Genomic DNA, 56685 nt, shown 5'->3' with positions numbered 1-56685 from the left:
CCACTCGACCATGCATCACGCTCACTCGGCGGCCGCTGACCGCTCGCCGAACGATTCCTCCCGGCCCGATCAGGCTGGTCACTCGTCGCATCAGGGCCACGGCGGGCAGGAGGGCCACTCTGGTCATGGCGACCACGTGGCTCAGTTCCGTCGCCTGTTCTGGGTGATGCTGCTTCTCGCGGTCCCCGTTGTTGGTTTCAGCTCGATGTTCGCCATGGTTCTCGGGTACCAACTCCCGGACGTCGGATGGATCCGGTGGATTTCCCCGCTCCTCGGAACGGTTATGTACGTCTGGGGCGGACGACCATTCCTCACCGGGGCGGTGGCTGAAATCAAGCAACGCAAGCCCGGCATGATGTTGCTCATCGGACTCGCGATCACCGTTGCGTTCGTCGCTTCCTGGGGTGCGAGTCTCGGCATCCTGGACCACGCGCTGGATTTCTGGTGGGAGCTTGCTCTTCTTATCGTGATCATGCTCCTTGGGCATTGGATCGAGATGCGATCCTTGGCTCAAACGTCGACCGCGTTGGAGTCTTTGGCCGCGCTGTTGCCTGATCAGGCGGAACGGCTTGACGGCGAAGAGATCGAGGTCGTTTCGCCGGCGGATCTCGCTGTGGGTGACCTGGTGATTGTTCGGCCTGGTAGCCGTGTGCCAGCCGACGGAAGAGTCGAGCAGGGGACTGCAGACGTCGATGAGTCGATGGTCACCGGTGAGTCACGACCGGTGAGCCGTGGCCCGGGAGACGCGGTGGTTGCAGGAACGGTGGCAACGGACACTGCGATCCGAGTTCGGATCACTGCGGTTGGTGACGACACCGCACTGGCTGGGATCCAGCGCATGGTCGCCGATGCACAGGCATCGTCGTCTCGTGCGCAGCGTCTGGCTGACACGGCGGCGGGCTGGCTCTTCTGGTTCGCGCTCGGCGCCGGAGCCGTCACAGCTCTCGTGTGGAGTCTCCTCGGATTCCCTGATGCAGCGGTCGTCCGGACAATCACCGTTCTTGTTATCGCCTGCCCCCACGCGTTAGGGCTAGCCATTCCTCTTGTGGTGTCGATCGCCACAGAGCGGGCAGCGAAGGGCGGCGTGCTGGTCAAAGATCGACTGGCGCTGGAGAGCATGCGCACCGTCACTTCTGTCCTGTTTGACAAGACCGGCACTCTCACAAAGGGTGAGCCCGTCGTTTCTTCCACGAAGACGGCCGACGGACAATCGGAAGACGAGGTGCTCGCCTTGGCTGCAGCGGCCGAGAGCGACAGCGAGCACCCTCTGGCTAGAGCGATCGTCGCTGCTGCGCGGTCCCGCAAGCTGGATATCCCCACTGCGACCGATTTCCAGTCGTCCCCCGCCATGGGCGTGGTCGGCCATGTCGGCGGACGCACGATCAGCGTTGGCGGCCCATACATGCTTGAGCACCACGAGGTCAGCGAACTCCCCGTCGCCGAGCAGTGGCGCAACGACGGCGCCATCATCCTGCACGTCCTCGCAGACGGCCAGGTGATTGGCGCCTTGAAGTTGGCGGACGAGATTCGTGAGGAATCCCGTCAGGCCGTGGACGCACTGCATGCCCTGGGCATCCAGGTCGTGATGATCACCGGCGACGCCGAAGCGGTTGCGCGGTCGGTGGCTGATGAGTTGGGTATCGACCGTGTCTTCGCCGGCGTGCGACCTGAGGACAAGGCTGCGAAGGTCGCCGAGCTTCAAGCTGAAGGACGCAAGGTCGCCATGGTTGGTGACGGAGTCAACGACGCGCCAGCGTTGGCGCAGGCAGATGTCGGTATTGCGATCGGCGCCGGCACCGACGTTGCGATTGCGTCCGCAGGGGTGATCCTGGCCAGCGATGACCCGCGATCCGTGCTGTCGATCATGGAGCTCTCACGCGCGAGCTACCGCAAGATGAAACAGAACCTATGGTGGGCTGCCGGGTACAACCTGATCTCCGTCCCGCTCGCCGCCGGCGTGCTGGCCCCCGTCGGTTTCGTCCTTCCGATGTCGGTCGGCGCTATCCTGATGTCACTGTCCACGATCGTTGTTGCGCTCAACGCGCAGTTGCTTCGGCGGCTGGACCTTCGTCCACAAACAAGTGTCGAGTCCATCCTTGGGCGGACCCCTGCCAAGAACGTGCCGGAGGCTGTCGGCATAAGATGAACGCATCGGCGTGTGAACCAACCTTCGCTGCGCGGGGTCATTCAGAACTCCGATGATCCCTAGGAGAACGCGATGAATGACCGACTTCAACGGAAGCGTCGAGGCACGGTCGCACTGGCACTTCTGGGAGCGGCCGTCGTGCTCGTCGGCTGTGCCACTGTGCCCGAAGATGACGGCACTGAGGCACCCGCGTCTGCACCCGGGGCGTTCCAGCACATCCACTCGCTCATGGTCGACCCGGAACGTGGTGACCTTCTCGTGGGTACGCACGAGGGGCTATATGAGCTCACCTTCGACGGCTCGGGAACCGCGACGGCGAAAGGACCGATCGGCGGCCTCGATTTTGACCCGATGGGTTTCACCATGCGAGACGACATCGCGTACGCGTCGGGACATCCTGGACCCACTACCCCGGCCAGCTTCGGTACCCCCAATCTTGGCCTGATCAAAAGCACCGACCGAGGCGAAACCTGGAGCAACATCTCGCTCACCGGGCAAACGGACTTCCACGACCTGGCCTTAGGAGCGCAGGCCACTGACGGCGGTGAGGGGACCATCTTCGGCCTGGATACGAGCAAGCAGGCTCTGCAGCGCAGCTTCGACGGGGGCGCAACCTGGAGTGACGGCGCTGAACTCGTCGCCCGCGACCTCACCGCCGACCCGGCTACGCCAGGAACCGTCTATGCAACCACGGAGAATGGCTTCGCGGTGAGCATCGACGATGGTGCCAGTTTCACCGCCGACACGGAAGCCCCACCGCTATTCCTCGCCAGCATTGACTCAGGCACTGGTGCGTTCGCAGGAGTCGACACCTCGGGCACGGCATGGGTTCGAGATGCGTCGGGAACCTGGGTGAGTGGTGGCACGGTGAGCGGCACTCCTCAGGCCCTCACAATCTCCGGTGACCGGCTCTTTGTGGCTGACGACCGTGGCATCGCATTCACTGATGACATCGGAGTCTCCTGGACTATCCTGAAGGTGACCTAACACGGGTCCTGCGCTTCTTATGCGCGATCACGGAACTGCAGTGTGGGTGCGGCGCTGAGCCTTCAGCGTGAAGCATCCCCAAACCCCCGAAGGAGGGCCGACCAGTGATGGACGGCATGATGATGGGCATGGGCTGGATGACGGGCTTCTGGCTGCTGTTCGGCCTCGCGCTGCTGACCTTGGTCGTTCTGGCAATCATCTGGTTCATCCGTAACCTGACGAGCGGCGGAAGCCGGGGAATCGATTCCGCCGAGGAGAGACTCCGGATCCGCTACGCCGCTGGGGAACTCAGCCAGGACGAGTTCCGGCAGCGCAGCGCCGACCTCCGCGGCGAATAATACGCTTCCACTGGGGGCGCCCGGGCTTATGTTGGTGCACCGCGGGGCGGTATCACGACCCGACAGCAACTATTGCGCGGCGGGAAGCGTTCACCAGCTTGCCGAACTCAGTGAAAGGTCATGCTGCTGCCTCTGATTCTTGTCACCGCGGGAAATTGCTAGAGCGGTAGCAAAAATCCATTGATCGTTGCTCCCAGCCGGGACATGATGACCCCCCATATGCCGCTGATCATCACAAGGCCGAGAAGGATAAGCATCAACCCTCCAACAACGTTCACACTGCGGATGTGGCGACGGAGGAGGGCGACGGATCGGGTCGCCCAGCCGAAACCGAGTGCGAGGGCGAGAAATGGGATGCCCAGACCGAGGCAGTAGACAAGGCCAAGCAGGGCACCGCGTCCCGAAGACCCGGTTTGAAGACTCAATGCGCTGATGGCGATCAAGGTCGGGCCGAAGCAGGGTGTCCAACCGATTGCGAAGATCATCCCCAGGAGAGGAGCTCCTGCCAGTCCGGTCCGGGGCTGGAATAGGATCTTCAGGGTTCGCTGGAAGAAGGAGACCTGTCCGATAAAAACCAGTCCCATGACGAGGACAACGATTCCGGAGAGCCGGGTGAGCGGGTCTTGCCATTGGATGAGAGTCGCACCGATCGTGCCCGCGAATGCCGAGATCAGGACGAAGACGACAGAAAATCCGAGCACAAACAGCAGCGCGCCGAACGCAGGTCGGAACCGGGAGATAGCGGCAGCGGACGATTCCGTGCGACTGATGGGCCCTCCGGATATCCCAGTGACGTACCCCAAATATCCGGGCACCAACGGGAGAATGCAGGGTGACGCGAACGATATGAGCCCAGCAAGCAGGGCGAGCGGGATAGCGAGAAGCAGCTGTCCGTCCATGATGATCGATCCAGGGTTCATATCAGTTGGTCGGCTCCTTGCGTGTTTCTCGGATGAGTGTTGATAGGACGGATTCGGCGGGTAGGTGGCCGAGGGTTCGAGAGGCCATCCCCCTCCCCGTGTGGCAGAAGTGGGAGGGGTGGGACCGTAGGGGAACGACCCCACCCCCTGAGAGCAGCTACTCGAAGCATGCTCCCGGTGGACACGCGAACGGGTCCAAGTCCCGCTGTTAGAGAGAGCCGAGGAGGTTCTGCATGACGTTGATCTCTTCAGTCTGCGTCTCGACGATCGTTTCAGCCATCTGAATCGCGTCAGCGTTCACGCCGTCGTTGATCTCGGCCTGAGCCATTTCGACGGCGCCTTCGTGGTGTTTGATCATCTGTTCGAGGAACAGTTTGCTGGCCTCGTCACCGGACGCATCTTCGAGGGTTTGCATGTCCTCGTCGGACATCATGCCGTCCATGTCGTGTTCCATGCCGCCCATGCTGTCGTCGGCGCCCCAGGCGTCAAGCCACTCGTTCAGTTGCTCAATCTCTGGCTGTTGGGCGTCCTTGATCTGGGTGGCGAGGCTCACCACTTGTGCGTCGATGCCGTCCTTAGCCAGGAGCATGTCGCTCATCTCAACGGCCTGTTCGTGGTGGGGGATCATCATCTGGGCGAACGTGACGTCGGCGTCGTTGAACGTCGCTTCGGCACTGGCGCTCGGCGCGGGCGCTGGGGTGTCACCGGTTCCTCCGGTGGAGCAGGCGCTGAGCGTGATGGCTACGGCTAATGCGGCGGCGGCCATTGCATATTTACGAGGGTTGATCATTGTTTCATTCCATTTCAAATCAAGAACACTGTGAGCCACGCCACCAGGAAAGGCGGCGGTGGCAAAGAGAAAACGGTGTTCGGCTTAGGTTCGACTGATGGAAAGAACGGTCAGCGACGGCCGATAGATGTGCTGTCTGGCAGCAGCGATGGCATCGATTGATCGCCGCGACGATTGAACCAGCCGGCGACGAATGTCCGGGTGCCTGGCCAGGATTGTGATGACGGTGAGGATCAGAAGCAGAACGCACATCATGGCCATGAGGGCGCAGTCCAGTGCGCACTGTTCGTCGCACGTCACATTCTGCGTGATCGCACCGGACTGGACGTTTGCGCCTCCAGCGGTTGCGGCCGCCTGATGTGCGCTCTCGTCATCCGCATGCGACTGCGTCGTCGACGACGAGAAAGCTTCCATTCCCCGTGCACCGGTCACGGAATGCAGGGCGAGCGAGCCGATGAGCACCGCCCCGAGAACCAGGGCGACAATGAGGATCCGGTTGAACGGCGACAAACGGACAAGCGGAAGGGGGCTCATCGCAAAAAGGCGCACCTCGTTCTCGCTTCCTCGTTGTTGTGGACCGACCTACTGGTTACCCCCCCCTAGGGTATCCGGGTGGCCGAGATGACGGCTGAGAGACTCGTGAACCTCGGTGGACATCCGGAGTTCAAAGTTCAGCGCTGTTGTTGGGCTGGCTCTCGCACCGGGTCGTCCAGCGCGTGGTTACTGAGCGGTGCGGACCGGGAAGCCCGGAATGATCGCAGTCGGAGACTGTTTGACACCACGAAAACGGATGACAACGCCATAGCCGCGCCCGCCAGGAGCGGATTGAGTAAGCCGAACATCGCGATCGGGATCGCCGCAACGTTGTAGGCGAAGGCCCAGAACAGGTTGCCCTTGATGATTCCAAGTGTCCGCCTGGACAGCCGGATGGCGTCGCCGACGGTGGTCAGGTCACCGCTCATGACGGTGATGTCCGCGGCAGCGATCGCCGCATCCGTGCCGGCACCCATAGCAATGCCGAGGTCCGCCGCGGCAAGCGCAGCAGCATCATTGACCCCGTCCCCGACCATCGCCACGACATGTCCATCAGCTTGCAGTTCGCGGATCACCGCCAGCTTGCCCTGCGGTGTGATGCCGGAACGCACATCGTCCAGGCCGATCTGGGCTGCGACCGCGCGTGCCGCCCCGTCGTTGTCGCCGGTGAGCAGGACGGGAGTCAGACCGAGCCGTCTGAAAAGTTCCACCGCCTCCCGGCTGGTGGGCTTCACCGTGTCACCGACGGAGAGCACTCCCTGAGCCTCACCATCCCAGGCCACAACGACTGCCGTCTTGCCCTGACTTTCGCTCTGCGTAATCGCTTGTGCGAGAGACTCAGGAATCTCAATCCCCCAGTCGCTTTGCAGCCAGGAGCCACGGCCGGCGACAACGAGATGGTTGCCGACCATCGCTTGCACCCCCTGTCCGGTGTGCGAGAGGAAGGACTCGGGCGAACCGACGTCGATCCCGCGGGATCGGGCGTCCTCGAGAATTGCGCGAGCAATCGGATGCTCCGAACCTGACTCCGCGGACGCCGCCAGGCGAAGCAGTTCGCGCTCTACTTGGCCGTCGACCAGCGCGATCGATGAGAGCGCCATACGCCCGGTCGTAACAGTTCCAGTCTTGTCCAGGACGACCGTGTCGATTTTGCGTGTCTGTTCAAGCACCTGCGGCCCTCGAATCAGAATTCCGAGCTGCGAACCTCGACCGGTTCCAACGAGAAGGGCGGTCGGTGTCGCCAGCCCGAGCGCGCAGGGGCAGGCGATGATCAACGTGGCCACGGCCGCTGTGAACGCAAACTCGAGAGACCCGCCGAGAACGAGCCACGTGACGAAGGTCAGTATCGAAAGCCCGATGACGATGGGAACGAAGACGCCGGAGACCCGGTCAGCCAGCCGCTGAACCTCGGCTTTACCGGTCTGGGCTTCTTCGACCAGTCGTCCCAGGCGGGCGAGCTCGGTGTCAGCGCCGACCTTCGTGACCTCGACTACGAGGCGACCGCCGACGTTGACGGTCGCTCCTACGACCCGGTCGTCAAGCCCGACTTCGACGGGCACGGATTCTCCCGTGAGCATGCTCATATCCACGGCCGATACACCGTCGACAACGAGTCCGTCGGTTGCGATCTTCTCGCCGGGGCGAACAACGAACCGGTCACCGACGGCGAGGGAGGCTACTGCAACCAGGGTCTCCTGCCCATCTCGAAGTAGGACTGCCTCCTTCGCGCCGAGTTCGAGGAGGGCACGAAGCGCAGCGCCGGACTCCCGTTTCGCGCGTGCTTCGAAGTAACGTCCCGCGAGGATGAAAACGGTGAGCGCGGCGGCGACTTCCAGATAGATCTCGTGTTGACCAGCGCCGGGGGAAGCGAACAGCGTGAAGCTCATCTTCATCCCCGGCGTCCCGGCCATTCCGAAGAACAGGGCATACAGTGACCAGCCGTACGCGGCGATCACACCGACGCTGATCAGGGTGTCCATCGTGGCTGCGCCGTGCCGTGCATTGATCCACGCGGCACGGTGAAACGGCCACGCACCCCAGACCGCAACCGGTGAGGCGAGCGTTAACGCCAGCCACTGCCAGTTCGTGAATTGCAACGCCGGCACCATCGAAAGAACGGCCACCGGTAATGCCAGGGCCCCGGAGATCAGCAAACGCCGGAAAAGGCTCGAGGCTTCCGTCTGAGCGGGCTCAACACTCGGTTGCTCGCCCGTCTGTCGGGGCGCAGGAACGGACGCGGTGTAGCCGGTGGCCTCGACGACGGCTATCAGGTCCGCTGCGTCAATCTCAGCGCTCGCGTGAATGCGTGCCTTCTCCGTCGCATAGTTGACTGACGCCTCGACTCCCGGGACCCGATTCAGCTTCCGTTCGATCCGGTTCGCACAGGACGCGCAGGTCATCCCACCGATATCGAGTTCGAGGTCCACCGCACTCACTTCGTTGTGCTCGCCAGTTCGTAACCTGCCTCGTCGAGAGCGGTGCGGACCGCGTCGACGTCCAGCGCGGTGCTGCTTTCAACCATGACCTGGGAGGTGCCGCCTGCATTGAGTTTCACTTTAACCGATTCGACGCCCGGCAACGCCGAAAGTTCTTCAGTCACACTGGAAACGCAGTGTGAACAGGTCATCCCGTCCACAAGGTAGTGCTCAACGTGGGCAGCCGCGGAGTGACCCGTTGGGTGCCCCTCAACAGTGTCGCCGTGGGTTCCGTGGCTTCCGCACGTGCAGCTGCTATTCGCGTCCGTGAGGCCCAGGTCATTCGTGGCGTTCGGTGTGCACATGGTCAGTTCTCCTCGGTGATGATGGGGCTGAATTGGCTCGGGGGTAGGTTCGCATCGTGGGGGCGGTCCGTTAGGAACGGACGAGTCGGCCGATGGCAGCCGATGCCTCGCGCAGTTTTTGTTCGGCTACCGCCCCGCCCTGCTCGGCTGCCTCTGCAACGCAGTGCGCGAGGTGATCTTCGAGGAGGCACAGGGCAACGGTCTCCAGGGCCTTCGTTGCAGCCGAGACCTGGGTCAGAATATCGATGCAGTAGGTGTCATCCGCCACCATCTTCTGGATGCCCCGAACCTGGCCTTCCGCGCGGCGGAGCCGTTTGATGAGATCTTCCTTATTGTCGACGTAGCCATTCATTCCGTCTCCTTGAACCTCAGAACGCGGGTACCCCCTCGGGGTATGAGCATACCCCGAGGGGGTATACGTGCGCAATACCTGCGCAGCTTGGGTGAGGGACGGTCGTCGCCATCCGGTGCAGTTGCGCGAGCATCGGTGTACACCGAAAAAGCCGACAACAGATCCCCGGCGGTGGTCTTCCAACATTTGGCGAAGCTGCGTCTGGGACGAATCGTCGCGACCCGGCAGGGCGGGCGGAGAGGGCTCTACCGGCTCGTGAGAACTCGCCTGTGAGCGAAGGATTACCAAGAAGGACGCGACACGTCTGCGACGAGCAGCGCCTTATGCGGGGATGCTCCAGAACCAGGCGTTCCCACCCGGATGGTCGATCGTGAGAACGTCGTCGAGGTCGCGGTAATCGCCGTCGCGGTTGTGGCTTGCGAAGGTAATCTTCGTGACGCCGTCGACAACTTTCACACTCGACACGAGCATCACGTGGTCAGGGATGTCGTTGAGGTTCCAGTCGAAGATGGCGATGTCTCCCAGCTTCACCTGGTCGCGCTGGTCGAGTGTGAGCTTCGTCAGGCCGAGGCTGTCGTCGCTCGCCAACCAGTTGTCCATCGCCGGAACATATCCCCAGGCGGGGCTCCAGTCGGAAAGGGTGGCCGCAGCGTTCTTGTTGAACCAGGTCTCGTTCTGCGTCCAGCCGCGCTGGATCAGGGTTTGGCTGACGAAATTGGCGCAGTCCCCGCCGACCGGGTTGAGGTTGCCCCACGTGTTCGAGTTGTAGTCGTTCCAGTGCTTCAGCGCGTACTGCATCTGCGCGTCCACACCAGTGATCACCGAATACGCGTAATTCAGCGGCTCTGACTGCTCGACGACCTTGTCGCCGCTGGAGACGACGACGGCAGCGTCCGCCGGCTGGTAGTGCAGGGCCGCGGGCGCGACTGCGGTGACGGTGCCGTCCTCGGTGACCGTCACGTCGGTGGCCGGGATGCCGCCGATGGTGACGTCGGTGACATCCGCCAACCCGGTGCCTGTGAGGGTGAGTGTGGTGCCGCCGGTCACCGATCCGGATGTCGGTGACATCGCTGTCACTTCGGCGACAGGGACCGGCGTGGCTGTGCTGCTCGCCTGTGGTTGGGAGTCGCTTGGCGCGACGGTGACGGAGCACCCAGTCCACAGGAGGGTTGAAGTTGCCACGATGACCGCTGCCGCCATGCGGCGGCTCCAGATCCGGGGGCTGGCTGATTTGCGGGCGCTACTCGGCACGACACGTCCTTCGAAAAAACTGTGATGAACCTCCATGGTAAGGCGAGACATCACGCCGAGCGGCCAGAAGCGGATGCGCATGAGGGCGGGCTAGGGCCCCGGACTCGTGCCTACTTCTACGACGCGTAGAATGGAACACGTGGTAGCCATTGATAGTCACTTGGTCCAATACGGCGGAATGCTTGCAGGAAGCATCCATCCCGCGAACTCTCATTTGTGACGCGATCGACGAGTAGAGCGTTCACGGAAGATAAATGTCAATGCCCACACTGACTGACCTCGACACCCCACCCCTGCCGACAACGCCGATACGACGCCGCGTCGTCCCAACGGGAGTGTGGGGGCCTCTCGCCGCGGCCGCGGTCGGCGGAGTGCTGAATGCGCTCGCGTTCCCCAGCGCCGGTTGGTGGCCGCTCATTTTCGTGGGCACGCCGCTGCTGCTGGCAAGCCTCACCGCCCGCCGAACCTGGGTTGCGGTCGGGGCCGGCGCGCTCGGCGGGGCCACGTTCCTCGGCACCCATATTTTTTGGCTGACCGTGTACCTCGGGCCGGCCCCATGGGCGGCGCTGACCGGCCTGGAAACGGTGCTCCTCACCGCCGGAGCGGTCGTCATCGCTCTTGCCTGGCGCACCACCGATGCGGTATTCGTGCGGCCCTGGCTTCGGTCAGGGGTGACGCCTGTCGTGATAGCCGCGTTGTGGACGGCCCGCGAGTATGTCACAAGCAACTGGCCGTACGGTGGCTTCTCCTGGGGCCGGCTCGCATTCTCCCAATCGGAAAGCCCTTACGGTGATCTGGCTGCGTGGGTGGGCGTTGCCGGACTATCCTTCCTCATCGCCTGGGTCAGCGCACTTGTGGTCCAAACCGCCCGGACCGCCCGCGCCGGACGCCCACGCGCAGTGTTCGCGGTCGCCGCGGTTGCGCTCGTGGGGCTTGCAGCCGTTCCGCCGTTCCCTGTCCAGGAAACCGGGAAACTTCGGGTCGCGGCCGTCCAAGGCAACTCGGACGCAGGTCTGCTCGCGGCGAACCAGCCGGGACGGATCCTTAACGACCACGTCGCCGCAACCATTCCGGTCCTCGACGAACCGGTAGACCTGGTGGTGTGGCCGGAGAACGCCTCCGACCTCAACCCGCTGGAGTATCCTGCCGCAGCTGCCGCACTCGACCTGGTGTCCGCACGGATGGATGCACCCGTTGTCGTCGGTACCGTGACGCAGACCGACGAAGAGATGTTCAACAGCCTGCTGCTGTGGGAGGTGGGCATCGGGGCGAAGGCGCAGTACGACAAGAAGCATCCCGTTCCGTTCGCTGAGTACCTACCCGACCGTGATTTCTGGTACCCGTTAGCGCCGGAGCTGTTTTCTCTCATCCCGAGGGACTTCTCCATCGGGGAACGACCGAATGTTTTCGACATCGACGGGGTGCAGGCCGGGCTTGCCATCTGCTTTGACATCGTGGACGACACCCTGATCCGGGAGATGGTCGGTCGCGGTGCAGAGGTCATCCTCGCGCCCACGAACAACGCCGACTTTGGACGCACCGACCAAAGCGCCCAGCAACTAGCTATAGCGCGCTTGCGCGCCATCGAGGCCGGACGCAGCGTGGTGAACATCTCCACGGTCGGGACGTCCGCCATGATAGGCCCGGACGGGAGCACCATCGACCGGCTGCCCACCTTCACACCCGGAGCGATGGTACAGAGCGTGCCACTGAGCACCACAATCACGCCGGCGATGGCGGCCGGGCAGGTAATCGAACTGGGCACCGTGCTTGGCGGTCTGTCCGGGTTCGCCGCGGCCGGTTTCCTCGCGATGCGAGTTAAGAACCGCCTCCGTGGTTGAGAGTCGGCGTTTGGCGTCGGAGCGCAGCAGTAGCGGTCCAAACCGCCCATGATGCCCTGCACCACATCGGCACGGAATGCGGGGCAGCTGATGCGGTGCGCCGAATATCCACGCCTTGCGGTGTCTGGATGCGGGCTGATCGGACTGTTCATATGCGAGGCTATTTGTCTCTCGCAGGCCTCGAACGTAGGCGCATCCTGCCCCGAAGCTGACTACAGAAAGGATGGAGAAAGATTGGAAGGCCACGGTCACGCAACATAAGTAACCATGGCGGTGACTAAAGCCGGCAAGCCTCGTCGCCGCCCTCAGAAAACCCGTGTGCAGGAGACAAATCTTCGGCGCTCATATGATCTTCCCGGATTCGAGGCTGCACTCGCCGGGGCCGGTTGATCAAGAGAGGGAAGAAATCGAACAATCGCACCGCACCCCCCTATAGATTGACCCCGCGCCCGCGCAGGAACGTTGATGGGTTCACGCCACCGCCGTTGACCGTCATTTTGATGTCGAGATGGCAACCCGTCACAACACCGGTCGCGCCAACTCCGCCGATGAAGGTCCCGGCCGCGATCTGCTGCCCCTCTGACACACGGAAGGATCCTGTCTGCATGTGACCGTACACCGATCGGACCCCGCCGCCGTGGTCGACAATGACGCGGTTTCCGAACGCTCCCGCGTTCCTGGCTGATACGACCCTGCCCGCAGCTACCGAGCGAATCTTCGTGCCGCAACTGCCTGCGAGGTCGACGCCGGCGTGAAAGTTGTTGCTGCATCCGGCCGAGTTGCAAATGACCCTGCGCGGCCCATACGGAGAGGTGACAGGGCCGGGCACCGGGCGCCACCAACCCTGGGAAGACGGCACGAAGTAGCTTCCTGCCGTCCCGCTACTGGTGCCGCCCCCGCTGCTTCCGCCCCCGCTACTGCTCCCGCCTCCGCTACTGCCACTACTACCGTTACCTCTCGCTGCTTCAGCGGCGGCTTTCCTCGCTGCTTCAGCGGCGGCGGCCTCTTCGGCGGCTTTCCTCGCTGCGACTCCCGCCAGGTAGTCACGCTCCACCGATGCACGCGTGTCCTTCAAAAACGCCAACTGTTCGACGAGAGTGGATTCGCGCACCTGCTGCTCCTGCAAAGCTGCAAGGGCGACGTCTGCAGCTTCCTGGGCGACAGCGAGTTGGGTTTCCGCCTCCGCTCTCGCTTCCTCGAGCGTCTCGGCTGCCACCTTGGCTTGCGCGGTAACCGAGGAGACATGGTTGGCGTCCTGCCGCGCCGACTGAAGAACCTCGGTGGAACGCTCGGTGAACTTGGCCATCGCGGAGAGCTTATAAAGCGTGTCGTCCGTTGCTTCTGACTCGAGAAAGAGCTCGAGCGAAACGTTGGTGCTGTTCATCCGCCCCATACGAGCAAAAAGCGCACCGGCTTGCTGCTTCGAATCGGCCGCAGTCGCCTCAGCGTCAGTGAGTTGGGCTGCCAGGTCATCGGATTTCAGTTCGGCTTCGAGCGCAATTTGGAGTGCCGTTTCATACTTTGCAGCCGCCTCATTCGCCGTCTGGCGTAATGAGTCGGAGCTCACCTGTAGTTCGGAGATCAGGGCGTTGAGCTTCTCAATTTCAGCGTTCTTGCTGGCTTCATTCTGCTTCGCGGCCTCAACATCGGCCCAGTCAGGATAGTCCGGCGCGGCGTTCGCCGGAGCTGGCCCGAACACCGTCGCGACGAAGATGAGACTGACGAGCATCGTCAGCGCCCGTCGGCGACGAGTGAGCCGCTTCCCGGGCGGGGCTTGTGCGGTATCGTCCTGGTTCTTCACGTGGATTCCTTCAAATTCATCGATACTGGGGCCGGTGAACGGCGAATGTTGCTCGGTGCCGCGTGGGAACCGTTGGTCGCGGGCGAAGACCCCGCAGGGCATTCAAGCCACGAGCGTCAGCCCTGGATCCACGACGCCTGACGGCGACTGCGCAACTACGTAAAAAGATGGAGTGCGACGGCGCCGAAAGCGGATTCTAGGTTCGGCTGATGGAAAGTTGCGCTGGCGAAGGTGCCACCGGGATACGTGAAACGGCGTATACCGCCACGGCGACAACTCTCGCTGTGCGGCCGCCCAGGAGGCGTCCATGGCGCCCGATCAGCGCTGCGCTTTTCAGGAGCGCGCCGAGGAGAGCGCACAGCGCGAGCGCTGCGCAACCGAATCCCACAAATTGCAGGACGTCAAGGTCAGTGACCGACATAGAGACAACTGTCTTAGCTGGCGATGCGGCGTCCGGGAGGGGGTCCGCGTCCGCAGCGATCGCGGCGTGCTGAGTGACGGCATTCGTGTGCTGCGGGGTAAGTAAGGACTCCGCATGATGCGCTGCGAACGCAGCAAAAACGGTAACGATGAGCGAGAGGATCACTACGCGGAAGGCGCGAGCGACGGCACCGCCGTGCGGCGCACGTCCTCCAACCAGTTCTTTCATCCCGACCATCCTAAGCTGTGCCGGTGTTTGTGAAGCAAGGCCACGCCTGCTGGAACCAAAAGCGAGCAACCGCCCGTCGGTCACGCGTGGGTTGAGGCCTCAGACTCGGTATGGCCAACGCCTTCAATCTGGAACGTGGAGTGCTCAACGCTGACGTCGAAGTGCTCCGCAACGCACGCCTGAAGATCAGTCAGCATCTTGGGGGCGTGTCCATCGTAAAAGCAGGAGTCATCGACGACGACGTGCGCGCTCAGCGTTGGTAGACCAGTAGCGATCTGGGACGCATGGAGATCATGCACGGAGAGCACGTGGGGCAATCCGAGGATGTGGTTGCGTACCGCGTCCAGGTCCAAGCCTTTCGGTGTCGACTCGAGGAGAATGTTGGCGGTTTCGCGGAGCAGAATGACGGCGCGCGGGATGATGAGCGCGCTGATGATCATGGCAGCGATGGCGTCGACTTGAGTCCATCCTGTGGTTGCAATGACGATTGCGCTGATGATCACTGCGACAGAGCCAAGGGCGTCGTTGAGCACTTCCAGGAACGCGGCTCTGAGATTCAGGTTCGCGGAGCGCCGAGAGTTGAGAATGGCGATGGCAACGATGTTGCCGACCAGCCCGATGATGCCGAAAACGAGAAGGCCACCGGCCGACACCTCGGGCGGAGAGAAGAGCCGCTGAACCCCTTCAATGAAGGCGTACAGTCCGACGGCAAGAAGGATGGCAGCTTGCGCCGTCGCTGAGAGAACTTCGGCTCGTCGGAACCCCCACGTGCGGCGGGATGTCGGAGCGCTGAGAGCGAGGCGAGCTGCGATGAGCGCCATCAGTAGGCCGCCGGCGTCTGTGAGCATGTGAGCCGCATCCACCAGGAGGGCAAGGCTTCCGGTGAGGAGCGCGCCGACGACTTCTGCGATCAGGATCGTGGCGGTGATGCCGAACGCGATCGCAAGTCGTGTCGTGTTGCCGTTGCTTGCGTGGTCGTGATCGTGACTCATGCCGTCACCCTTCTACCAACCTGTGCGCTGTCGTTGTTGGGGCACAGAGTGACGGCGTAGCCAGTGGCCGCTAGGAGTTCTTCCGCTGCGGAGAGCAGCGTGAGTAACTCAGCGCTTGTCGCGAGGGAAAACATGGAAGCCCGGCCGTGTGGCCTGGACGTGACCAATCCGCAATCGCGCAGACATGCCAGGTGAGCGCTGACCGTGCTTTGGGCGAATCCGAGATGGTCGGTTAGGTCGCGGACGCGATGTTCCCCGGCCGCCAGGTGCTGGAGAATACCGAGCCGTGTCGGGTCAGCGAGGCTGTGGAAGAGTGCCGCGGCAGGACCGAGGTCGCGTTCAGCATCTTCCCTGTGGGAATCAATCTCTATCATCGGCATATAGCGATAGTAGCGTTGTGCAGCGATCTGCTCAAGGCCTGAGTTGGTATTTCGCTCCGATCAAATCGGGGTCGTGAATCCGCCGATGACTCCGGTAAGTGAGGACATGAGGCGTCCCCACAGACCACTGACCATGAAAAGCCCGAGAAGAAGCAGGAGGGCGCCTCCGGCGAGGTTCACTGCCCTGATGTGCCGACGGAAGAACCCGGTCGCTGCCGTGGCCCAGTTGAAGCCCAGAGCGATGAGGATGAACGGGATGCCCAGACCGACGCAGTAGACGAACCCCAGCAGGGCGCCGCGCCAGACGGACCCGGTTTCAAGGCTCAGGGCGCTGATTGCCACGAGCGCCGGTCCGAAGCACGGCGTCCAACCGATGGCGAATGTCATGCCGAGAAGCGGGGCACCGGCAAGCCCGGTAACAGGCCGGAAGGACGTCTTGAGTGATTGCTGAAGGAACGACACCTGTCCAATGAAGACGAGGCCCATCAGCATCACGACGACGCCGAGGATGCGGGTGATCAGATCCTGCCATTGGATGACGAAGGAGCCGATTGTTCCGGCGAATGCGGCGAGCGTGACGAAGACGACGGAGAACCCGAGGACGAATAGCGCCGCTCCGAGCGCAACTCGTTTTCGGGCGCGAAGGCCCGCATCCGTCGGGCTTGCGGTGGACATGCCGCCGACATAGCCCAGGTAGCCGGGCACCAGTGGAAGGACGCACGGGGACGCGAATGACACGAGCCCCGCCAGCAGTGCCACCAGAACGGCAAGCAGGAGTTGCCCGTCCATCACTATTGTTCCGGGATTCATTCGTGTTGCGCCTTACTGTGGGGGCGCGCCTCGGGCGGCGCGGAAGCGGACGAAGCGCCGTCGCTGTGCGTCGGCGTCGGCTGCGTCGTGTCCGGACTCAGCCGGCGGAGGTACTCGTTGTATTCATCCAGTTCGGCGTCGTTAAGGGCTTGCATCGTGGTCGCCTGTCTGGTGTCGCGTCGTTCCCACCGGGAGAGCGTGACGATCAGAATGATCAGCAGAGGAAGCTCTCCGTAGGTCCAGGCGAGGATGCCGGCCGCGGACTGGTCGATCGCCGGATCGATGTTCCACGACTCCGGGATGGTGGCGAAGAACGGAATGATGGGAGTGTGGGTCAGCATCAGCACCAATCCCAAGATCGCGTGGATCTGCATCTCCGCGAACGTGTCGACCACACGAAACACGAAGGACGTTCGTCGCGGAAGCGGGTCGGCTGAAATCAGCGGCGTCGCCACCAGAATGCCAATGCACAAGAACGCGATCTCCAGACCGACGTGACCGATCCAGGTGCGAAGAAGAACATCGGCTGCGCCGGTCAAGTACAGTCCCAGGTAGCTCAGCGCCGCAAGCGGGATTACCGTCGCCGGGTGCACTGCAAGTCGTGCGGCAGGCGAGCGCAAAGCGCCGAGGGCGACTCGCAGGGTTGTCCGCCCAAGCCCGCCGTGCGGTGTTGCTCGCAGCAGCAGTGTTCCGGGTGAGCCGAGGATAAGAAGCGGCGGGACAACCATCATCAGGGTTAGCTGTTGGAACATGAAGACTGAAAACAGTTCATAGCCATATCCCTCAATACCCGCACCGGTTACGACCGCGAGAAGGGTGCAGCCGATCAGGAAGCAGATGGTGCGGATAACTGACCAGCGCCGTCCTTGCATCCACAACCGGATGGCACCAATTGTGTATGCCGTCGCGAGCAGTAGGGCGATCGCCGGGAGAAGTGGGATGGGTTGCAGGTTGGGCGCGAGGAGCTGCTCAAAGCTTGGCGGCAGGGTGGGGACCCAGACCGGGCCGTCAATATCGGCGTTCATTTTCGTCCGAAGTGGGGAGGTGGGTTGTGTCGTTGACCGACTGCCGCACTGTGCTGCGGATCGTGGGCTGAATACTCATTCTGCGACGGTGTCTTTGATCAGGGTGGATAGGACTGATTCGTCGGGCAATTGTCCAAGGATCCGAGCGGCGACACGACCGTCCCTGTCGAGCACGAGAGTGGTCGGAACGGCCTGTGGCGGGACCGTCCCCGTGAACGCCAGTTTCGCTGCACCGGTGCCGACGTCGATGATCGACGGGTAGGTGATCCCGTAGGTCTCGTTGAATGAGATCGCCGTGTCAGGTTGGTCGTAAACATTGACGCCGACGAACTGCACACCCTGGCGCGAATACTCTTCCCACAGGCTTTGAAGCTGTGGAGCCTCGGCCCGGCAGGGAGCGCAGCCGGCATACCAGAAGTTCACCACGAGGACTTCGCCTGCGAACTCGGCCGAGTTGAACGGTTTCCCGTGTTCGTCGACCCCGTCGAATGTGATCGCTTCGGTGCGCTCGTCGACAGGGATCTCGGTTACGGAACCGTCGCCGGCGATGTACCCCTTGTTACTTCCCTCCAGATACTGTTCGGAGAGCGGATCGTTCGGTGAGCACGCCGAGACGGTGAGCGCCAGAGCGAGGGCGATCCCCGCCGACGCAAGCCCACGTATGCCGGTGACCTTCCTCATGGTGCTCTGCCCGAATCTTGGGCTCTCCGCCTCTGCGCCCGGAATACGAGGTAGGCGGTGGCGCCCAATCCCAGGAACAAGACGAGTGCCGCTGCCCAGAAGAGGACTCCGACCGCAGATGAACTATCTCCAGCCTCGGCTGGCGCAGCCGGCGTCGACGGCGTTTCGGTGGCTGACGGGATTGGCGAACTCGTTGCCGTCGGAGCGCTAGATTCTCCTTCCCCGTTGCTGAGCCATGTGAAGGAGTAGCTGCCGGAGATTGGGTGCCCGTCGGATGACACGGTTTGCCAGGTCACTGTGTAGATACCCGGGTTCCCGAACGTTACCGGCACCGACAACGTTGAACCCTCGAGGATGACCTCCTCCGCCGAAGCCGTCCGTCCGTCGGCCGCCACAACTGAGATGTACGAGCTCGTATCCAGACCTTCCAGGGGCGCTTCGCTCAGCGTCAGCGACACACTGGTGAGCGGGCTTTCAATCGTGGCGTCGGCTGCAGGGGACGCGGAGACCAGATAGTCGTGTCCTCGGGCGGGCTGTGTGCCGCTCGCCATGAAGACGGCCGCGAGCATCGCGGCGATCGCTGTCAGCGAAGCGAGCCGGAACGCTCGCGGCATCCGGGGTCTGGTTTCATTGATGGTCGTCATCAACTCGTCCTTTCAGGAGTCAATTTCGCCAGGGGCACATCAGTCGGTGTTTGCGCACTGTGGGCGGGTCGCTGCAACGTCGCAGCCAGCACTGCCGACCACACGACGGCGACCCCGGCGACCAGATAGCTGCTGGCCTGCTGACTACTCAGTGGGCCTCCACGCCAGTCCAGCTCCAAGCTGAGGAACCAACCCGCCCCCAGCACTGCCCCATGTGTGTATAGGGCAAGTGCCAGGACAAGCATCCCGATCAGGAAAACCCCGACAGCCACCAGCGCGATCCGCGTCGTGCGGGCCTGGAGGACCGTCCGAGTCAACAACACGCCCAGAGTCAGGAAGCAGACGATTGTGAGGTGATAGCCGAACGGCTCCCGCAGTGACCACTCGACCAATGGAGTGAAAAGGAACACCGCAAACGAAAACGGCAGAAGGATCGCCCACAGGACGGGACTACTGATCGCTCGCAGAGCGCTGAACCGTCCCGCTGAAACGAAGGCTTCGGCGAACCCGATCGTTCGATCTGTCCTCGACGCCACGACTGAGCGGACTAACGTTCCCGGTCGTGCAGCAAGCAGCGCGACGGGTGCCATGACGCAGATCAGGAGCAGCGAAACCACGTTGAACCCGACGAGGTAGTCCTGATACACAACGACGCTTCCGTTGGTCGCGTAGAACAGGAGGCCCAGTCCCAGAACCCAGGCCACGGAGCGGCCCACAGGCCACCGTCGTCCCTGGGCACGCAACTGCCGAACTCCCAGGAAATAGAGGATCAGAGCGGCCACGGACACGAGCGCCCACAGCGGGTCGAGCCGCCACTCGGTGAACAGGGTCACCACGCTGGGCTCGGGCGGAGTGGGGTTGCCTGTCACTGCCTCAGCTGGTGGCGGGAAGTTAGCCGGAATGGGTTGCTCCGGTGGCGGAGTGCGGCCCAGGCCCGCCGCCAGACCCGACGCGATCCCGAGGAGGACAAGTTCGGAGCCGACAACGAGCCAGAATGTTCTCGCGGCTCTGCTTCCCGGTTGGCCGAACCGCCGGATCAGACGAAGCCGGTTCCACGCGCCAGCACCGCCGAGCAGCACGAGGACGACCGCCTTGGCTAGCACGATCAGTCCGTAAGGGGTGGTGAGGTTGATGACATCGTTCAGCTGAACGACTGCGATGACGACACCCGAAGCTGCGACCAGAATGAACCCGGACAGAGCAACCACGGAGTACCGCTGGATGACCACCTTCAATCGGTCCGGATTCAGTTGCGGACGGATCGCGACCAGCACAATGAGTCCACCGAGCCACACCGCCGCCCCAAGCATATGCAGCGCCAGCGCCGTCACAGCCGTGCTGTGGCCTTGGTCCCCGGCGGCGTGACCAGTCAGAGCCATCGGTAGCAGGGCCACAACGGCAAGAGCACCGCCCGCGGCAGCATGTCCCGGCCGCTGCGCGAGTAGCGCGATGAGGCTGATGCTGGCTGTCAGCAGAATGGTGACCAGCCAGGTCTGCCCGAGGGGGATCGCCTGCGCGAAGTAGACGAACTGAGTGAAAAAGCCCGGATCGAACAAGCTCATTGGCACGAGCGAGAGGAAGGCGAATACGAGCCCGAAAACCGAGACCATTGTCCAAGCGCCTGCGGCAAACAACGCGATCCTCAGGGAACGGGCATGGCTTGTTGTCGACGGCGGCAGAACGAACGCCGCGAAAAAGAGGGCGCCGATCGTAACTGCCGCGCAGACGTTAAAGGCCAGCTTCGACACAGGCAGACCCCATCTCACCACGGGGCCCGGGTCCTCAAACGGCTGCGGAACTACTCCCCCACCGAAGCCAAGCGTCGCCGCAAGCACCAGCAGGGTGATCCAAGCGAGAAGGCTAGCGGCAGCGAGAACTACCCGTTTTGTCCGATGTCGTTGTACCGGGGTACTCACTTGTCAAGAGCGGCGTCGAGGGCTGCACGGATGTCACCGGATGAGGTCACGGAGACCATCTCATCGTTGACGAAAAACGTGGGCGTCCCCTCGACCCCGAGCGCGACACCAGCATCGAAGTCGAACTTCACGCGTGCCTGAGTCTCAGGGTCAGCCACCGCTTCGTCGTAGGCCGCCATGTCGAGGCCAAGCTCTTGGGCGTATTGGCGGAATAGCCCTGCCTTCGAGTCCTGTTGTTCGCCCCACGCCGTCTGGGTCTCGAACAGCTTCCGGTACATCGATTCCAGTTCACCCTGCTGCGCTGCGGCCTCCGCAGCGATCGCGGCGTTCATCGAGTTCTGATGAGAAGGGATGGGGAAGTACCGCAGCACGTAAGTGATCTCGCCGGCATATTCTTCCCGGATCTGTTCAACGGAGGGATACGCCGCTCCACACGCTTCACACTCGAAGTCGAGGAACTCGACCAGCGTCGCCTTCCCGTCTTCCGCAACATCAAGACGGTGGCTGTTTTCCGCGACGATCGGCGTCGCGGCGGCCGTCTCTTCCTGGGGCGGCGAGAACGGTTTCGCGACGGCAATGAACACGATGATGGCCAGGACGGCGACGACTGCGGCAGTGACCGCAATATTGATCTTGGTGCTCTTCTTCACAAGGCATACTTTCTGTGGCGATGGTGCGCTGGGCTAAAGGTTGACGCCTCGGGAAGCGAGGAACGGCACCGGGCCGGTGAAGGCTCCGTTGATGCGGATCTTCAGATCGAGGACGCAGTCGGTGACGACTCCGGTGCGACCCACACTTGCGACGACTGTTCCCGCTTGCACGAGCTCCCCGGCCGAGACCCGGTACGAACCTCCGCCGACGTGACCGTAGATCGATTCAACGCCGCCGCCGTGGTCGACGATCACGCGGTTCCCATACGATCCTGCAGATCCGACGAAGACCACTCGTCCCGCAGACACCGCCCTGATCGGTGTCCCGCAAGACGCGCCGAAGTCGACACCGTCATGGAAACCGTTCGAACACCCAGCTCCATTACAGATGATCCGACGAGGGCCGTATGCCGACGTCATAGAAGCGCCAATGGGGCGCTGCCAGGTCTGCCCATCAGAACCGAGGAAGCCGATAAGGTCCGTGTCGTTGTAGTTGTAGCTGGACGCTGATCCGGTCCGGGCGCGGTCTGCTGCCGCCGCCGCGGCCGCAGCGGCAGCAGCCGCCGCCGCTTGCAGCTCTTGCTTCGTTGTTGCTGAGTAGCCGTCTCGCTGGACGGTGGCCGCTGTGACATCCGAGCCAACGATGAGACTCTGCGCATCGGTAGTACCGATGACGTCGTCGGCACCTGTCGTCGGAGCTGGTGCACCGAAGGCCGGGAGCGCCATCGTTCCGAAGAGGGCAGGCACAACGAGAAACGCCGCAAGTCGGGCGGTCAGGCGACTTCCCCTACCTTTGCGCGGACCCGTCGGTGTCGGACGAGCCTTCGGTGGGCTGGCTCTTTTCGGACGAGGGGGAGCAATTTTTTGACTACTCGACTCGCGCAGGCTCCGGCGAGTCGGGTAAATCGGTGCTTCTGCTGGGCGGGGGTTATGTACTTCAGGCATTGACTACTTCTGGTCAGCGCGACGGGGCGACGGCCGGGTTGGTAACCATCGCCCGATCGTCTAAGGATCGGGGCCATCTTGTCGGCGGTCTGCTAGGGCGAGCTAATCAGCTGGGATTAGTTCGCCGTAGCAGGCTCGACGACTTCCGGATGGGCTCTAAACCTGAATGACGCAGAGCGCCGTCAGCGACGGCTGAGAAAATGAGAAGCCGGGGCCGCGAATCGTGAATGTCGCGGTGGGGCCGCGATCGCGTGGTTGTGCTCGGGATGTCGGCACGCGGAAAAAATAAGCGAGCGCCATCAAAACAAGCAACGAGAGGCAGGCGAGCAACGCGATTGCATATCCCACGAGGCATTCGACGTCACACGCCATCGAGGATGGTGTGGTGGGCGAGGAGTCGACGCTTGTAGTCGCCGCCACTGGAGTTGCGTGCGTTTGATGCGCCAGTGGCACGCCAGCGAAGGCGTGCGATCCAGTTGACGAGTGGAAGGCAAGGAGGCCGACCAGAATTGCGCAGAACGACAGCGCTAGGAATATCGTTCGGGCGAATCCGCCCGAAGCTGAGGTCGAGGCCAACGAAGGATGGCTGCTTGCAAACACAGTCACTCCGATCGATACGCTCGCATTCACATAGGTCTCGACAAGGATACGCGATGCCGCGGTCGTCAGACTGAGAGAACTGTGAACGCGAGGCGAAGACCCGACCGGCACGGGTTAGTTCGGACAGTTCAACCTTCGTGATGTTGTCTTCGCATGTCGGGAAACAAACCAGCCGGAGGCGCTTCATAGGGCAACGGCTCGCCAGGAGTGTTCTTGTCCTCGGACTTGGCGAATGGCCCTTCCGGGCTCATCAAAATTGGCATGTGGTGATCGGCATGCTCGATCCACCACGTACTCGAACCGGTGGCTGCGTCGAGACGAAGGTGCTCCCATGAGCGCCACAGAGCGTCGATCCGCGCGAGTGCTTCGGGATGCTCCCACCAGCGAGCGGACCACCGAAAAGAAGCGTTGCCTGGCCCAACGCGCCGCGAGTACATGAACCGCAGCCGCTCGCGCACGAAATCGTCCGCGGAGCCGTAGAACAGCTCAAGAAGAAGACGACGCGCGAGATTCCTGTCTTCGTGCTGACCCGCAGGGACTGACCCGGCGTCAGCCGACCGGGTAGGTGGGGTCGATCGCGAGCAGGAGAATGCCGACCCAGTGGCATCCGAAAGCAAGCACCGTGCAGGAGTGGAAGATTTCGTGGAATCCGAAGTGCCCCGGCAGAGGATTCGGTCGTTTCATCGCGTACACGACGGCACCTCCGGTGTAGAGGAGCCCGCCGGCGATGATCAGGATCATCGTCGCCGGGTTCACCCGGAGGATGTCGAAGAGGTACATGACCGCGGCCCAGCCGAGCACGATGTAGAGCAGCACGTAGAGCCAGCGAGGCGCGTGCAGCCAGAACATCCGGAACGTGATGCCGATGATCGTGCCTCCCCACACCAGTACGAGGAGCAACGTCCCCTTCTCCGGCGGCAGTGCGAGCACCGCGACGGGCGTGTAGCTCCCCGCGATCAGCAGGAAGATGTTGGCGTGGTCCATCCGCTTGAGCAGAACCTTCGAACGCGGTGACCAGTTGATCCGGTGGTAGAGCGCTGAGATCCCGAACAGCAGCATCGAGCTCAGTGCGAAGACCGCTGTACTCCACTTCGCCGCTGCCCCATCCGCGAGCGAGACGAGCAGAATGCCGCCGACGATGGTGAGCGGGAACGTGCCCGCGTGGATCCAGCCTCGCCAGGTCGGCTTCGACTCCTCGGGACGCGCAATCGTGTCGTCGAGCAGCGGGATATTCGGCAGGTCGGGGCCCTGAGCATCGTCACGCGCGACAGCGGCGTCCACATCGGGATCCGGCCCTGCTGTTGCCTTGTAGCTGGAGGGATCCGGGCGTGAGGAAGGGAACGACGGCTGGGGCATAGATCACAGGATACGCGGCACCACCGGGCTCAATCTGCACTAACGTAACGGTGTGATGAACAGCCAGTCAGAGCCGGGACCCGGGTTTCTCTACAACCTGTACCAGAAGCGGCTTCGTCGCGCCCTCAGCTCGGAGACGCTGCCTCACCACGTGGCCATGATCATCGACGGCAACCGCAGATGGGCGAAGCAACTCGGTTACGAGACGGCTGCACACGGGCACAGGGCCGGGGCCGCCAAGATGCGTGAGTTCCTGGAGTGGTGTGACGATCTCGGGGTCAAAGTGGTGACTCTGTACCTGCTCTCGAGCGACAACCTCACGTCCCGGTCGCCGGAAGAACTTCACGACCTCATCGAGATCATCGCCGACCTCGCCGAAGAGCTCTCGCACTATCGGAACTGGCGTGTTCAACAGGTCGGCGCAACGGCCGGCCTGCCCGAGCCTCTCGTCGCCGCACTGAATGCAGCCGACTCACGCACCGCCCAGAAAAAAGGCATGCACATCAATCTCGCTGTCGGTTATGGCGGGCGGACCGAGATCGTCCACGCCATGCGAAGCATCGTCGAGAAGCACCACCTCACCGGCGGGAATCTCGAATCGCTCGCGGAGCTTCTCACCCCCGATCTCATCGGCGAACATCTGTATACAAGCGGCCAGCCGGACCCCGACCTCGTCATCAGGACGTCGGGTGAACAGCGCCTCAGCGACTTCATGCTCTGGCAAAGTGCCCACAGCGAGTTCTATTTCGTCGAAGCGCTCGGACCCGATCTCCGCGAGGTCGATTTTCTGCGCGCCCTCCGCGACTACTCGAGAAGACAACGCCGCTTCGGAGGATAGAGATGACCGGGATCGACGACTATCTGCGCGGATTCGGAGAGGAATCCGGGTATCTCGACTACGGACGGGTCGGCCCCCTCGCCGGAGTCGTGCAGGCTGAGATCCGCTCCCAGCTTGATCTGCTCGGCCGTGCACGATACGGCGCGATCGACCAGCTTCGCGGCCAGGACGAGCGGATGCGCAACGCTGTTGCCGCTCTTCTCGGCTTTCCCGCCGACAACATCGTCAGCCAGCCCAACACGAGCATGGGTCTCATGCACACGATGTTCGGGATCACCGGCTCGGTACTGCTGTCAGCCGGCGATTTCCCCAGCCTCACCGTCGCGGCGGCGCGCGCGTCGGAATCGATGCAGGTCCTCACCCCCACGTGGCTCGAAACCGATCACGGCCGGGTGACACCGCACACGATCCGCGAACAGCTGACACCGTCGATCACGGCTGTAGCGGTGAGCCTCGTCGACACCCGCACCGGGTACCTCGCCGACCTCGACGGCATCCGGCAGGTCATCGGGGACCGACTGCTGATCGTCGACGCGATCCAGGGGCTTGGCGTCGTGGACGCTCCGTTCGAGGTGGCGGATGTCGTGGCATCCGGTGGGCAGAAATGGCTGCGGTCGGGCTGGGGAACGGGCTTTCTGGCCCTCAGTGACCGGGCGCTCGAGCACCTCGAACCCGTCGTCAGTGGTTACACAGGCACGGACGAGCCCGAGCCGTGGGATTCCGTGCCCCCGCCATCGAAAACGGCCCGGGCCTACAGCGTGGCGAACCCCGATTTCTCGGCCGCAGGCCGGCTGGCGGCGGCGCTCGAGGAAATCGCGGCCGCCGGAATAGGGAACATCAGCGCCGCCGTCGCCGACCGGGTCGGGGAGGCGCTCAGCCTTGCCGACGAATTCGCCATCGGTGTCGTCTCACCGCGGGCCGAACACGAGCGTGCGGGTATCGTCATCCTCGACCCGGCTGAGGATCAGGTGGCGTTGCTCAGCGCATCCCTGCACAACCACGGTGTCACAACCACCATCAGGCAGAACCGGATCCGGCTGAGCGTCCACGCCGGAACGACGAGCGAGACGCTCGGAATGCTTCGCGATTCGTTCGTGTCGTTCTCCACCGCCGTCGCCTACTGAACCGCATTCATCCGGCACGCAGCGAATGTTTACTTCCCCGCAATGTCAACCCTGCGTGTCGTCATGGAAAGTCCCGGCACCGAGTCGTAACGTCTGAGTTACCAGGCACGGCGCCTGGTCGAGACGGCCACATAAGTTCGACTCGGGACGCTCGTGGTCGCACTCGCTGGAGATCCGAACCGACAGGTTCGGCTGGGAGTGGCAATGACCGCGATACGTACCCACGCACTGCAGCACGACACGGAAGGGCAGCACCAGACCACAACTTCACAACCAGCACCTCAGAAGCAGACCGAGCGTACCTATGTATTGGATACCTCGGTTTTGTTGTCTGACCCGAAGGCGTTGTTCCGGTTCGCCGAGCACAGTGTCGTCATTCCCGTCATCGTCATCTCCGAGCTCGAGAAGAAGCGGAACGACCCGGAGATCGGGTATTTCGCCCGCCAGGCTCTGCGCCTTCTCGATGAACTGCGGATCGAACACGAGAGACTCGACTTCCCGGTGCCTGTCGGTGACGGCGGCTCCCTTCGCGTTGAACTCAACCACTCGAACATGTCGGTACTCCCGAGCGGCCTTCAGCTCGGCGACAACGACTCGAGAATCCTCGCCGTTGCGCAGAACCTCGCGACCGACGGGCTCGCCGTGACCGTGGTGTCGAAGGACCTGCCGTTGCGGGTGAAAGCTGCCTCCATCGGGTTGATGGCCGAGGAATACCTGGCCGAGCAAGCCATCGACTCCGGTTGGACCGGTATGGCTGACATCACGATCTCCGCGAACGCCATGAGCGATCTGTACGAATCTGAGACCGGGCTCTCGAAAGAGGTCGAAGATCTGCCGGTGAACACGGGTCTCGTCATCCACTCCGACCGCGGATCCGCGCTCGGTCGTGTCACAGGCAAGCGTGAGTTCAAGCTCGTTCGCGGCGACCGGGATGTGTTCGGCCTGCACGGAAGGAGCGCGGAGCAGCGACTCGCGATCGAGATGCTGCTCGACCCCGAGGTCGGAATCGTCTCCCTGGGAGGTCGAGCCGGGACGGGGAAGTCTGCGCTCGCCCTCTGTGCGGGACTCGAAGCGGTACTCGAACGCCAGCAGCACCGCAAGATCATGGTGTTCCGTCCGCTCTACGCTGTCGGCGGCCAGGAACTGGGCTACCTGCCGGGGGACCAGGGCGACAAGATGAGCCCGTGGGGCCAGGCGGTGTTCGACACCCTCGGATCGGTCGTGTCACAGAACGTCCTCGACGAGGTGATCGACCGCGGCATCCTCGAGGTGCTGCCGCTGACCCACATCCGTGGCCGGTCACTGCATGACGCGTTCGTGATCGTCGACGAGGCGCAGTCCCTCGAACGCAATGTGCTGCTGACCGTGCTCTCCCGGATCGGGCAGAACTCCCGTGTCATCCTCACCCACGACGTCGCCCAGCGGGACAACCTCCGGGTGGGTCGCCACGACGGTGTCGCATCCGTCATCGAAACGCTCAAGGGTCACAACCTCTTCGGGCACGTCACCCTGACGCGGTCCGAGCGCAGCTCGATCGCCGCGCTCGTCACCGAACTCCTGGAGGGCAACGAACTCGCCTGAACGCACGAACCGGGCTGTGGATAACCGCCTCCTGGTGCCACAGCCCGGTTAGCGTGTCGGCATGACGACCGGCATCGAACCGCGCATCACAACGGATGGCGGTGAGCGGCGCACGCGGCCGGTCGGGCGAGTTGCGGTCGCTGCGTTGCTCGGGATCCTTACGATCGTCGCGATCGGTCCCAGCGCGCTGCTCCTCGGACCGGGCTACCTGGCCTGGGTGAGCGCCGATCTTGCGAGGATCGACATCGAGTCGCATCGGCTTCCCAACAGGCTCGTGCTGCCCGGGTATCCCGTCGCCCTTGCCGGCATCGCCGCGCACGGTCTGGTCACGGACTCAGCGCCCACCGCTGCGCTCGCGTGTTGCGCCGGGTGGTTCCTGTTCTTCCTGCTGCTGAACCTCGGCGGCGGAATGGGCATGGGAGACGTGAAGCTCGCCGGTCTGCTCGGACTGTGCCTCGGGTCGATCGGTATCGTGCCTGCGATCGTCGGGATCGCGCTCGCGTTCCTGTTCGGCGGGATCGGTGGCATCGTGGTGCTGGCGAGGCGCGTCGGCGGCAGCGGAACGCACGTCCCATTCGGCCCATTTCTGCTGGCCGGGTTCTGGGTCACCGTTGCACTTCTGCCTGCGCTCGCAACCCCTGCGCTCTGACCGGTCAAGTTCACGACTGCACCCCTAGGCTGGAGCAATGGAACAGCGCATTCTCGGCCGCACCGGCCGCCCCGTCTCAATCATCGGCCTCGGAACCTGGCAGCTCGGTTCGGACTGGGGGACGGTTTCTGAGACCGACGCCCTCGCCGTCCTCGATGCAGCCGTCGCATCCGGTGTCACGCTCTTCGACACAGCCGACGTCTACGGCGACGGCCGGAGCGAGCAGGTCATCGGCAAATTCCTCGCCGCCAACCCGGGCGTCGACGTGTTCACCGCGACGAAGATGGGCCGCCGTGAAGCGCAGGACCCCGCGAACTTCACTCTCGCCAAGTTCCGGGAGTGGACCGACCGGTCACGCAAGAACCTCGGCGTCGACCAGCTCGACCTCGTTCAGCTGCACTGCCCGCCCACCCCGGTGTTCTCGACCGACGCGGTGTACGACGCCCTCGACACCCTTGTCTCCGATGGTGTGATCTCCAACTACGGTGTCAGCGTCGAGACCTGCGACGAAGCACTCGCTGCGATCGCCCGCCCGGGCACCGCGAGCGTTCAAATCATCCTCAATGCGTTCCGGCTGAAGCCGCTGGAACAGGTTCTTCCCGCTGCCAAAGAAGCCGGGGTCGGCATCATCGCGCGCGTGCCGCTCGCGTCTGGGCTGCTCAGCAACCGCTACACGCCGACGACGGAGTTCGCAGCAGACGACCACCGCACCTACAATCGCGACGGCAGCGCCTTCGACGTCGGTGAGACGTTTGCCGGCGTCGACTTCTCGACCGGTGTGCGCGCGGCCGCCGAACTCGCGGGCTTCGTGCCAGAAGGTCTCACTGCCGCCCAGGCAGCGATCGCGTGGGTCAGCCAGCAGGACGGTGTCACCTCCGTCATCCCCGGCGCCCGCTCCATCGAGCAGGCCAGGGCCAACGCCGCCGCCGGCGAAACCGGTCCGCTCCCCACGGCTTACCTCGACGCGGTCCGCTCGATCTACGACGCAGACATCAAGTCCCAGGTGCACAGCCGGTGGTGACCCTGTAACGCGAATTGCCCGGTTTCGCGGGTTCTGTGCGAACAGGACCCCCGAAACCGGGCAACTCGGGTTGGGACTAGCCCGGGTGCGTCATCGACAGCAGGTCGAGCGCACTGTCGAGCTGCTCCTCGGTGATGTCGCCGCGTTCGACGAATCCGAGCGCTACGACGGCCTCCCGCACGGTAACGCCCTCGGCGACAGCGTGCTTCGCGATCTTGGCCGCCTTCTCATAACCGATGATCTTGTTGAGCGGCGTCACGATCGACGGTGACATGCCCGCAAGCGCCTCGGCACGCTCGAGGTTCGCCTCGAGCCCGTCGATCGTCTTGTCCGCGAGCACGCGTGACGCGTTCGACAGCAGGCGGATCGACTCGAGCAGCGCGGTGCCCATCACGGGGATCTGAACGTTGAGTTCGAATGACCCGGATGCTCCGCCCCAGGCGATCGTCGCGTCGTTTCCGATCACGCGCGAGCAGACCATGAGAACGGCCTCCGGGATGACCGGGTTGACCTTGCCTGGCATGATCGACGATCCGGGCTGCAGGTCGGGGATGTGCAGTTCCCCCAGGCCGGTGTTCGGGCCGGACGCCATCCAGCGCAGGTCGTTGCAGATCTTGGTGAGGCTCACGGCGATCGTGCGAAGAGCACCGGATGCCTCGACGAGGCCGTCGCGGTTGGCCTGCGCCTCGAAGTGGTCGGCCGCCTCGGTGATCGGAAGCTCGGTGTCGTCCACCAGCAGCTGGATGACGAGTTGCGGGAAGCCGGCAGGAGTGTTGATGCCTGTTCCGACGGCGGTGCCACCGAGCGGTACCTCTGCGACGCGGGGGAGTGCCGAGCGGACCCGCTCGATGCCGAGACGGATCTGGCGGGCATAACCGCCGAATTCCTGGCCGAGGGTGACGGGCGTGGCATCCATCAGGTGGGTGCGACCGCTCTTGACCGCGCTCTTCCACAGCTCGGCCTTCGCCTCGAAGGCGACGGCGAGGTGGTCGAGGGAAGGAATGAGGTCATCGATGAGCGCGCTCGTCACGGCGATGTGTACCGAGGTGGGGAACACGTCGTTCGAGGACTGCGAGCAGTTCACGTGGTCGTTGGGGTGCACCGGCGAGCCGAGACGGTTCGTCGCGAGGTTCGCGAGGACCTCGTTCATGTTCATGTTCGACGACGTGCCCGAACCGGTCTGGTAGACGTCGATCGGGAACTGACCGTCGTGGCGGCCGGAGATGACATCGTCGGCAGCGCCGCCGATCGCCTCGGCGATGGCGGCATCGAGGACGCCCAGCTGGGCGTTTGCCGCTGCTGCAGCCTTCTTGATGCGCGCCAGTGCGGCGATCTGGGCTGACTCGAGCCCGGCACCGGAGATCGGGAAGTTCTCGACGGCGCGCTGCGTCTGGGCGCTGTACAACGCTGAGGCCGGAACCCGGACCTCGCCCATCGTGTCGTGCTCGATGCGGTACTCGGTTGTGTCTGACACTGTCTGTCTTCTCCTCGTGTGGTGGCGCTACGCTGCGCCGGCGGCCTGTTTGTCGATGTTTCCGATGATGATGTCCGGTACCGCTGTGCCCTCCAGCAGTTTGTAGTTCGCTCCGACGATACCGAGGATCCCGGCGGCAACCGCATCGCTGATCATCTCCGACCGCTCGAGCAGTTCGGCGACGGTGTCGCGCAGGTGTTCCCGGCCTACTTCGAGCGGGTCGGCTGTCCACGGTTCCACGGACCTGGCTTTGCCCACGCGCTTCACGGCGGGCACGATCTGCTGGATCAGCGAGTCGATGTGCGGGGGCAGCGGTGTGGCATCCGGGGCGACGGAATCGATCGCGGCGCGGACAGCGCCGCACTCGTCGTGGCCGAGCACGACGATGAGCGGGACGTGCAGGATTCCGACGGCGTACTCGAGCGAACCGACGACCGAGTCCGAGATCACCTGCCCGGCGTTGCGGACGACGAACAGGTCGCCGAGCCCCTTGTCGAAGATGATCTCGGCCGCGAGGCGCGAGTCGGAGCATCCGAACAGAACCACGTCGGGGTTCTGGATGTGCGCGAGTGATTCACGACGTTCGACGTCCTGACGCGGATGCCGCGGTTCTCCCGCGACGAATCGCGCGTTCCCGCGCATCATGACTGACCACGCTTTGTTGGGCCGCAGGGTGGGCATCAGTCGGTTCCTTCCGTCTGGTTTGCAAGGATCTGGTCGGTGAGGGCGGATGCCACGGTGAGGAATTCGCCGTCGGCCGCCGTTCCGAAGAGGATGAACGTGGAATCCCCGGATTCCGTCGCCATCGCATACTCGACGTTACCGACGTTCTCCCGGCCACGGTTGTCGTACACGGTCCACTCAATGGAGTCGACGGTCACGGTCCTCGACGCAGCAGACTGCCGGAGCTGCCCCGCCAGCCATGTTTCGTTGGCGTCGAACCCCTGTGTGACCCCGATGTACTCGCTCGAGGGAGTGAGGAGACCGATGTTCCAGGACGAGACGCCGCCGGACGAGTCGGTCTCCGCCCGGTTGGCGCTCCAGCGCTCGGGCAGTTCGGGGTTCGCCAGCGTGTACTCGGATGACGCCTGGGCATCGGCGGCAACTGACCGGTAATCGACTTCGGTCAGGAGAGAGCTATCAGCCCTGGGCACGGCCAGCGCGATGATCAGCACGAGACCGACGCAGACCAGCAGCGAGTAGACGAGGTTGTTGATCGTCTTCCGCTTGCGGTAGTTGCGGGAATTCTCGGCCTTGCGGTCGGCTGTCTCCTGGGGAGTTTCGGGGCGGCCGAGCTCGGCGACGACCCGCGGCTGGCGACGGGGGGAACTCATTCGGACTGTTGCGCCTCGCTCGATTGGGTGGCTGCGCGTGCTGCGTCGAGCCGGGCTTTCGCGCCGATCAACCAGTCTTCGCACCGACGTGCCAGCGCCTCGCCGCGCTCCCAGAGCGCAAGTGACTGTTCGAGCGTGGGTGCTCCCTGCTCGAGCTCGGAGACGACGCGGACGAGTTCATCGCGTGCGTCCTCGTAGCTGAGGCTGGCGACCTCACGGGTTTCTGGCATGGTCCAATCCTATCTGGGGTCGGTGGACGACGAATTTGTCTGGCCATCGGAGTGGGCAGCGATCCGGCCGGAGGCGAGGGTGAGGGTGAAGGGGGTCCCGGCCGGGGCGTCCGGCGCCTCGCGAAGGATGTGCCCATCTGCGCTCTGCGCGATCGCGTAGCCACGGTCGAGCGTGCGCTGGGGCGACAGAGCGCGCAGATGCGAACGCAGGTCACCGATCTCACGGCCCGACCGCTCGAGGATCCGGTCGACCAGTTCGGTGCCCCGAGCGACATATCGCGTGAGTTCCTCAGCGCGTGAGTCGATGATCCAGGTCGCGGACGCGAGAGCAGGGCGGGAGCGCAATTGCCCGATCCGAGCGGTCTCGGTGTGGAGGTAGGTCGAGAGCCGCGTGCCGAGGCGCGCGCGGGCCTGGTGCACGCGGGACAGCTCTTCGGTGACGTCAGGGACGACGCGCTTCGCGGCATCCGTCGGGGTCGACGCCCGCAGGTCGGCGACATCATCGAGCAGGGGTCGGTCGGCTTCGTGCCCGATCGCGCTCACGAGAGGGGTGGTACACGCGGCAGCCGCCCGCACGAGGCGTTCGTCGCTGAACCCGAGGAGATTCTGGAAGTCGCCTCCGCCACGCGCGACGATGATGACGTCGACCTCGGGGTCGGCGTCGAGCCGTTTGAGCGCCGAGATGACCTCCGGCACGGTCCGGTCACCCTGAACTGCGGCGTGGACGACCCGGAAGTCAACGGCGGGCCAACGCAATTGAGCGTTGCGGAGGACGTCCTTCTCGGCGTCGGAGTCCTTGGCGGTGATGAGGCCGATGCAGTGGGGAAGGAACGGGAGCCGTTTCTTGCGGGAGAGCTCGAACAGTCCTTCCCCGGCGAGCTGGGTACGCAACCGTTCGAGTCTCTCGAGCAGGTCGCCGATTCCGACGTGCTTCATCTGCAGAACCTGCATCGTGAGCGAACCGCCCTTGACCCAATAGTTCGGCTTGATCAGGGCGACGACGTGGTCGCCGTGCTTGAGATCAGCGGGGATGCGGGCCTTCACCGATGACCAGATGGTGAAACTCACGGTGGCGTCGCCGCCCAGGTCCTTGAGCTTGCCGTAGACGTTGCCGGCGGATGTTCCCCACTGGGCGAGCTCACCCTCGACCCAGACCGTTCCGAGCCGATCGATGTAGTCGCGGAGCTTTGCCCCGAGGAGCCCGACCGGCCATGGATTCTCGACTGTGGCGGGGGAATCCGGCATCCGTTTTCTCGCTCCTTGGTCGTCCAGCATGTGCACAGAGGCAACAGCCTAGAATTGAGATGTGAGTGACACGACAATCAGCCTGCCCATGCCGAGGATTCCCGGCGTGCGTTCGAGGCTCAAGGATACCCCGGTGGTCGGACATAAGCGGGTGCTGCTGGCTGCGCCCCGTGGCTACTGCGCCGGTGTTGACCGTGCCGTCATAGCCGTCGAGAAGGCGATTGAGCACTACGGCGCTCCGGTGTACGTGCGCAAGCAGATCGTGCACAACATCCACGTCGTCTCGGAGCTCGAGAGCAAGGGCGCGATCTTCGTGGAGGAAGTGGACGAGGTCCCGGAAGGGTCACACATCGTCTTCAGCGCCCACGGTGTCTCGCCCGCCGTGGTCAACGCCGCGTCCGACCGTGGGCTCCAGGCCATCGACGCGACCTGCCCTCTCGTGACGAAGGTTCACCGTGAGGCCGTTCGGTTTGCCCGCGACGACTTCGAGATTCTTCTCATCGGCCACGAAGGCCACGAAGAAGTCGAGGGAACCGCCGGAGAGGCACCCGAGCACACGACGCTCGTGGGAAGTCCGGACGAAGCCGACACCGTCGAGGTGAAGGACCCCAACAAGGTCGTCTGGCTGTCGCAGACGACCCTCAGCGTCGATGAGACGATGGAGACGGTGCGCCGGTTGCGTACCCGGTTCCCGAATCTGCAGGACCCGCCCAGCGATGACATTTGCTACGCCACCCAGAACCGCCAGGTCGCGATCAAGAAGGTGGCGCAGGATGCCGACCTCGTGATCGTCGTCGGTTCCGCCAACTCGTCCAACTCCGTCCGCCTCGTCGAGGTCGCCCTCGAGTACGGTGCGAAGGCCGCCTACCGCGTGGACTACGCGAGCGAGATCCGTCAGGAATGGATCGACGGTGTCGAGACCGTTGGCGTCACCAGTGGCGCGTCCGTACCCGAGGTCCTCGTCGATGAGGTGCTCGAAAGCCTCGCTTCCGCGGGTTACCTGGACGTGCAGGAAGTGAAGACGGCCGAGGAGGACCTCATGTTCTCGCTGCCCAAGGAGCTCCGCACCAACCTCAAGGGTGCCAAAAACAAGCAGGCGCCCGGTCCGCGGAACCAGTCGTGAGTGATCCCCAGCGCCCTCGCCCGCAGTTCGGCGAGTACGCCACTCCCGAGGAGCAGCGGAACGCGATCAAGGTTCCACTCGACGACGCCGAGTCGATTCCCGTTGAGTCGCAGGAGTCGACGTCGAGCCATATCAGCGTGCAGGGTGGCCGCGACGCCGTTGCGACGGCGCCGGCCGCCGGCCCGAGCGGTGACCGCATCGCGACGATGATCCTTCTGGGTGTCGGTTTGATGACCGTCGTTCTGTCGGCTTCCGCCCTCATCGATCTGCCCACCGCGATCCGCACGACCTTCGTCCAGCTCGATGTGGGCACCTACTCGACCGAGTCCCTCGGTGCCGCCATGGGGTGGACCGCGCTTCTCGTCCAGGCAGCGCTCTGGATCACCGCGCTCTGGTTGTCGTTGCGGACCCTTCGTGCTGGCCGCAAGGCGTGGTGGATTCCACTCGTTTTCGGAGTCGTCGCCAACGTCGTGATGTTCGGCTGTATCGCGGTCGCCATGACCGGTGATCCTGCGTTCGGCGAGTACGTCAGCCGGATGCGCTGACCAGCCGCTCGAGACAATGACGGATGCCCCGACCATTTGGTCGGGGCATCCGTCATTTCGCGATCGGTCGGCTAGCTCTTCGAGTGCCCGGCTGAACCGAGCTGGCGGGTCGACTCGACGACGCGAGCGGCCATGGCGGACTCGGCGACCTTGCCCCAGGCGCGGGGGTCGTAGATCTTCTTGTTTCCGACTTCACCGTCGACCTTGAGCACGCTGTCGTAGTTCTTCAGCATGTAGTCGGCGATCGCACGCGTGTAGGCGTACTGGGTGTCGGTGTCGATGTTCATCTTGATGACACCGTTGGCGACCGCTTCGGCGATCTCGGCGTCGGTCGAGCCTGATCCGCCGTGGAAGACGAGGTCCAGCGGCTTGGCGCTCGTGCCGTACTTGGCGGCGATGCCTTCCTGGATCTCCTTGAGCAGCTCCGGCTTGAGCTTGACGTTGCCTGGCTTGTACACGCCGTGCACGTTGCCGAAGGTCAGCGCGGCCATGTAGCGGCCCTGGTCGCCGAGGCCGAGAGCCTCAACGGTGGCGATCGCGTCGTCGAGCGTCGTGTACAGGTGCTCGTTGATGTCGTGGCTGACACCGTCTTCTTCGCCGCCGACGACGCCGATCTCGACCTCGAGGATCGCGTTGATCGCGCGGGTGCGCTTGATCATGTCCTTGGCGATGTCGAGGTTCTCGTCGAGGGGAACGGCTGAGCCATCCCACATGTGCGACTGGAAGAGCGGGTTCCGGCCGGCCTTGACCTCTTCTTCGGAGGCGGCGATGAGCGGCATGACGAAGCCGTCGAGTGCGTCCTTCGGGCAGTGGTCCGTGTGCAGGGCAACGGTGATGGGGTAGTTCTTCGCAACCTCGGTGGCGAACTTCGCGAAAGCGATGGCGCCCGCTGCACGGTTTTTCACCGTGTGGCCGGCGAAGTAGTCGGCGCCGCCGGTAGTGACCTGGATGATGCCGTCGGAGCCGGCTTCGGTCAGTCCCTGCAGCACAGCGTTGATGGTCTGCGAGCTCGACACGTTGAACGCGGGGTAGGCGAAGCCCTTCGCCTTTGCGGTGTTCAGCATTTCGGCGTACTGCTCTGGGGTTGCGACGGGCATAGCTTCTCCTTGACGAGATGGATGTCTTCGCCAATCAGTGTAGCGATGCCCCTTCTCGCCGGTTTCGATGTGTCGGACAGGGCAGGATGGACGAATGAGTACACCCAGCCTGCCCGCGGACGTCCTTGAGGGCTTCGCCCGCGCCACCCGCGATGCGGCCGTCGCGACGCTGGGCCTCCTGGGTTCGGGCGACAAGCACGAGGTTGACCGGGTCGCCGTCACAGCGCTGCGCGATGCGCTCGCCGGGATCGACGTCGACGGGCTCGTGCTCGTCGGGGAGGGCGAGAAGGACGAAGCGCCGATGCTCCACCTGGGCGAGCGATTCGGGAGCGGCACAGGCCCGGCGGTCGACATCGCCGTCGACCCGGTCGACGGAACACGACTCGCTGCAGAGAACCTTCCCGGCTCCCTCGCGGTCCTCGCGGTCGCCGCCCGCGGCACTATCTTCGATATCGGCCCCGCGCACTATATGGAGAAGCTCGTGACGGATGCCTCGGGGGCGTCCCTCGACCTCGCCGCGCCGCTCGCAGAAAACCTGTCGAGACTCGCGTCGGCTCGGGGTGCAACGGTGCCCGACCTCGTCGTCGCGGTGCAGGACCGGCCACGGAACGATGAGTACGTTGCCGCTGCACGAGCGGCGGGTGCGCGTGTGGACCTGTTCGCCGACGGAGACGTGGAGCGGTGTCTGCTCGCCGCGCAGCCCCGCACCGCCATCGACCTCGTTGTCGGCATCGGGGGAGCACCCGAGGGAGTGCTCACCGCCGCCGCGATCCGGGCCCTCGGCGGGCACATGCAGGGCAGGCTTGCGCCGCAGCGCCGCCGTGAGGCCGCGCGGGTGAGGGACGCCGGACTCGACGTGTCACGCGTGCTCGCTCTCGACGACCTCTGCTCGGGTGACGCCTGGCTGTTCCTCACCGCTATCACCGACTGCCGACTGGACTCCGGTCGGATGCTCCCCGGCGTTCGGCTCGACCGATCGCACGTTGTCACGGCCTCCTGGAGCGCGGGCCCGGGGATTCTGCAGCGGAGGACGTCCGCTCGCACATCCGTGCAGTGACGTGACCCGACCGGCATCCCGCCGATAGGGTGGAAGCGTCCACGCGAACCCGCCATCGCAACCAACGACGTTTCGATAGGACCATTGTGAGCCCAGACACCTCTTCTCTGCTGACCCATCCCGACCGTAACCTCGCGCTCGAACTTGTGCGGGCGACCGAGGCAGCCGCAATTCGCGCTGTTCCGTACATCGGTCGGGGTGACAAGCTCGCTGCTGATGGAGCCGCAGTCGACGCGATGCGGGCCTTTCTTGGCACGGTGAACTTCGATGGCGTCGTCGTCATCGGTGAGGGCGAGAAGGACGAAGCGCCCATGCTGTACAACGGGGAGCGGGTCGGCAACGGGCGTGGCCCGTCGTGCGATATCGCCGTCGACCCGATCGACGGAACGAGCCTCACCGCCGCCGGACGCCAGAACGCGCTGTCGATGATCGCGGTGGCGGATCGAGGCACCATGCTCGACGCCTCGAGCGTTTTCTACATGGACAAGATCGTCACGGGACCCGAGGGGATCGGGATCGTCGACATTCGGAACCCGATCGGTGACAACATCCGTGCGCTCGCGAAGGCGAAGGGCAAGGACGTCGGCGACATGACGATCGCGATCCTCGACCGTCCCCGTCACGCACAACTGATCGACGACGTGCGCGCTGCCGGTGCAGGAACACGCCTGATGCTCGACGGGGATGTCGCGGGAGGGATCAACGCCGTTCGGTACGGAACCCGCATCGACATGTGTGTCGGCGTCGGCGGAAGCCCCGAGGGAATCGTCACGGCGTGTGCGGTGAAAGCGCTCGGTGGGTTCATCCAGGGGGTACTCGCGCCGAAGGATGACGTCGAACGCCAGCGCGGGATCGACGCTGGACTCAAGATGGACCATGTCTACGAAGCCGACGAGCTCGTCGAGAGCGACAACACATTCTTCGTTGCAACGGGTGTCACCGACGGTGGGCTCGTCGCGGGTGTGCGGCGGCTGGGACCCATCATCCGGACCGAGAGTGTCGTGCTGCGGTCGAAGTCGGGCACGATCCGCCGGATCAGCGCCGACCACCTCGCCGCGAAGTGGTTGTAGGCGCGGCGCTCGGTCACTTTTGGCTGCGGCCTTCGCTGCTCGGCCATTTTTGGCTAGACCAGGTCGGAGGTTTCGACCGTTTGTGACCGAGCAGGCGGCCCGGACGACCACTACTGACCGAGCAGCGGGATAACGACCGTCACCGGTCGACGAGCGCGGCGCGTAGCAGCGCGGCGTGTGACCGCTGCTACTTCTCGTCGGGCACAGGCGCCGGCCGCGACTGAGCCGTTGCGGCGGCCCGATCGCGCACGTGCGGCGGGATGACGCTGTCATGCACGGACGACGCATCGAGCATGGCGGCGGGGTCGACGTGGAGCCGCCCGGCGGCATCCAGCTCGGAGACGAGTTCGATGGCCGCGAGGTCTCGCGACGTGTCGTCGAGGGGAGCGAGAGCCGGGATCGTCTTCGACTCATCGAGCACGTTCAGTTTGCGTGCCGACGGCAGCACCTGGCGTTCGAGTGAGCCGACGAATCGGTTGTAGTCGGTCACCGTCGCCTTTACCGAGCGGCCGAGCTTGTCGATGTGCCCGGCCATCGTCGAGAGCCGGCCGTACAACTCGCGGCTGAGGTCGAAGAGGGTCTTCGCCTCCTGGGAGACGACGTCCTGCTGCCAGCTGAATGCCACGGTCTTGAGCACCGACCACAGCGTGACGGGGGAGGAGAGGGCAACCCGTTTGCTGAACGCGAACTCCATGATCGTCGGGTCGGCTTCGAGTGCGCTCGACACGAGCGACTCGCTCGGGATGAACGCGATGACCATCTCGGGGCTGGCGTCGAGGCCATCCCAATAGGTTTTGCTGCCGAGGGCGACGATGTGATCGCGCACGGCCTTCACGTGCGCCTTCATCAGTTGGGCGCGTCGGGCGAGTTCAGCGTCGGATGCCGTCAGCGGGATGGCGCTCGCCTCGATGTACGAGCTGAACGGTACTTTGGCGTCCACGGCGATGCTCTTGCCGCCTGGCAGGTACACAACCATGTCCGGGCGACCGGCGCCGCTGTCGCTCGTGATGCTCGACTGCACGTCGAAGTTGACGCGCTCGAGCAGCCCGGCTGCTTCGACAACACTTCGAAGCTGGGTCTCGCCCCACACGCCGCGCGTCGAATTGTTGTTGAGGGCGGCGGCGAGTGATTCAGCGGTGGACCGGAGCCGTTCCTCGGACTCCGTCGCGCTGCGCAGCTGCTGAGCAAGCTCACCGTGCTGGCGGCTGCGCTGGGTTTCGAGCTCGGTGACCTTCTGGTGCATCTCCTGCAAACTCTCGCGCACCGGCGCGAGCGCCTGGAGAACGAGGCTCTCGGAGCGAGCACGTTCTGCCTCCTGTTCACGTTCACGGCGGTGTCGCTCGACGAGATCCTGGTATTGCTCGCGCTGTGCGTCGATCCGTTCCTGCAGGGCATCGGCCCGCGTCTCCGCGCGGGCGAGGAGTTCGGAGAGCTGTGCGTGACGCTCGGCTTCGACGGCACGGAGCCTGGCCAGCTCGGATTCGTGCCGAGCCTCGGCAACGGGGCTCGAGGCATCCGCACCGGACCGGCGGGAACGCACGACGACGAGTGTCGCGAGCACGCCGAGAACGCCGCCGAGCAGAAGTCCGAGCACGAGGGTGAGGAGAGGGTCCATGACCCCAGTGTGTACCCGACCGCCGACACCGCCCCGGCACCGCCACCCGCGCGTTGCGATCCGCGTTCGCAGGCGACGCCCACTGCGGCCAGCCGCGCGTCTCGCGGCGTTCTGCGCCTCTCGAACGGCACCGCAACATCCGCACGGCGTCATGGAGGACTCGATACGATCGAGCAATGGCTTCGTGGCGCGTGTACCTCTTCCTCGTGCTGGCCACCCTGTTCTGGTCGGGCAACTACGTCGTCGGCAATCTCCTCGCCGGCGACATCACGCCGCTGCAGCTCACGGCGATCCGGTGGGCAGTCGCCGCGCCCCTGCTCATCGCGTTCGCGACCCTCCTCGAGAAGCCGAACTGGCGCGAAGCGCTGCGGGAGTGGCCGATGCACCTGCTGCAGGCGTCGCTCGGCCTTGTCGCGTTCTGCCTGTTCAGCTACGAAGCGCTCGCACGCACGACGGCGCTCGACACCGCACTCGTCGGTGCGACGAACCCGGTGGTCATCGCCGTCGTCGCGGCGCTGATCATCCGGCAGCGGATGCGATCGAGCAGCATCGCGGGACTCCTCATCTCCCTGCTCGGCGTCCTCCTCATCCTCACCCACGGCCGGCTGCTCGAGGTGTTCACGACGGAGTACAACGTCGGCGGGCTGTTCATGCTCGGCGCCGTCGCGGTGTGGAGCGCATACACGATCATCGGCCGGACGCTGAGAACCAGCCCCGTGACATCCGCTGCGGTCCAGGCCGTCATGGCGGCCGTCGCGCTCGCCCCGATCGCACTCGCCGTCGGAGGACCGATCACCCTCGACACCGCCGGCTGGTGGGGCGTGCTCTACATCTGTATCTTCCCGTCGGTGCTGAGCCTCATGCTGTGGAATATCTCGGTCAAGAAGATCGGCGCAGCGCGGGCCGGGATCTACCTCAACCTCATGCCGGTGTTCACCGCCCTGATCGCTCTCGCCATGGGCGCCCCGATCACCCTCGTGCAGCTGATCGGCGGTGCGCTCGTCATCACCGGTGTCTGGCTGACGAGCCGTCCCGCGCGAGCGGAGCGAGGCATCCCCACACCAGCGACCACCGCAGACGCAGGGATCTCGGAGCGCGGCCCGGTACGATAGACCCTCGTGGCTCTAACTATCGGAATCGTCGGTCTCCCCAACGTCGGCAAGTCAACCCTTTTCAACGCGCTCACCAAGAACTCGGTGCTCGCGGCAAACTACCCGTTTGCCACGATCGAACCGAACGTGGGTGTCGTGAACCTGCCCGACTCCCGCCTGCCGGTTCTCGCTGAGATCTTCGGCAGCGAGCGCATCCTGCCTGCCGCCGTGTCCTTCGTGGACATCGCCGGGATCGTGCGTGGCGCAAGCGAGGGAGAGGGGCTCGGCAACAAGTTCCTCGCCAACATCCGAGAAGCGGATGCCATTGCACAAGTCGTTCGCGGATTCTCCGACGAAGACGTCATCCACGTCGACGGCGCGGTCAACCCGGCCGGCGACATGGAAACCATCAACACCGAACTGATCCTCGCTGACCTCGAGACGCTCGAGAAGGCGCTGCCGCGGTTCGAGAAGGACGTCAAGGGCAAGCGTCTCGACCCGGCCGTGCTGTCGACGGCTCTCGCGGCGAAAGAGTACCTCGACACCGGCAAGCCGCTGTCGAGCTCTGGTCTCGACCTCGAGCCGATCAGGGAACTCGGACTTCTCACCTCGAAGCCGTTCATCTACGTCTTCAACATCGACGAGGGCGTGCTGCAGAATGACGCGAAGCTCGCGGAACTCGCCGCTCTCGTCGCGCCAGCGCAGGCGATCTTCCTCGACGCCAAGCTCGAGTCCGAGCTCATCGACCTCGACGCTGCTGAAGCCGCGGAACTGCTCGAGTCAACCGGCCAGGCGGAGTCCGGGCTCGACCAGCTCGCGCGCATCGGGTTCGACACTCTCGGACTTCAGACCTACCTCACAGCGGGTCCGAAAGAGACCCGAGCCTGGACGATCCCCAAGGGTGCCAAGGCGCCCCAGGCAGCCGGTGTCATCCACACGGACTTCGAACGCGGTTTCATCAAGGCGGAGATCATCTCGTTCGATGACCTCGTCGCCACCGGTTCCGTTGCCGAGGCACGTGCCAAGGGCAAAGCCCGCATGGAGGGCAAGGACTACGTCATGGCCGACGGCGACGTGGTGGAGTTCCGCTTCAACGTCTGACTCGGGACGCAGCGCTGAGGGACTTCACGTGAGACTAGGCAGTAGCGAACACTATGGCTGGGAGCGTCCGCTCTCGGTCGTCATCGTCGAGGTCCGCGACGGCCAGGACCTCGACGGCGAGTTCGCGAGGCTGCGGGTGCCCGAGGGCGCGAAAGGCGGGCCGCTCGACGTGATGGTGCGGCTCCGTGCGGGCAGAATCGTTGCCTGGCGGAAACCGGCGCCGGGCGAGCGGATCCAGGTGCAGTCATGGCACCTGACTGCGAGCCAGGCCGACCTGATGGATCTCGAACTCGAACTCGGCGAGGCAAGCCCTTGGACGCCGCCGAAGCCGCAGCCCGATCAGTGGCTCTGGGTCGAGGGCTGAGAAAGCGGCGCACCGGTATATGGTGTGCGCATGGCAGCACTGCAGATCTACGTCATGTTCCCTGGAACGGCGCGCGACGCGCTCAGCTTCTACGCCGATGTTTTCGGCGGTGAGTTGTCGCTGCACACCTATGAGGAGTTCGGGCGCAGTGACGGTCCGCCCGACGCGATCGCTCACGGAACGCTCGAGGGTGTCGTTTCGCTCGCGGGATCCGACGCCGCATCCGGAGAGGAGAGCGTCAAGGTCCAGGGCGTCATGCTTTCCCTTCTTGGCACGGCGGAAGGAGAGACGCTGCACACGTGGTTCAACAAGCTTGCCGTCGGGGGAAGAATCGTCGACCCGCTGTCCAGCAAGCCCTGGGGTGCCGTGGACGGGCAGGTCATCGACAGACATGGACTGCACTGGCTGATCGGATACGAGTCCGGGAGCTGAGAACCACATGGAGTGACTCACACTCCGCATCATTGCGCGGAGTGTTTTCCCGCCCACGGGTCGTAGTCGACCTCGAGCTCCGCCTGCTCCGGTCGCTTCTTCTCCGGCACGTGCTGCAGGTTCACCCGGATTCGATACCACAGCGAGCTCGAGCCGCGCATGCCGTCGACGAGAATATCGGCGGGTTCGAGCAGGCTCACCACATCGGGGTGCCGCGACTTCCAGCGCTCGAGCCCCTCGAGCGCCTCCGGCTTCGTCTTCGCCCTGGCGATCTCGATCAAGGGCATCGTCGATGCCCTGCGGCCCGAGCCGTCCGACGACTTCGGTGCCTTCTCAGCCGGCCCCATCTCCTCCGCGAGGGCGAGCAGAGAATCAAGGCTGCCGTCAGCGTCATCGATTCCTGATGCCGCGTCGCCCTTCTGTGCGAACCGCTCGATGACGGTGCGCACCGTGAATTGCTCGGGGCGGCAGGTGGGTACCTCGTCCCAGTCGAGCGGCGTGGACACTCGCGCGTCTGGCAGGGGTCGCACCGAGTACGCGGATGCGACGGTGCGGTCTTTCGCATTCTGGTTGAAGTCGACGAACACGCTTTCCCCGCGCTCCTCCTTCCACCATTTCGCGGTGGCGAGACCCGGCGCCCGCCGTTCGACCTCGCGGGCCAGCGTCTCCGCCGCCAGCCGTACCTGACGGAAATCCCAGCGCGGTTCGATTCGCGCATAGATGTGGATGCCTCGGGAGCCGGATGTCTTGGGCCAGCCGACAAGGCCGTGATCGGTGAGAACCTCTCGCGCGATCATGGCGACGTCGACGATCTGACGCCAGTCCACTCCCGGCATCGGGTCGAGGTCCACGCGAAGCTCGTCGGGGTGATCGAGGTCTTCTGCCCTCACCGGATGGGGATTGAGATCGATGCAACCGAGGTTCACGACCCACGCGAGGGCCGCGGCATCCCGGACCACCACCTCTTCCGCCGAACTCCCCGACGCATAGTGCAGCGTGGCGGTGTCGATCCAGTCCGGACGCTTTTCGGGCGCCCGCTTCTGGAAGAAGGCCTCCTGGCCGATGCCCTTGACGAAGCGCTTGAGAACCATGGGTCTCCCGGCGACGCCGCGGAGCGCGCCGTCCGACACGGTGAGGTAGTACCGAACCAGGTCGAGCTTCGTGATCCCCGGTTCGGGGAAGACGACTTTATCCGGGTTGGAGATCTGCACGTCGCGACCGGCCGCTTCCAGCGTCACGGTCGGACTTTTCGAACTCATATCGACCCATTCCGCAACGTCCGCCGCATCAGTATGCGGGGGATTCCGCTGGAGACGGATGACGTGTCCGCTGCCTTGGTGAACCCCGCCTTCTCGAACATGCCCCGGGTCCCGACGAATGCCGAGGTCTGATCGACTCTCTCGCCCTTGTTGTCGACCGGGTAGCTTTCGACAACGGGAGCTCCCGCGGCATCCGCGTACTCGACGGCACCGGCGATGAGCGCCTGGGTCACACCTTGCTTTCGAAAGCCCGGACGCACGCGAATACACCACAGCGACCACGCCGGAAGATCGTCGAGATGCGGAATCTTTCGCGAGTTCTGGATGGGATGCAACTCGGAGCGCGGGGCGATTCCGGCCCAGCCGACGACCTCGTCGTCGAGATACGCGAGTACTCCTGGCGCCCGATCGCGGGCACACAGCTCCCGCACCTTGTCTGCGCGTGCCGGTCCCTCCAGTGAGCGGTTCTCTTTGGAACTCAGCCGCCAGGACAGGCACCAGCACACCGACGATTCGGGATTCTTCGGGCCAAGTATGACGGCCACGTCGTCGAAATTGTGGGCCGGCCTCACCACGAGAGTCATCGCATCCGCCTTCGCATCCAGTTGCGCGTCAATCGTGCCACCTGGAGGCGCGCGCCGGAAGTGGCTGGCGTCAGGCACCTGCGGGCGGCGCCGAGCTCTCCCGCACGACGAGCCGAGTGGCGAGGTCCATCCGAGGGATCGACCCGAGCGGGCTGTCGCTCATCCGGATGACGAGTCTCGCTGCCTCCTCCGCCATCGCTGTCAGGGGCTGGTGCACCGTGGTGAGGGCGGGGCTGGACCATTTCGCCAACTGGAGGTCGTCGTAACCGACGATGGAGAGATCATCGGGAACTCGAAGCCCGAGGGTCCTCGCCGCCTCGATCACGCCGAGGGCCTGAAGGTCACTTCCCGCGAATATCGCCGTCGGGCGGTCCGGAGCGTCAAGAAGTTCGAGTGCGATGTTCCTGCCGCCGTCAACCTGGAAGTTGCCGAACCGCACGAATCGTTCGTCGACCTCGATGCCGGCCGAGTTCATCGCCGAGCGGTAACCGTCGACCCGGGCGAACGAACACATCATGTCGTCGCGTCCGGTGATCGCCGCGATGCGTGTGTGCCCCAATTCGATGAGGTGACGGGTCGCGGCGAGGCCGCCTGCCCAGTTCGCGGATCCCACCGATGGGACGTCGGATGCCGGGTCCCCGGCCGGATCGATGATGACGAACGGAATCGCCCGCGAGCGCAATTTGGCTTTCGCCTCGTCAGCAAGATCCGAGAAGACGAGCACGACACCGACGGGGCGACGGCGGAGAACACCGTCAATCCAGCTTGCCGAGGGGGAGTGGCGGTCACCGGACTCCGTGAGGACGATGCTGAGGCCGTGGGCCCTGGCGACGTTCTCGACGCCGCGGATGATCTCCATCGCCCACGCGGTCTCAAGCTCCGGGAAGACGAGTTCGATCAGGGTGCCTCGGCCGGGTAGGCCAGCCCGACGCTGGTAGCCCTGCGCATCGAGGATGGCCTCGACCTTGGCTCGCGTGCGGGCGGAAACGTCCGGGCGGCCGTTCAGAACTTTCGACACCGTCGAGAGCGAAACCCCCGCGTCCTCGGCGAGTTGGGCCAGTTTTACCTTCGGATCGACGTCGACCATGGGAACCGTTTCCTATTTGTTGTACAAGACAACTTGCGCGAAGCCTCGCTGATGCATAGGCTCGCCTCATCCTAATCATTTTCGACGTGGAAGTCGAAACTTTCGAGAGGCGTTCAAGGATGAACAATCGCACCATGAGGAAGCTGCTTGCGGCAGGAGCTGTCACGGCAGTCTCCCTCGCCGGCCTTGCAGCTTGCAGCCCGAGCGACGCCGGAAGTGAGGGTGGCGACGTCACCATGACTTTCTGGCACAACTCAACAACCGGCGCCGGCAAGGCATTCTGGGACTCGACGGTCGCAGATTTCGAAGAGGCGAACCCCGGTGTCACCATCAAGACCCAGTCCATCCAGAACGAAGAAATGGATGGGAAGCTCCAGACCGCGCTGAACTCCGGCGACGCCCCTGACATCTTCATGGCACGCGGCGGCGGCAAGCTCGCCGACGTGGTTGCAGCCGGTCAGGCGATGGACATCACCGATCTCATCGACGACGAAACCAGGGCGGCTGTGCCCGAGGGCGTCCTCAGTGCCTTCGCGATCGACGGCAAGATCTACGGAATGCCGACCGCAGTGCTGCCCGGTGGTATCTACTACAGCGGAGACCTTTTCGCTGAAGCGGGTATCGAAGAGACACCGGCAACGCTGGACGAACTCGGCGACGCCGTTGACAAGCTCAAGGGCGCCGGAGTCGACCCGATCGCCGTCGGTGCGAAGGACGCATGGCCGGCAGCACACTGGTACTACTTCTTCGCGGTCAGGGCCTGCTCGCAGGACACGCTCAACACGGCAGCCGAGACCATGAAGTTCGACGACCCGTGCTGGCTCGAGGCCGGACAGAACCTGTCGGACTTCGTCGACACGGAGCCGTTCAACAACGGATTCCTCACCACGTCGGCTCAGCAGGGCGCTGGTAGCTCGGCTGGACTTCTCGCCAACAAGCAGGCTGCCATGGAGCTCATGGGCGCCTGGAACCCCGGCGTCATCGCTTCGCTGACTCCGGACGAGAAGCCGCTCCCCGACCTGGGCTGGTTCCCGTTCCCCGAGGTTGACGGCGGCGAAGGCGAGCCTGGCGCAATGATGGGCGGCGTTGACGGATTCACCTGCTCCGCTGAAGCACCGCAGGAGGAGTGCTCCGCATTCCTCAACTTCTTCATGCAGAAGGAGTACCAGGAAGGCTACGCGGAGGCGTTCCAGACGATCCCCGCGAACCAGGATGCCCAGGAAGTCGTTGAAGACGAGGCACTTCTCGCCATCATCGAGTCCTACAACGAGGCACCGTACGTCACCGTCTGGCTCGACACGCTGTTCGGACAGAACGTCGGAAACGCGCTCAACACGGGCGTCGTCGACCTGTTCGCCGGTCAGGGCTCAGCAGAAGACATCGTCTCTGCTGTCGCCGACGCAGCAGCAAAGGGATAGCACCAGATAATGACTAAACCTGCAGGGGGTGCTACGTCGATGTCTGACCAGCAACCGCCGCAGGGCACGGTAACGGCAGGGGATGGCGCTCGCGCGGCATCCCCTGCTGCACCGCGGCCCCGACGGCGCAAAACGGACTGGCGCAAGCGCCTCGAAATCACGCTTCTGGCCGGGCCCGCGATCGTCGTCTTCATCGGCTTCGTGATCTACCCGGTCATCCTCGCCGGCTACTACGGTTTCTTCCGCTGGAAGGGCTACGGGCCGGCCACCGACTTCGTCGGTTTCGACAACTACATGATCATCCTCGGCGACAGCGCGTTTCACGACGTGCTGCGCCACAACGGCTTCATCCTCGTGATGTCGCTCGTCATCCAGGGACCGATCGCCATCGTCCTCGCACTTCTTCTCAACCAGAAGATCCGCGGCCGGTCTCTCATCCGCGTGCTCATCTTCGTGCCGTACATCATCTCCGAAGTGATCGTCGGCATCGGCTGGGGCCTCATGCTCCAGACCTCCGGATCGGTCAACGGGCTGCTGGAGAATATCGGACTGGGTCAGTTCCAGGCCGACTGGCTGTCGGATCCGAAGATAGCCATCTGGTCGCTCATGGTGATCATCTCCTGGAAGTACATCGGCTTCGCCGTGATCCTCTTTCTCGCGGGTCTCCAGAGCATCCCCGACGAACTTTTCGAGGCCGCCGCGATCGACGGAGCCAGCTATTGGCAGATCCAGCGCAGCATCACACTGCCGCTTCTCGGACCCACGGTTCGGATCTGGGCGTTCCTCTCCATCATCGGCTCACTGCAATTGTTCGACCTTGTGTTCATCATCTGGGGCCAGTACGTCGCCTCGACCGCGGGAACGTCGACCATGGCGACCTACATGGTCGCGAACGGCCGGACGTCGGGCAACTTCGGCTACGGCAGCGCTGTCGCCGTCGTCATGTTCCTCATCTCGCTGGCGATCGCGCTCGTCTACCAGCGCTTCATTCTCCGACGTGACACCGAAGGCGCCCTCACAGAAGGAAAGAAGTGATGACCGCAACTATCACGAAGGCACCGCTCAAGCGGGGCAATCGGTCCGCCACGGATCGGCAGCAGTGGGGAAGCCCGGCGACCTATTTCATCGCGTTCGTTTTCATCGCGCTCTGCCTGGGACCCGTCATCTACATCATCCTCGGCGGTTTCCGCGACAACTCACAGATCACCATGGATCCCGCTGGTCTTCCGGGCCCGTGGCGACTCGACAATTATCAGGAGGTGCTCGCAAGTTCGACGTTCTGGCGTCAGGTCGGCAACTCGGCCATCGCCGGAATCGCCACCACTCTCGGTGTCGTGATTCTCGGCCTCATGGCGAGCTACATCCTTGCCCGCTACCGGTTCAACGGCCGGGGTGCCATGTACTCGCTGTTCGCAGCGGGACTCATGTTCCCCATGACAGTCGCGATCACGCCGCTCTACATCGTCATCAAGGATCTGGGGCTCATGAACAGCCTCACCGGAGTGATTCTTCCTCAGATCGCGTTCGGCCTGCCAGTGACGGTCATCATCCTGGTGCCGTTCCTCAAAGCCATCCCGGATGAGATCGAAGAGGCCGCGGCGATCGACGGCACCAGCAGGCTCGGATTCTTCTTCCGGATGGTCGTTCCACTGTCTCTGCCCGGTGTCGTGACAACCGGCATCCTCGCTTTCGTCGCGAGCTGGAACAGCTACCTGCTGCCGTTGTTCATCCTGGGCGACCAGGACATGTACACCCTCCCTCTCGGTGTACAGGCGTTCGCGTCGCAATACTCGGTCGACACCGCGAAGGTTCTCGCCTTCACCTCTCTCTCGATGATTCCGGCTCTTATTTTCTTCACCCTGTTCGAGCGCCGCATCGTCGGTGGTCTGACCGGCGCTGTCAAAGGTTAGGTACACCCCGTGAGCACCACATTCACCACGACAACCCTGCCCGTTTGGCGGGACACCACTGCCTCGCTTCATGACCGTGTCGACACGCTCGTCGCGGAACTGACGCTCGAGGAGAAAATCGCCCAGCTCTTCGGAGTCTGGGTCGGAGCATCTAGCGAGGGTGGTGACGTCGCACCACACCAGCACGACATGGACGACCTCATCGACCTCGACGCACTCCTCCCGAACGGCCTGGGCCAGCTGACCCGGCCGTTCGGGTCCGCGCCCGTCGATCCGGCTCTGGGAGCGTTGTCGCTGCTTCGCAGCCAGCGCCGGATCGTCGCCGCGAGCCGACTCGGCATCCCGGCTGTCGCACACGAAGAGTGCCTCGCAGGCTTCGCCACGTGGGGCGCCACCGCATACCCGGTTCCGCTGGCCTGGGGAGCGTCGTTCAACCCGGACCTCATCGAACGGATGTCACACCGCATCGGAACCGACATGCGTTCCGTCGGGATCCACCAGGGGCTCGCCCCGGTGCTCGATGTCGTGCGTGACGCACGGTGGGGCCGCGTCGAGGAGACCATCGGGGAGGACCCGTACCTTGTCGGTACCGTCGGCGCAGCGTACGTCCGCGGTCTGGAAGCGGCGGGAATCGTTTCGACGCTCAAGCACTTCGTGGGTTATTCGGCGTCGAAGGCTGGGCGAAACCTCGCCCCGGTCTCGATCGGACGGCGCGAGCTCGCCGACGTTCTCCTCACCCCGTTCGAAATGGTGATCCGTGAGGGCAAGCCGCGTTCGGTGATGCACGCGTACACCGACATCGACGGAATCCCGTCCGTCGCTGACGAAGAGCTGCTCACCGGACTGCTGCGCGACACCTGGGGATTCGACGGCACCGTCGTCGCCGACTATTTCGGCATCGCGTTCCTCAAGATGCTGCACGGACTCGCCGGGTCGTGGGGCGAAGCCGCGGCGCTCGCGCTCACGGCGGGCGTCGACGTCGAGCTTCCCACCGTGAAGACGTTCGGTGCTCCGCTCGTCGACGCCGTGCGTTCGGGTGAGCTCGACGAGGCCATCGTCGACCGGGCTCTCCGTCGCGTGCTCTCCCAGAAGATCGAACTCGGTCTGCTCGATCCCGAGTGGGATGCCGTGCCCGAGGCGCTCCGCGGAGCGAACCTCGAGAACGCTGAGAGCCTTCGCGGTTCCGTCGACCTCGACGGGTCAGGCAACCGATCCCTCGCCCGCGAGATCGCCGAGCAATCGATTGTGTTGCTCACCAATGATGGGGTGCTCCCATTGGCTGCGCCCCGTCGGATCGCCGTCGTCGGTCCGACCGCTGGGGATCCGTTCGCAGTTCTCGGGTGCTATTCCTTCCCCGCGCACGTGGGCGTGAGGCATCCCGAGACCCCCATGGGTATCGAGCTGCCGACGCTCCTGGAGAGCCTGCGGCTCGAGTTCCCGGATGCGGAGATCGAGTACATCGCCGGGACAACCATTGATGGTGGGGAGACCGACGGATTCGACGCCGCTGTTGCTGCTGCACAGGGAGCGGATGTCGTTCTCGTCGCGCTCGGTGACCGAGCGGGACTATTCGGCCGGGGCACGAGCGGTGAAGGCTGCGACGCCGAATCCCTTCGCCTCCCCGGTGCCCAGCAGGATCTGCTCGAAGCGGTCCTCGCCTCGGGAACGCCAACCGTGGTCACGCTCCTCGCCGGGCGGCCATACGCGCTCGGCTCGGCGACGACCGCGGCAGGAGCGATCGTGCAGACGTTCTTCGCCGGCGAAGAGGGCACTGCAGCGCTCGCCGGCGTTCTCACCGGTCGGGTCAACCCCAGCGGGCGGCTGCCGGTCAGTATTCCCGCGACGGAAGGCACCCAGCCCTCGACCTACCTCGCCGCGCCCCTTGCGCGGTCGAGCGGGGTCTCGAACATCGACCCCACAGCCGCGTTCGCATTCGGGCACGGCATCGGTTACTCGACGTTCGAATGGACCGCCCTCGAACATGGGCCAGCGTCGGTGCCCACCGACGGGACCGCCAGCGTCGGCGTGCGCGTTCGCAACACAGGAACGCGCGCAGGAACCGACGTCGTGCAGGTCTACCTGGCCGACCCCGTCGCATCCGTTGTCCGTCCCGTGCAGAGACTTGTGGGCTATGCGCGCGTCGACCTCGAACCGGGAGAAAGCGTCGACCTGTCGATCTCCGTCCCTGCCGATGTCACCAGTTTCACCGGGCGCTCCGGCGACCGAATCGTGGAGACGGGCGACATCGTTCTCGGACTCGGTGCCTCGAGCTCCGACATCCGGGTGACGCACACCGTGCGCCTCACCGGCTCGACCCGGACGGTCGGATTCGACCGCGAACTCCACCCGCGAATCGACGAGATCAGCCGGGAAACCGCATGAGTGTCGACCACCGGAGGACGACCGCAAACGTCAGGGTTCTCGACGCTCGAGGCGAACCGCTCCGTGACACGGACGTCACTGTTGAACAGCGTCGGCACGCGTTCGCCTTCGGCAACATCGGTTTCGACCTCATCCCCCTCGCAAACGCCGAGACGACGGAGGATGCCGCGTCGCGGGCTGCATTCGGCGGCGCATCGCTCGAGGGACTGACCTCGCTTTCCGAGCACTGGCTGGAGCTGTTCAACACCGCGACCCTTCCGTTCTACTGGCGCGGTTTCGAGCCGACCGAAGGGGTGCCGGATACTGAGCGACTTCTCACGACGGCGCACTGGTTTGCCGATCGCGGCGTGACGGTGAAGGGACATCCGCTCACCTGGCACACCCTGGCTCCCGAGTGGCTGCTCGGCCGGCCGGACGCGGAGGTGGAGAAGCTGCAGCGCGGGCGGATTCGCCGGGAGGTGTCGAACTTCTCCGGCGTCATCGACACGTGGGACGCCATCAACGAGGTCGTCATCATGCCCGTATTCACCGCAGAGGAGAACGCGATCACGCGGCTCGCCCGTCGGATCGGCCGGATCCCGATGATCCGCCTCGCCTTCACGGAGGCACGGGAAGCAAACCCCGCTGCGACGCTCATCCTCAACGATTTCGACCTGTCGAGTGCGTACGAGTGCCTCATCGAGGGAGTTCTCGAAGCGGGGATCCAGGTGGATGCCATCGGACTGCAGACACACATGCACCAGGGTTACTGGGGCGAGGAGAAAATGCTCGCGATGGTGGACCGGTTCGCCCGTTACGGCCTTCCGCTTCACCTGACTGAGACGACCCTGCTGTCCGGCGATCTGATGCCACCGGAGATCGTCGACCTCAACGATTACCAGATCCCCTCGTGGCCTTCGACGCCCGATGGTGAAGCACGGCAGGCAGACGAGATCGAGCGGCACTACCGCTCCCTCGTCGGCCACCCTGCGGTGCAGGCCATCAACTACTGGGGAATCACCGACGACGGCGCCTGGCTCGGTGCCCCGGGTGGCCTGATTCGCTCCGATGGGACACCGAAGCCGTCGTTCGACGCCCTCAAGTCGCTCATCAAGGGGGAGTGGTGGTTGCCGCGCTCCCGGCTGCGCACGGACGCCGAGGGCCGGGTTGCGGTGAGCGGCTTCTTCGGAGACTACGCGATCGACGCACACGGATCGACGGCATCCGTCACGCTGGCTGCCGGGACGACAGACCTTGAGGTTCGGGTCAGCTGATTCGTCCGGACCGAGTCAGCAGACTTTTCAGGCGGCGGCCGTCGAGCCGCCGCCTGTCTTGTCGGTCGAGCCCTCAGCGAGAGCGGCGTGAAGAGCGGCTTCTGCAGCGTCGAAAGCGATGTCGAGAGACAGGGCGATCTCGGTGACGAGCGGCCCCTGGGCGTGACGCAGCAGGTCGCGCTCGGCGAGCGAGAGACCCTTGTCGTCGTTGCGGCGGCTGAGGTCGCGGACAACACCGGCGATGGTGAAGATGTCGCCGACCTTGATCTTCTCCTGGTTGTCCTTCATCCGTCGCGACCACTTCTCTTCTTCGTCGACGGTGGGTGCCCGAAGAACGTCGAACAGCGCATCCATTTTGGCTGAGTCGAGAACAGCGCGGATCCCGACCTGATCTGCCTTCGAGACGGGGACGCTGACGGAGAGCTTCGATTCGTGAACCTCGAGCTTCAGGTACTCGATGACGTTGCCCTTCACCGTCCGGCTGAAGATCTCGGTGACGGTGGCGGGTCCGTGGTGGGGGTAAACGACGGTCTGGCCTTGTGTGAACTGCATGGAATGTTCCTCCGGGTGCGCGGGAAGCGCACGCGGACGGGGCGTTTCACAGAGGCGAGAATGCCCCGGAGCCGCGAGCTTGGCTTCACTCCATTGTCTCACAGGGGTCTGACACGTTGCCTGAACGGCCGACGGAGGGAGCGGCAGGACGCGCTGGACGAGCATCCGTGCCCAGAGGAGAGACAGCTGGTTTTGCTATTCTGTTCGTAGGTTGTGCCGAGCAGCCCCGGACGACGGATCAGTACCCGGAACGCGACAAGACTGGCCAGAAAGTTCACTCATGTCCTGGGTCATCCTCATTGTCTCCGGTGCTCTCGAAGCCGTGTGGGCCACAGCCCTCGGCAAGTCCGAAGGCTTCACGAAACTCTGGCCGAGCCTCCTCTTCGTCGGTGCCCTCGCTCTCAGCATGGGCGGCCTCGCCTGGGCGATGCGTGACATCCCGATCGGTACCGCGTACGCGGTGTGGGTCGGCATCGGGGCGTCGCTCACCGTGGTGTGGTCGATGATCACCGGCGATACGGATGTGTCGTGGGTCAAGATCGCGCTCCTGCTGGGCCTCATCGGCTGCATCGCCGGTCTCAAGCTCGTCGACGACGTCCACTAGAGGCGCATTCGGTTAAAGTGGACTCGCTCCACCGTTCAGGTTCCGCCGGCCCTCAACGACATCTTTTCCCTGAGGAGGCACCGGGCATGAGCCTGATCCGACTGAACGACGTCCACATCCGCTTCGAGAACACACCCGTTCTTCGTGAGGCGTTCTTCCGCCTCGAGACCGGTGATCGCGTGGGTCTCATCGGCCGCAACGGATCCGGCAAGACAACGCTCATCAAACTCATCCTGGGACAGATCGAAGCGGATGCCGGAACGCTCACGCTCGACGACGGCATCCGGATCGGGTACTTCTCGCAGTTCTCCGAACTCGACGGCACCGCCTCGATCACCGAGGTCCTCGACGACGTGTTTGGTGAGATCAAGGCGGTTGAGGCGGAACTGGCGTCCATCGACGCATCCATCGCCGCCGACCCGACTGCGAACCTCGATGCTCTCATCCGGCGCCAGGCGGAGTTGTTCGAGGAAATGGACCGGCTGGATGGGTGGGACTATCCGCGCAGGATCGATGAGGCGCTCACTCGGCTCGGTTTCGAAGAGGCCCATCGCGTGTGCCCGATCGACGACCTGTCCGGGGGTTGGCGGAACCGCGCCGCCCTCGCAAAGATCGTTCTCGAACGCCCCGACGTTCTGCTGCTCGATGAGCCGACGAACTTCCTCGACGTTGCCGGCGTCGAATGGCTCGAATCCTGGTTCCGTGACTTCCGCGGCGCCGCGATCATCGTCTCGCACGACCGGACCTTCCTCGACGCCGTTGTCACCCGAATTGTCGAGCTCGAGAACTTCCACCTGCACGAGTACCCGGGCAATTTCGCTGAATACGTGGTGCAGAAGCAGTTCCGGCTCAAGACGCTCGAACAGCAGTACGTGCACGAGTCGGAACTGCTCGCGTTCGAGGCGGAGGGAATTGCCGACCGACGCGCTGCGGCGAAGGCGGCGAGCAGGGGACTCGACAAGAAACTTTCCGGGATCAAGAAGTCGCGCGCGCCCCGCCCGGTGGACCAGATCATCACGGAGATCTACGGCGGCCTGCACGTCAAGGACGTTCTGTGCCGGGTGACCGGACTGTCGAAATCGTATGGCGACAAGACGCTGTTCTCGGATCTGACGTTCGAGATCCGGCGCGGCAATCGCATCGTCGTTCTCGGCGCGAACGGAAGCGGAAAGTCCACTCTGCTCCGAGTGCTGACCGGAGAAGAGAAGGCCGACTCCGGTGAAGCGGTCTGGGCCAAAGGCTCGGGCGTCGTCTCCTATAACCAGATGCTCGCCGACCTCGACAACGACGACACGATCACACATGCCGTGAATGCTGCGCCTGGCAGTCTCGCGTTCGCGGCCACCCGGAAGTCTGTCGGCCGGTTCCTCGCGATGTTCCAGTTCTCCGAGGCCGAACTGAAGCAGCGCATCGGCACGCTCTCGGGAGGTCAGCGTGCCCGGGTCGCGATGGCTCAGTGCCTGCTCTCCGGCGCATCCGTGTTGATTCTCGATGAACCGACGAACCACCTCGACATGCCCAGTACCCAGGTGATGGAACGCGCCCTCGTGCACTTTCCCGGCGCTGTCGTCGTGGTCAGCCACGACCGGTTCTTCAGCGACAAGGTCGCCAACCGCAAGATCATCTTCGGCAGTGACGGTGCTGCGCCTGGCGAACTCGAGGTTCGCGCGGCCTGACCTCCGGCGATTCCTAAGGCGGCGCGGCCATGATGGCTGCGGCTGCGGCTGCGGCTGCGGCTGCGGCTGCGGCGCTTGTGCGTCCGTGGTGTCAGTGGAAGTAGGGGCGGTGGGTGAGCCAGTCGGGGGCGGTGATGGTGGGTGTGCCGTTACTCATGGTGATGGTGAAGATGTTGGTGTCGACCATGTGGTGGTGGAACCAGCAGAGCAGGATGCCGTTGTCGACGTGGGTGGGTCCTCCGTTGTGGTACTCCTCGATGTGGTGGGCTTCGCAGGCGGTGGCGGGGATGTGGCAGTTGGGGAGGGCGCAGGTGGGTCCATCGCGGGCGATCATTCCGGCGCGTTGGGTGCGGTTGAAGGTGCGTTTCTCGGTGCCGATCGCGGCGATACCACCGTCGGGTTTGAGGTAGACGGGGATGGTGCTGCTGTCGCAGAGGAGTTGTTTGATCGCGGAGGAGGGGATCGGGTCGGGGATTCCGACGATTTCTCCGGTTCCGGTGTGGGTTTCGAGGACGTCGGCGTCGACGCGGACGATGACGGTGGGGGAGGCGCCGGAGACGGTGGGGGTGTCGGTGGAGCGGG

Annotated in this window: 55 protein-coding genes, 1 pseudogene and 1 riboswitch; of the genes and pseudogenes, 24 read left to right on the top strand and 32 right to left on the bottom strand. The window is 64.1% G+C overall.

Translation table 11 applies throughout. The features are described 5' to 3' along the window. The first annotated feature begins 10 nt into the window (after positions 1-10). From D9V29_RS13615 to D9V29_RS13605, 3 genes are all read left to right on the top strand, one after another. Positions 11-2146, top strand: coding sequence for a heavy metal translocating P-type ATPase (locus D9V29_RS13615; protein ID WP_229790583.1), 2136 nt, complete (start codon positions 11-13; stop codon positions 2144-2146). A gap of 72 nt (positions 2147-2218) precedes the next feature. Continuing rightward, positions 2219-3133, top strand: coding sequence for a F510_1955 family glycosylhydrolase (locus D9V29_RS13610; RefSeq protein ID WP_121673873.1), 915 nt, complete (start codon positions 2219-2221; stop codon positions 3131-3133). Between the two features lie 104 nt (positions 3134-3237). Beyond that, positions 3238-3471: an SHOCT domain-containing protein gene (locus D9V29_RS13605; protein ID WP_220699963.1), complete on the top strand. Its 234-nt coding sequence runs from the start codon at positions 3238-3240 to the stop codon at positions 3469-3471. A gap of 158 nt (positions 3472-3629) precedes the next feature. Here D9V29_RS13605 and D9V29_RS13600 read toward each other — a convergent pair whose 3' ends face one another. The 7 genes from D9V29_RS13600 to D9V29_RS13565 form a co-directional block, all read right to left on the bottom strand. After that, on the bottom strand, positions 3630-4391 hold the full coding sequence (locus tag D9V29_RS13600; RefSeq protein ID WP_121673872.1) for a cytochrome c biogenesis CcdA family protein: 762 nt from the start codon (positions 4389-4391) through the stop codon (positions 3630-3632). A 208-nt stretch (positions 4392-4599) separates the two neighbouring features. Next, complete coding sequence (locus D9V29_RS13595; RefSeq protein ID WP_308428577.1) at positions 4600-5220, bottom strand: DUF305 domain-containing protein; 621 nt, start codon at positions 5218-5220, stop codon at positions 4600-4602. A gap of 45 nt (positions 5221-5265) precedes the next feature. Beyond that, the gene (locus D9V29_RS13590) at positions 5266-5715 is read right to left on the bottom strand and encodes a hypothetical protein (protein ID WP_121673870.1); all 450 of its coding nucleotides are present in this window, start codon (positions 5713-5715) and stop codon (positions 5266-5268) included. Between the two features lie 137 nt (positions 5716-5852). Then, on the bottom strand, positions 5853-8150 hold the full coding sequence (locus tag D9V29_RS13585) for a heavy metal translocating P-type ATPase (RefSeq protein WP_121673869.1): 2298 nt from the start codon (positions 8148-8150) through the stop codon (positions 5853-5855). Next, on the bottom strand, positions 8147-8341 hold the full coding sequence (locus D9V29_RS15165; RefSeq protein ID WP_259462909.1) for a heavy-metal-associated domain-containing protein: 195 nt from the start codon (positions 8339-8341) through the stop codon (positions 8147-8149). Before D9V29_RS15165 ends, D9V29_RS13585 begins: the two co-directional genes overlap by 4 nt. Before the next feature lie 223 nt (positions 8342-8564). Next, the gene (locus D9V29_RS13575; protein ID WP_121673867.1) at positions 8565-8846 is read right to left on the bottom strand and encodes a metal-sensitive transcriptional regulator; all 282 of its coding nucleotides are present in this window, start codon (positions 8844-8846) and stop codon (positions 8565-8567) included. Between the two features lie 321 nt (positions 8847-9167). After that, positions 9168-10097 (bottom strand): amidase domain-containing protein, encoded by a 930-nt coding sequence (locus D9V29_RS13565; protein ID WP_183085031.1) that lies wholly within the window; start codon positions 10095-10097, stop codon positions 9168-9170. Between the two features lie 260 nt (positions 10098-10357). On the opposite strand from D9V29_RS13565, the gene lnt reads away from it, so the two are divergent. Beyond that, on the top strand, positions 10358-11938 hold the full coding sequence (gene lnt / locus D9V29_RS13560) for an apolipoprotein N-acyltransferase (RefSeq protein ID WP_183085030.1): 1581 nt from the start codon (positions 10358-10360) through the stop codon (positions 11936-11938). Positions 11939-12368: 430 nt separating this feature from the next. On the opposite strand, the gene D9V29_RS13555 is transcribed toward lnt, so the two are convergent. From D9V29_RS13555 to trhA, 13 genes are all read right to left on the bottom strand, one after another. Continuing rightward, positions 12369-13739, bottom strand: coding sequence for a M23 family metallopeptidase (locus D9V29_RS13555; protein WP_183085029.1), 1371 nt, complete (start codon positions 13737-13739; stop codon positions 12369-12371). Between the two features lie 196 nt (positions 13740-13935). Next, positions 13936-14388: a hypothetical protein gene (locus D9V29_RS13550; RefSeq protein WP_121673863.1), complete on the bottom strand. Its 453-nt coding sequence runs from the start codon at positions 14386-14388 to the stop codon at positions 13936-13938. A gap of 80 nt (positions 14389-14468) precedes the next feature. Next, a complete protein-coding gene (locus D9V29_RS13545; RefSeq protein ID WP_121673862.1) occupies positions 14469-15380 on the bottom strand; it encodes a cation diffusion facilitator family transporter in 912 nt (303 codons plus the stop codon). Next, positions 15377-15754, bottom strand: a complete 378-nt coding sequence (locus D9V29_RS13540; RefSeq protein ID WP_220699965.1) for an ArsR/SmtB family transcription factor — start codon at positions 15752-15754, stop codon at positions 15377-15379. The genes D9V29_RS13545 and D9V29_RS13540 overlap by 4 nt, the downstream gene beginning before the upstream one ends. A 66-nt stretch (positions 15755-15820) precedes the next feature. After that, the gene (locus D9V29_RS13535; protein ID WP_121673860.1) at positions 15821-16570 is read right to left on the bottom strand and encodes a cytochrome c biogenesis CcdA family protein; all 750 of its coding nucleotides are present in this window, start codon (positions 16568-16570) and stop codon (positions 15821-15823) included. Beyond that, the gene (locus D9V29_RS13530) at positions 16567-17595 is read right to left on the bottom strand and encodes a cytochrome c oxidase assembly protein (RefSeq protein ID WP_121673859.1); all 1029 of its coding nucleotides are present in this window, start codon (positions 17593-17595) and stop codon (positions 16567-16569) included. The genes D9V29_RS13535 and D9V29_RS13530 overlap by 4 nt, the downstream gene beginning before the upstream one ends. Before the next feature lie 75 nt (positions 17596-17670). Then, positions 17671-18276 carry a TlpA family protein disulfide reductase gene (locus tag D9V29_RS13525; protein ID WP_121673858.1) on the bottom strand — a complete coding sequence of 202 codons (606 nt, stop codon included), beginning with the start codon at positions 18274-18276 and terminating at the stop codon, positions 17671-17673. Beyond that, positions 18273-18920 carry a copper resistance CopC family protein gene (locus tag D9V29_RS13520; protein ID WP_121673857.1) on the bottom strand — a complete coding sequence of 216 codons (648 nt, stop codon included), beginning with the start codon at positions 18918-18920 and terminating at the stop codon, positions 18273-18275. The genes D9V29_RS13525 and D9V29_RS13520 overlap by 4 nt, the downstream gene beginning before the upstream one ends. Further along, positions 18920-20668: a bifunctional copper resistance protein CopD/cytochrome c oxidase assembly protein gene (locus D9V29_RS13515; protein ID WP_147436292.1), complete on the bottom strand. Its 1749-nt coding sequence runs from the start codon at positions 20666-20668 to the stop codon at positions 18920-18922. Before D9V29_RS13515 ends, D9V29_RS13520 begins: the two co-directional genes overlap by 1 nt. 164 nt (positions 20669-20832) lie before the next feature. Continuing rightward, positions 20833-21486 carry a DsbA family protein gene (locus D9V29_RS13510; protein WP_121673855.1) on the bottom strand — a complete coding sequence of 218 codons (654 nt, stop codon included), beginning with the start codon at positions 21484-21486 and terminating at the stop codon, positions 20833-20835. A gap of 33 nt (positions 21487-21519) precedes the next feature. Next, on the bottom strand, positions 21520-22233 hold the full coding sequence (locus tag D9V29_RS13505; RefSeq protein WP_183085028.1) for a M23 family metallopeptidase: 714 nt from the start codon (positions 22231-22233) through the stop codon (positions 21520-21522). Positions 22234-23159: 926 nt separating this feature from the next. Further along, positions 23160-23648, bottom strand: a complete 489-nt coding sequence (locus D9V29_RS15255) for a DUF4913 domain-containing protein (protein ID WP_373294857.1) — start codon at positions 23646-23648, stop codon at positions 23160-23162. Continuing rightward, a complete protein-coding gene (gene trhA / locus D9V29_RS13495) occupies positions 23581-24387 on the bottom strand; it encodes a PAQR family membrane homeostasis protein TrhA (protein WP_121673853.1) in 807 nt (268 codons plus the stop codon). Before trhA ends, D9V29_RS15255 begins: the two co-directional genes overlap by 68 nt. A 55-nt stretch (positions 24388-24442) precedes the next feature. Here trhA and D9V29_RS13490 point away from each other — a divergent pair, with 55 nt between their 5' ends. The 5 genes from D9V29_RS13490 to D9V29_RS13470 all read left to right on the top strand — a co-directional run bounded on the left by D9V29_RS13490 (position 24443) and on the right by D9V29_RS13470 (position 29600). Then, complete coding sequence (locus D9V29_RS13490; protein WP_121673852.1) at positions 24443-25225, top strand: isoprenyl transferase; 783 nt, start codon at positions 24443-24445, stop codon at positions 25223-25225. 2 nt (positions 25226-25227) lie between these two features. Continuing rightward, a complete protein-coding gene (locus tag D9V29_RS13485) occupies positions 25228-26349 on the top strand; it encodes an aminotransferase class V-fold PLP-dependent enzyme (RefSeq protein WP_121673851.1) in 1122 nt (373 codons plus the stop codon). Between the two features lie 204 nt (positions 26350-26553). Continuing rightward, positions 26554-27930, top strand: a complete 1377-nt coding sequence (gene phoH2 / locus D9V29_RS13480) for an RNA 5'-3' helicase PhoH2 (protein WP_121673850.1) — start codon at positions 26554-26556, stop codon at positions 27928-27930. Positions 27931-27991: 61 nt separating this feature from the next. Continuing rightward, a complete protein-coding gene (locus D9V29_RS13475) occupies positions 27992-28579 on the top strand; it encodes a prepilin peptidase (protein WP_121673849.1) in 588 nt (195 codons plus the stop codon). A gap of 37 nt (positions 28580-28616) precedes the next feature. Next, on the top strand, positions 28617-29600 hold the full coding sequence (locus D9V29_RS13470) for an aldo/keto reductase (RefSeq protein WP_121673848.1): 984 nt from the start codon (positions 28617-28619) through the stop codon (positions 29598-29600). 76 nt (positions 29601-29676) lie between these two features. Here the strand turns inward: D9V29_RS13470 and D9V29_RS13465 are convergent, their stop codons facing one another. The 5 genes and pseudogenes from D9V29_RS13465 to xseA all read right to left on the bottom strand — a co-directional run. Continuing rightward, positions 29677-31074, bottom strand: a complete 1398-nt coding sequence (locus D9V29_RS13465) for a class II fumarate hydratase (RefSeq protein ID WP_121673847.1) — start codon at positions 31072-31074, stop codon at positions 29677-29679. A gap of 27 nt (positions 31075-31101) precedes the next feature. Then, positions 31102-31755 (bottom strand): carbonic anhydrase, encoded by a 654-nt coding sequence (locus D9V29_RS13460; RefSeq protein WP_121673846.1) that lies wholly within the window; start codon positions 31753-31755, stop codon positions 31102-31104. After that, positions 31755-32408, bottom strand: coding sequence for a DUF4245 domain-containing protein (locus D9V29_RS13455; RefSeq protein WP_121673845.1), 654 nt, complete (start codon positions 32406-32408; stop codon positions 31755-31757). The genes D9V29_RS13460 and D9V29_RS13455 overlap by 1 nt, the downstream gene beginning before the upstream one ends. After that, on the bottom strand, positions 32405-32638 hold the full coding sequence (locus D9V29_RS13450; protein WP_121673844.1) for an exodeoxyribonuclease VII small subunit: 234 nt from the start codon (positions 32636-32638) through the stop codon (positions 32405-32407). The genes D9V29_RS13455 and D9V29_RS13450 overlap by 4 nt, the downstream gene beginning before the upstream one ends. Then, positions 32596-33913, bottom strand: a pseudogene (xseA, locus tag D9V29_RS13445) (exodeoxyribonuclease VII large subunit); the annotation flags it as partial. The gene D9V29_RS13450 and the pseudogene xseA, both read right to left, overlap by 43 nt. Positions 33914-33971: 58 nt before the next feature. Here xseA and D9V29_RS13440 point away from each other — a divergent pair. Together D9V29_RS13440 and D9V29_RS13435 are read left to right on the top strand one after the other, a co-directional pair. Continuing rightward, a complete protein-coding gene (locus tag D9V29_RS13440) occupies positions 33972-35006 on the top strand; it encodes a 4-hydroxy-3-methylbut-2-enyl diphosphate reductase (protein WP_121673892.1) in 1035 nt (344 codons plus the stop codon). Next, complete coding sequence (locus tag D9V29_RS13435; protein WP_121673842.1) at positions 35003-35551, top strand: DUF6264 family protein; 549 nt, start codon at positions 35003-35005, stop codon at positions 35549-35551. The genes D9V29_RS13440 and D9V29_RS13435 overlap by 4 nt, the downstream gene beginning before the upstream one ends. A gap of 71 nt (positions 35552-35622) precedes the next feature. On the opposite strand, the gene fbaA is transcribed toward D9V29_RS13435, so the two are convergent. Continuing rightward, positions 35623-36648 (bottom strand): class II fructose-bisphosphate aldolase, encoded by a 1026-nt coding sequence (gene fbaA / locus D9V29_RS13430; RefSeq protein ID WP_121673841.1) that lies wholly within the window; start codon positions 36646-36648, stop codon positions 35623-35625. A gap of 94 nt (positions 36649-36742) precedes the next feature. Here fbaA and D9V29_RS13425 point away from each other — a divergent pair, with 94 nt between their 5' ends. Next, complete coding sequence (locus D9V29_RS13425; RefSeq protein WP_183085027.1) at positions 36743-37705, top strand: class II fructose-bisphosphatase family protein; 963 nt, start codon at positions 36743-36745, stop codon at positions 37703-37705. Positions 37706-37788: 83 nt separating this feature from the next. Further along, positions 37789-38775 carry a class II fructose-bisphosphatase gene (glpX, locus tag D9V29_RS13420; RefSeq protein WP_373294858.1) on the top strand — a complete coding sequence of 329 codons (987 nt, stop codon included), beginning with the start codon at positions 37789-37791 and terminating at the stop codon, positions 38773-38775. Positions 38776-38962: 187 nt separating this feature from the next. Here glpX and D9V29_RS13415 read toward each other — a convergent pair whose 3' ends face one another. After that, on the bottom strand, positions 38963-40390 hold the full coding sequence (locus D9V29_RS13415; RefSeq protein ID WP_121673838.1) for a DNA recombination protein RmuC: 1428 nt from the start codon (positions 40388-40390) through the stop codon (positions 38963-38965). A 176-nt stretch (positions 40391-40566) separates the two neighbouring features. Between D9V29_RS13415 and D9V29_RS13410 the strand changes: the two genes are divergently transcribed. The 4 genes from D9V29_RS13410 to D9V29_RS13395 are packed head-to-tail and all read left to right on the top strand — an operon-like array spanning position 40567 to position 43378. After that, the gene (locus D9V29_RS13410; RefSeq protein ID WP_121673837.1) at positions 40567-41502 is read left to right on the top strand and encodes a DMT family transporter; all 936 of its coding nucleotides are present in this window, start codon (positions 40567-40569) and stop codon (positions 41500-41502) included. Between the two features lie 6 nt (positions 41503-41508). Next, entirely contained in the window at positions 41509-42582 is a 1074-nt protein-coding gene (gene ychF, locus D9V29_RS13405) for a redox-regulated ATPase YchF (protein WP_121673836.1), read from the top strand. Positions 42583-42610: 28 nt separating this feature from the next. Beyond that, the gene (locus D9V29_RS13400; RefSeq protein WP_121673835.1) at positions 42611-42946 is read left to right on the top strand and encodes a hypothetical protein; all 336 of its coding nucleotides are present in this window, start codon (positions 42611-42613) and stop codon (positions 42944-42946) included. A 30-nt stretch (positions 42947-42976) separates the two neighbouring features. Beyond that, positions 42977-43378 carry a VOC family protein gene (locus tag D9V29_RS13395; RefSeq protein WP_121673834.1) on the top strand — a complete coding sequence of 134 codons (402 nt, stop codon included), beginning with the start codon at positions 42977-42979 and terminating at the stop codon, positions 43376-43378. Between the two features lie 29 nt (positions 43379-43407). Here the strand turns inward: D9V29_RS13395 and ligD are convergent, their stop codons facing one another. From ligD to D9V29_RS13380, 3 genes are all read right to left on the bottom strand, one after another. After that, positions 43408-44637, bottom strand: a complete 1230-nt coding sequence (ligD, locus tag D9V29_RS13390; protein WP_121673833.1) for a non-homologous end-joining DNA ligase — start codon at positions 44635-44637, stop codon at positions 43408-43410. Continuing rightward, positions 44634-45221, bottom strand: coding sequence for a GNAT family N-acetyltransferase (locus D9V29_RS13385; RefSeq protein ID WP_121673832.1), 588 nt, complete (start codon positions 45219-45221; stop codon positions 44634-44636). The genes ligD and D9V29_RS13385 overlap by 4 nt, the downstream gene beginning before the upstream one ends. Before the next feature lie 70 nt (positions 45222-45291). Next, entirely contained in the window at positions 45292-46308 is a 1017-nt protein-coding gene (locus D9V29_RS13380) for a LacI family DNA-binding transcriptional regulator (RefSeq protein WP_121673831.1), read from the bottom strand. Between the two features lie 134 nt (positions 46309-46442). Here D9V29_RS13380 and D9V29_RS13375 point away from each other — a divergent pair, with 134 nt between their 5' ends. The 5 genes from D9V29_RS13375 to D9V29_RS13355 are packed head-to-tail and all read left to right on the top strand — an operon-like array spanning position 46443 to position 53271. After that, positions 46443-47726, top strand: coding sequence for an ABC transporter substrate-binding protein (locus D9V29_RS13375; protein ID WP_229790585.1), 1284 nt, complete (start codon positions 46443-46445; stop codon positions 47724-47726). Positions 47727-47735: 9 nt separating this feature from the next. Next, positions 47736-48761 carry a carbohydrate ABC transporter permease gene (locus tag D9V29_RS13370; protein WP_121673829.1) on the top strand — a complete coding sequence of 342 codons (1026 nt, stop codon included), beginning with the start codon at positions 47736-47738 and terminating at the stop codon, positions 48759-48761. Then, on the top strand, positions 48761-49636 hold the full coding sequence (locus D9V29_RS13365) for a carbohydrate ABC transporter permease (RefSeq protein WP_121673828.1): 876 nt from the start codon (positions 48761-48763) through the stop codon (positions 49634-49636). The genes D9V29_RS13370 and D9V29_RS13365 overlap by 1 nt, the downstream gene beginning before the upstream one ends. A gap of 9 nt (positions 49637-49645) precedes the next feature. Continuing rightward, entirely contained in the window at positions 49646-52018 is a 2373-nt protein-coding gene (locus D9V29_RS13360) for a beta-xylosidase/alpha-l-arabinosidase (protein WP_121673827.1), read from the top strand. After that, the gene (locus D9V29_RS13355; RefSeq protein WP_121673826.1) at positions 52015-53271 is read left to right on the top strand and encodes an endo-1,4-beta-xylanase; all 1257 of its coding nucleotides are present in this window, start codon (positions 52015-52017) and stop codon (positions 53269-53271) included. Before D9V29_RS13360 ends, D9V29_RS13355 begins: the two co-directional genes overlap by 4 nt. A gap of 27 nt (positions 53272-53298) precedes the next feature. Here the strand turns inward: D9V29_RS13355 and D9V29_RS13350 are convergent, their stop codons facing one another. Then, positions 53299-53823 carry a CarD family transcriptional regulator gene (locus D9V29_RS13350; RefSeq protein ID WP_183085026.1) on the bottom strand — a complete coding sequence of 175 codons (525 nt, stop codon included), beginning with the start codon at positions 53821-53823 and terminating at the stop codon, positions 53299-53301. Between the two features lie 205 nt (positions 53824-54028). Beyond that, positions 54029-54093: riboswitch (guanidine-III (ykkC-III) riboswitch) on the top strand. A gap of 10 nt (positions 54094-54103) precedes the next feature. On the opposite strand from D9V29_RS13350, the gene D9V29_RS13345 reads away from it, so the two are divergent. Further along, the gene (locus D9V29_RS13345) at positions 54104-54427 is read left to right on the top strand and encodes a DMT family transporter (RefSeq protein WP_121673824.1); all 324 of its coding nucleotides are present in this window, start codon (positions 54104-54106) and stop codon (positions 54425-54427) included. Positions 54428-54513: 86 nt separating this feature from the next. Next, the gene (locus tag D9V29_RS13340) at positions 54514-56103 is read left to right on the top strand and encodes an ABC-F family ATP-binding cassette domain-containing protein (protein ID WP_121673823.1); all 1590 of its coding nucleotides are present in this window, start codon (positions 54514-54516) and stop codon (positions 56101-56103) included. A 91-nt stretch (positions 56104-56194) separates the two neighbouring features. Here the strand turns inward: D9V29_RS13340 and D9V29_RS13335 are convergent. Then, the coding region (locus tag D9V29_RS13335) for an HNH endonuclease (RefSeq protein WP_147436291.1) at positions 56195-56685 on the bottom strand (491 nt) is incomplete at its 5' end.

Source organism: Mycetocola manganoxydans (genome assembly GCF_003667545.1).
In the GTDB taxonomy this organism is placed as follows: Bacteria; Actinomycetota; Actinomycetes; order Actinomycetales; family Microbacteriaceae; genus Mycetocola_A; species Mycetocola_A manganoxydans.
Note: the sequence above shows the minus strand (reverse complement) of the source record. Positions and strands in the feature narration are given on the sequence as shown.

Excerpts from the sequence above, each read along its gene's own strand:
- D9V29_RS13615 (WP_229790583.1), top strand. The coding sequence starts at position 11 with ATGCATCACGCTCACTCGGCGGCCGCTGACCGCTCGCCGAACGATTCC.
- D9V29_RS13610 (WP_121673873.1), top strand. The coding sequence starts at position 2,219 with ATGAATGACCGACTTCAACGGAAGCGTCGAGGCACGGTCGCACTGGCA.
- D9V29_RS13600 (WP_121673872.1), bottom strand. The coding sequence starts at position 4,391 with ATGAACCCTGGATCGATCATCATGGACGGACAGCTGCTTCTCGCTATC.
- D9V29_RS13590 (WP_121673870.1), bottom strand. The coding sequence starts at position 5,715 with ATGAGCCCCCTTCCGCTTGTCCGTTTGTCGCCGTTCAACCGGATCCTC.
- D9V29_RS15165 (WP_259462909.1), bottom strand. The coding sequence starts at position 8,341 with ATGACCTGTTCACACTGCGTTTCCAGTGTGACTGAAGAACTTTCGGCG.
- D9V29_RS13575 (WP_121673867.1), bottom strand. The coding sequence starts at position 8,846 with ATGAATGGCTACGTCGACAATAAGGAAGATCTCATCAAACGGCTCCGC.
- lnt (WP_183085030.1), top strand. The coding sequence starts at position 10,358 with ATGCCCACACTGACTGACCTCGACACCCCACCCCTGCCGACAACGCCG.
- D9V29_RS13550 (WP_121673863.1), bottom strand. The coding sequence starts at position 14,388 with ATGAAAGAACTGGTTGGAGGACGTGCGCCGCACGGCGGTGCCGTCGCT.
- D9V29_RS13545 (WP_121673862.1), bottom strand. The coding sequence starts at position 15,380 with ATGAGTCACGATCACGACCACGCAAGCAACGGCAACACGACACGACTT.
- D9V29_RS13540 (WP_220699965.1), bottom strand. The coding sequence starts at position 15,754 with ATGATAGAGATTGATTCCCACAGGGAAGATGCTGAACGCGACCTCGGT.
- D9V29_RS13535 (WP_121673860.1), bottom strand. The coding sequence starts at position 16,570 with ATGAATCCCGGAACAATAGTGATGGACGGGCAACTCCTGCTTGCCGTT.
- D9V29_RS13530 (WP_121673859.1), bottom strand. The coding sequence starts at position 17,595 with ATGAACGCCGATATTGACGGCCCGGTCTGGGTCCCCACCCTGCCGCCA.
- D9V29_RS13525 (WP_121673858.1), bottom strand. The coding sequence starts at position 18,276 with ATGAGGAAGGTCACCGGCATACGTGGGCTTGCGTCGGCGGGGATCGCC.
- D9V29_RS13520 (WP_121673857.1), bottom strand. The coding sequence starts at position 18,920 with ATGACGACCATCAATGAAACCAGACCCCGGATGCCGCGAGCGTTCCGG.
- trhA (WP_121673853.1), bottom strand. The coding sequence starts at position 24,387 with ATGCCCCAGCCGTCGTTCCCTTCCTCACGCCCGGATCCCTCCAGCTAC.
- D9V29_RS13490 (WP_121673852.1), top strand. The coding sequence starts at position 24,443 with ATGAACAGCCAGTCAGAGCCGGGACCCGGGTTTCTCTACAACCTGTAC.
- D9V29_RS13485 (WP_121673851.1), top strand. The coding sequence starts at position 25,228 with ATGACCGGGATCGACGACTATCTGCGCGGATTCGGAGAGGAATCCGGG.
- phoH2 (WP_121673850.1), top strand. The coding sequence starts at position 26,554 with ATGACCGCGATACGTACCCACGCACTGCAGCACGACACGGAAGGGCAG.
- D9V29_RS13475 (WP_121673849.1), top strand. The coding sequence starts at position 27,992 with ATGACGACCGGCATCGAACCGCGCATCACAACGGATGGCGGTGAGCGG.
- D9V29_RS13470 (WP_121673848.1), top strand. The coding sequence starts at position 28,617 with ATGGAACAGCGCATTCTCGGCCGCACCGGCCGCCCCGTCTCAATCATC.
- D9V29_RS13460 (WP_121673846.1), bottom strand. The coding sequence starts at position 31,755 with ATGCCCACCCTGCGGCCCAACAAAGCGTGGTCAGTCATGATGCGCGGG.
- D9V29_RS13455 (WP_121673845.1), bottom strand. The coding sequence starts at position 32,408 with ATGAGTTCCCCCCGTCGCCAGCCGCGGGTCGTCGCCGAGCTCGGCCGC.
- D9V29_RS13450 (WP_121673844.1), bottom strand. The coding sequence starts at position 32,638 with ATGCCAGAAACCCGTGAGGTCGCCAGCCTCAGCTACGAGGACGCACGC.
- D9V29_RS13440 (WP_121673892.1), top strand. The coding sequence starts at position 33,972 with ATGCCGAGGATTCCCGGCGTGCGTTCGAGGCTCAAGGATACCCCGGTG.
- fbaA (WP_121673841.1), bottom strand. The coding sequence starts at position 36,648 with ATGCCCGTCGCAACCCCAGAGCAGTACGCCGAAATGCTGAACACCGCA.
- D9V29_RS13425 (WP_183085027.1), top strand. The coding sequence starts at position 36,743 with ATGAGTACACCCAGCCTGCCCGCGGACGTCCTTGAGGGCTTCGCCCGC.
- D9V29_RS13415 (WP_121673838.1), bottom strand. The coding sequence starts at position 40,390 with ATGGACCCTCTCCTCACCCTCGTGCTCGGACTTCTGCTCGGCGGCGTT.
- D9V29_RS13410 (WP_121673837.1), top strand. The coding sequence starts at position 40,567 with ATGGCTTCGTGGCGCGTGTACCTCTTCCTCGTGCTGGCCACCCTGTTC.
- D9V29_RS13395 (WP_121673834.1), top strand. The coding sequence starts at position 42,977 with ATGGCAGCACTGCAGATCTACGTCATGTTCCCTGGAACGGCGCGCGAC.
- ligD (WP_121673833.1), bottom strand. The coding sequence starts at position 44,637 with ATGAGTTCGAAAAGTCCGACCGTGACGCTGGAAGCGGCCGGTCGCGAC.
- D9V29_RS13385 (WP_121673832.1), bottom strand. The coding sequence starts at position 45,221 with ATGACTCTCGTGGTGAGGCCGGCCCACAATTTCGACGACGTGGCCGTC.
- D9V29_RS13380 (WP_121673831.1), bottom strand. The coding sequence starts at position 46,308 with ATGGTCGACGTCGATCCGAAGGTAAAACTGGCCCAACTCGCCGAGGAC.
- D9V29_RS13375 (WP_229790585.1), top strand. The coding sequence starts at position 46,443 with ATGAGGAAGCTGCTTGCGGCAGGAGCTGTCACGGCAGTCTCCCTCGCC.
- D9V29_RS13370 (WP_121673829.1), top strand. The coding sequence starts at position 47,736 with ATGACTAAACCTGCAGGGGGTGCTACGTCGATGTCTGACCAGCAACCG.
- D9V29_RS13365 (WP_121673828.1), top strand. The coding sequence starts at position 48,761 with ATGACCGCAACTATCACGAAGGCACCGCTCAAGCGGGGCAATCGGTCC.
- D9V29_RS13355 (WP_121673826.1), top strand. The coding sequence starts at position 52,015 with ATGAGTGTCGACCACCGGAGGACGACCGCAAACGTCAGGGTTCTCGAC.
- D9V29_RS13350 (WP_183085026.1), bottom strand. The coding sequence starts at position 53,823 with ATGCAGTTCACACAAGGCCAGACCGTCGTTTACCCCCACCACGGACCC.
- D9V29_RS13345 (WP_121673824.1), top strand. The coding sequence starts at position 54,104 with ATGTCCTGGGTCATCCTCATTGTCTCCGGTGCTCTCGAAGCCGTGTGG.
- D9V29_RS13340 (WP_121673823.1), top strand. The coding sequence starts at position 54,514 with ATGAGCCTGATCCGACTGAACGACGTCCACATCCGCTTCGAGAACACA.